This window comes from Massilia varians (genome assembly GCF_027923905.1).
GTDB lineage: Bacteria > Pseudomonadota > Gammaproteobacteria > Burkholderiales > Burkholderiaceae_D > Telluria > Telluria varians_B.
Genome location: NZ_AP026966.1, coordinates 507566 through 564290 on the forward strand (window position 1 = coordinate 507566; position 56725 = coordinate 564290).

The following is a 56725-nucleotide window of genomic DNA, read 5'->3' on the forward strand; positions in this document are numbered from 1 at the left end:
CGCGCTGCGCGATTTGGCCGAGGAACAGGACGCAACCAGCACCCGTCTCGATGAGCTGTCGAAAAAGGGCGAGGGATTGCAGCAAACAATTGTTAGTCAAAAGAAACAATTGTCGCAACTGCTGCGCGAACACTACGTGGCCGGCAACGAAGACCGGATCAAGCTGCTGCTTTCCGGCGACAACCCGAACCGCATCAACCGCGACCTGCAGATGATGGCCTACGTGTCGCAGGCCCAGGCAAAACTGCTGGACGCGCTGCGCGCCAACCTGGCGGAAGTCGAGGCCAACCGCGACAAGGTCGAGAACGCCCAGCTGGAACTGCAGGAAATCGCCGCCGAGCAGCAGCAACAGAAAGCGACGCTGGAAAAGGAAAAGGCCAAGCGCGCCGGCTTGCTGCAGAACCTGTCGACCAAACTGGCCGACCAGCGCAAGCAGGCCGACCGCCTGCAGCGCGACGAACAGCGCATGACCGAACTGGTGGACCGCCTGTCGCGCCTGATCCGCGAGCAGGCCGAGGCCGAGCGCCGCCGCCAGGCCGCCCTGGCCGCGGCCAAGGCCAAGGCCGAAGCCGAGGAAAAGGCGCGCGCCCTGGCCCGCGCCAAGGCCGCCGCCGAGCGGGCCGAGCGCGAGCGCATCGCGCGCCAGAGCGGCAAGCCGGCGCCCAAGCCGGAGCCCGAGGCGCCGCCGCCGAAAGTGGCCCAGCAGAAGCCGATTGAAACCCGGCCGAGCGCGGTGGAACAGGAGGTGCCGCTGGCGCCGCCGGCGCCGTCCGGCGCCTTCGCCGCCCTCAAGGGGCGCCTGACGGCGCCGATCAGCGGCGACATCCGCGCCCGCTTCGGCGCGCGCCGTACCGAAAGCCTGACCTGGAAAGGCATGTTCTTCACCGCCCCGGAAGGCGCCCCGGTGCGCGCCGTCGGACCGGGACGGGTGGTGCACGCCGAATGGATGCGCGGCTGGGGCAACATGATCATCATCGACCACGGCGGCGAATACCTGTCGACCTACGGCTTCACCTCGGCGGTGCTGAAGCGCCCCGGCGACATGGTGCGCGCGGGCGAGGTGATCGCCAGCGCGGGCAATACCGGCGGTGTCGAGGAATCGGGGCTATACTTTGAGCTCAGGCATCGCGGCAAGGCCTTCGATCCTTCAGGCTGGATCAAATTCTAAGTACTCGACAGGAAATAAATTTGAATTTTGGCAAACAGAACCGGAGTTGCGGCTGGCCGATGCGATGCAAGGCGGCGAGTGCGCCGCAGTGCGAGCACTGCAAGCAGGAGCCAACGCAGCAGCGCGCCGGTTATGGCAGCCAAAAACACATTTATTTCAGGGCGAGTACTTAAAAACAAGGGAATAGCGATGGGCAAAGCAAAGAATATCGGGCTGATCGGTCTGGGCATGGTGGCCGGCGTGGCCGCCTCCTTCCAGTTCTCCGCCCATGCGCAAAAAGACCTCGGCTCGCCGCTGCCGCTCGACGAGCTGCGCCAGCTGGCCGACGTCTACGGCCTGATCAAGACCGATTACGTCGAGCCGGTCTCGGACAAGAAGCTCCTGTCCGAAGCCATCGGCGGCATGGTCGCCTCGCTCGACCCGCATTCCGTCTACCTGGACCAGAAGGCCTACAAGGAGATGAAGGAAGCGGTGCAGGGCAAGTTCGTCGGCGTCGGCATCGAGGTCGCCAGCGAAGACGGCTACGTCAAGGTGGTCGCCCCCATCGAAGATACGCCGGCGCACAAGGCCGGCATCAAGTCCGGCGACCTGATCACCCGCATCGACAACGTCCCGGTGCGCAACATGTCGCTCGACGAAGCGATCAAGCGCATGCGCGGCAAGGCCGGCAGCAAGGTCACGCTCACCATCGCGCGCCGCGGCGAGGACCGGCCCTGGGTGGTGCCGGTGCAGCGCCAGGAAATCGTGGTCGCCAGCGTCAAGGCCAGGATGATCGAGCCGGGCTATGCCTGGCTGCGCGTCAGCCAGTTCCAGGAAAACACCGTCGAGGAACTGGCCAAGAAGGCCAAGCTTCTGTATGCCGAGAACCCCGAGATCAAGGGCCTGGTGCTCGACCTGCGCAACGACCCGGGCGGCCTGCTGCCGGGCGCGATCGGCGTGTCGGCGGCCTTCCTGCCGCAGCCGGAGCAATTGATTGTCTCGACCAAGGGCCAGCTGCCGGACTCCAACCAGCAGTTCTACGGGCGCCGCGAATTCTATTCCCAGCGCGGCGCCGACCCGCTGGCCGGCCTGCCCGCCGGCCTCAAGACGGTGCCGATGGTGGTCCTGGTGAACGGCGGCTCGGCCTCGGCCTCCGAGATCGTGGCCGGCGCCCTGCAGGACTACAAGCGCGCCATCATCATGGGCAGCCAGACCTTCGGCAAGGGCTCGGTGCAGACCCTGCGCCAGCTGTCGCCCGACACCGCCGTCAAGCTGACCACAGCGCGCTATTACACCCCGAAGGGCCGCCCGATCCAGGCCACCGGCATCGTGCCCGACATGCGCGTGGACGAGACCCCCGAAGGCGATGCGCTGGCCGTGCTGCGCGTGCGCGAGGCCGACCTGCAGCGCCACCTGGCCGGCGAAGGCGAGAGCGCGAAAACACCGGCCGCCAAGGACCAGAAGGAAGCGCTCGACGCCCAGCAGCGCGCGCTCGCCCAGCTGAAAGACCGCAAGCCGCTCGACTACGGCAGCAAGGACGATTTCCAGCTGGCGCAGGCGATCAGGCACTTCAAGGGCCAGCCGGTCCAGCTGGCCAGGTCGGAGCCGGAAGCCGACAAGCCGGCCGCGCCGAAGACCTTGCCGGGAACCGAGCAGAAGCCGCCCGAGATCAAGGCGCCGGCCAAGAAATAATCGGCGCGGTCCGATGAACGACGCCCAACTCCTGCGCTATTCGCGCCACATCCTGCTGGACGAGCTCGGCATCGAGGGCCAGCAGCGCCTGCTGGACGCGCACGCCCTCATCATCGGCGCCGGCGGCCTCGGTTCGCCCGCCGCGCTCTACCTGGCAGCGAGCGGCATCGGCCGCATCACCCTGGTCGACGACGACGAGGTCGACCTGACCAATCTGCAGCGCCAGGTCATGCACACCACCGGGCGCATCGGCCAGCCCAAGGTCGATTCGGGCCGGGCGGCCCTGCTGGCCATCAACCCCGGGATCGAGGTCAGCGCGCTGCGCGAACGGGTGGGCGGCGCGCGTCTGGCAGAACTCGTCCGGTCGGCGACGGTCGTACTCGACTGCAGCGATAATTTCGCCACCCGCCACGCCGTCAACCGTGCTTGTGTGCAAGAAGGCAAGCCGCTGGTCTCCGGCGCCGTAATCCGGTTCGACGGCCAGCTGTCGGTCTTCGACACCCGCCGGCCGGAGGCCCCGTGCTACGCCTGCCTGTTCCCCGAGGACAGTCACTTCGAGGACGTGGCCTGCAGCACCATGGGTGTATTCGCGCCCCTGGTCGGCGTGGTCGGCGCCATGCAGGCCGCCGAAGCCATGAAACTGGTGGCCGGCATCGGCGAAGCGCTGGCCGGCCGCCTGCTGCTGCTCGACGGCCGCGCCATGGAGTGGACCGCCCTGCAAGTGGGCCGCCAGCCGGCCTGTCCGGTGTGCAGCATCCGCCCCGGCGGCGACATGAATACAAAAACAAGACTGCTTTAAGACAGAATTAAAGGTGCTCTTCGGCTTACAATTTCTCCAGTGCACGCGGTAGCCCCTGCTGGCGTGTAGGCTTATACTGTCAGCCTCCAACCGACCTACTTACGAAGAGCATCCATGCACATTGATTCGCAACGCAAGCAGCGCCGCGCACGCGGTTTCACCCTGGTCGAGATCATGGTTGTCGTGGTGATCATCGGCATTCTCGGCGCCCTAGTCGTGCCGAAACTGCTGGGCCGCACCGGTGAGGCGCGCGTCACCGCCGCCAAGACCGACATCGCCACCATGTCGCAGGCGCTCAAGCTCTACAAGCTGGACAACCAGCGCTACCCGAGCACCGAGCAGGGCCTGCAGGCCCTGGTCACCAAGCCCACCTCGGGCCCGGCCGCGAACGGCTGGAAGGACGGCGGCTACATGGAAAAGCTGCCGAAAGACCCGTGGGGCAATTCCTACCAGTACCTGTCGCCGGGCATTCATGGTGAAGTGGACATCTTCTCGCTGGGCGCCGATGGCCAGCCCGGCGGTACCGGTGAGGATGCCGACATCGGTTCCTGGGAATAAGGTCTCCGATGCGGGCCCTGAGCGCCCCATCTCGCCGTCCGGCGAGCGCCGGCTTCACCCTGGTGGAGCTGCTGGTCGTGATGGTCATCATCGGCATCACGCTGGGCCTCGCTTCGCTCAACGCCATTCCTTCGCCACGCCAGAACCTGCAGCAGGAGGCCCAGCGCCTGGCCCTGCTGCTGCAGCTGGCGCGTGACGAAGCCATCGTGCGCAACCGCCAGGTGGCCTTCGAGGCCAACGGCGAGCGCTACCGTTTCGTGGTGCGCAACGACACCGGCTGGGAGCCGGTCACCCGCGACGACCTGCTGCGCGAACGCACGTTCCGCGGCGCCCCCCTGCAGCTGGTGCTGGAGCCGAGCATGAGCAGCGACCCCGGCACCGTGCGCATCACCTTCGGGCGCGAACCGGTCGACAAGCCCTTCGTGCTGACCCTCGCCACCGCCGGCAACGCGGTCGCGATCCGTGCCGACGGCATCGGCCACTTCAGCGTCGAATGAAGGAACAACGATGATGCGCGCACGCGGATTCACCCTGCTCGAAGTGCTGGTGGCCCTGGTCATCGTCGGCACCGCGCTCGGCGCCGGCCTGCGCGCCGTCGGTAGCCTGACCGCCAACAGCGACGGCCTGCGCGCCGCCATGATGGCCACCTGGTCGGCCGAGAACCGTCTGGTGCAGATCCGCCTCGGCCGCGAATGGCCCGAAGTCGGCAAGCGCAACTTCCCCTGCCCGCAAGGCGAGCTCAACTTGATTTGCGAAGAGGAAGTCCTGACCAGCCCGAACCCGCAATTGCGCCGGATCGAAGTCTCGGTGTTCGACGCCGAACGTCCGACGCGCCGCATCGTCAAACTGGTTCAGCTCGTGTTGAGGCCCGCGCGGACATGACACCCGGCATCCCACACCGCTCCCGCACTCGCCGCGGCTTCACCCTGGTCGAACTGCTGGTGGCGATCAGCATCCTTGCCATCCAGGCCGTGCTCGGCTGGCGCGGCCTGGACGGCATCGTGCGCGCCCGCATCGCCCTGACGCAAGAAATGGAAACCACGCGCGGCATGCAGCTGGCCTTTGCCCAGATGCAGAGCGACTGCGAGCACCTGGCCGGCCGCGAGATCATCGGCCGCCGTCCCAACCTGCTCTGGGAAGAAGGACGCTTCATGCTAGTGCGCAAGGTCTACAACGAAAACGAACCCTCGCAGCTGGTCGTGGTCTCCTACCGCCTGGTGGACGGCAAGCTGATCCGGCGCGAATCGCGCGGCACCCGCGACCTGGCCCAGCTCGAGGCGTTGTGGCAGGCGGCCGGCAGCGACGCGCCGTCGGAAGCGTCGACGCCGGTGGCGCTGCAAAGCGGCCTGCTCGGCATGAGCATCATGGCCTGGCAGGGCAACCAGTGGCGCCTCAAACCGGCCCCGGTCGCCGACGGCGCCCAGGCCGAAGACCCGGGCGGCCTGCAGGTCGGCCTGGTCGTGCAGGGCCGGGATGTGCCAATGGTCAAGTTCTTCCTGCTGGGAGGCACCTGATGCGCCGTTCGCCCTCTACCGGCCGCCAGCGCGGCGTGGCGGTGGTCACGGCACTGCTCCTGACCACGCTCGCCATTTCCATCGTCGCCAGCCTGTTCTGGCAGCAGCAGGTACAGGTGCGCTCGATGGAGAACCAGCGCCTGCACCTGCAGACCAAGTGGATCCTGCGCGGCGCCCTCGACTGGGCCAGCCTGGTGCTGCGCCAGGACGCCTATACCTCGCAGTACACCTCGCTCGACCAGGTCTGGGCCACGCCGCTGGCCGAGACCCGGCTCGACCAGTACATCGAACGCGAACGCGTCGAAGGGGAAAATTTCGATGCGAGCTTGTCCGGTAATATTATTGACGCAACGTCGCGTTACAATCTCGCCAACCTGGCGCGTGACCGCCAGAAGGTGCAGGAACAAGTGGCGATCTTCACTCGCCTGCTGGACAACCTGCGTCTCGACGTGCGCCTCGCGAACCGGATCGCGGACTTCGTCGCACAGGGACAGCAGATAGCGGCGCCGGTGGATACGAACAATCCAGCCGAGCCGCCGCCTGGGAATCCGCCTGCCCCGACGCCGACGACCTTGTCGCCCGTCCCGCCGGTCAACGGCGTGCCGATCCCGGTGCTGCGGGTGGACGATCTGCTGGCGGTGCAGGGCGTCACCCAGGAGGTCATGGCGAAGCTGCGTCCCTTCGTGATCGTGCTGCCCTACGGAGCCGCAGCGACGAAGCTGAATGTGAATACCGTGCCGGCCGAGCTGCTGTCGGCGATCGTGCCGGGGATGTCGCTGTCCCGCGCCAATACCCTGGTCGAGCAGCGCAGAAGGGTGGCGCCATGGCGAGACACGGCGGCTTTTGCCACGCAGGCAGGCGCCGACGCGCAGTTGGCCGAGACCTGGGGCGTCAAGAGCGACTGGTTTATTGTACAGAGCCGTATCCGGCTCGACCGTGCGGCCTTGAACGCGGAATCGCTGATCAGGCGTAACCCCGCCGCCATGGTCGGCGGCGGCACCGAAGTAATCTGGACCCGCCAGAACTAGAAGAAAGCGAGACAGTTTGACTACTCTTTATATCCGGCACCCGGCTAGAGCCGAAGGCGAGGGCGCGCTGTGCCGCTTTGCGGTGGTGCTTGACACCGGCGCCATCGCGCAGCAGGGCGAAGGCCTGTTGCGCAACCTGGGCGACGTGGTCGCCGCCAGCCGCCGCGTGGTGCTGCTCCTGGCCGGCGCCGACGTCACGCTGCTGCCGGTCCAGGCGCCGCCGCTGACCGGCGCGCGCCTGCGCGCGGCCCTGCCGGCTCTGGTCGAAGAACATATCCTGGGCGACCCGCTCGATTGCGTGCTGGTGGCCGGGCCGCCCTTGCCGGACGGCCGCCGTCCGGTCGGCGTGGTCCAGCGCGAATGGTTCGAGCCGCTGGTGAAGGGCTTGCTCGGCATGGGCGCGCGCGCGGTCGCCGCCGTCCCCGCACAGCTGTGCCTGCCCCTGCTGCCGGGCAGCGTCAGCGCCGCCATCGGCAATGGCGAACTGCTGCTGCGCCAGGGCCAGTACGAAGGCCTGGGCCTGGCCCTGGACGGCAACCCGACCCTCGCGCTGCAGACCGCGCGCGCGCTGGCCGGCGACGCTCCCCTGGCCCTGTACGTGCCGCGCGAGCAGCTCGGCGAATACCAGGCCCTGCTGGCGGAGGCCGGCCCCGGCATCACGCTGGAAAGCGAAGCCTGGGAACACTGGATCGCAGGCAGCAAAAGCAGCACCATGGACCTGGTGCCGGGCCTCGGCACTGCCGGCGTCGCCCAGCGCGACTGGAGCCGCTGGCGCTGGCCGATCCGCCTCGCGCTGGCGGCGATCGTGGTCAACATCATCGGCGTCAACATCGAATGGCTGCGCCTGAAGCGCGAAGCCGACGCGGTGCGCCAGGGCATGTCCCAGACCTTCCGCAGCGCCTATCCGGCCCAGCCGGTCATCGACCCGGTCGCCCAGATGCGCCAGAACATCGCGCGCGCCAAGGCCGCCAGCGGCCAGGTCAGCCCGGACGAGTTCGGCTGGATCGCCGGCCAGCTCGGCGAGGCGGTCCGCGGCCTCGGGCGCCCGCCCACGGTGGCGTCAATGGAGTTCCGCGAACGCACGCTCACCGTGCGCGTCAAACCTGACACCGTCGACCCCGCCACCACGGCCCAGCTGCGCTCCATCCTGGAAGCGCGCAACATGAGTCTGGAAGAAAGCGCACCGGCCACCTGGGTCATCCGCAGCACGGGTGCCGCAGCGGGAACCGCGCAGGTCGCCACCATGGGAGCAGCACAATGAAGGCAGCAGGAAACGTCGGCGCGCAACTTGGCGCCAAATTCGGTGCGCTCCGCGAGCGCGCCCTCGCCTGGTGGCTGGGCCGCACCGACCAGGAGCGCAAGTTCCTGACCGTCGGCGGCATCGTGGTAGGGGTGTCGCTGGTCTATGCGCTGCTGCTGGCGCCGGCCATCGAAGGGCGCGACAGCCTGAAACGCTCGTTGCCGGCACTGCGCCAGCAGGCCGCCCAGCTGCAGACCATGGCCGCCGAAGCCCAGGCCCTGGCCGCCACGCCGGCGCCGTCGGTAGCACCCATGAGCGCGGAAGGCTTGAACGCCAGCATGGCCCAGCGCGGCCTCAAGGCCGCCTCGGTCACCATGACCGGCGAATACGCCAAGATCCAGTTCAACGGCGTGTCCTTCGCCAACCTGGTGTCCTGGCTCGACGCCCAGCGCCGCGAAAACCGCGTGCAGGTGCAGGACGCCACCTTCACCGCGCTCGCCGCGGTGGGACAGGTCGATGCCACCCTCACGCTGCGCCAGGCCAGCGCGCCGGCCCAATGAGGCGCCTGCTGTTATGGCTGGTGCCGGTCGTGCTGGCCGTGCTGGTCACGGTGCTGGCCTTCCTGCCCGCCTCCTGGCTGGGGCCGATCGTGGAACAGCAGACCGGCGGCCGTTTGACTCTCGGGGATGCGCAGGGTACGCTCTGGAACGGCTCAGCCTTTGTGGGCGGAGCGCCGGGCGAGGGTGGGGCGGTGACCCCGCTGCTGCCGGGCCGCTTCGCATGGCGCCTGTCGCCGATGGTGATGTTGGGCCAAGTCCACATGGAATTGGAAAACCCGCAAGCGCTGGCGCGTCCGGTACGCATCGACGGCAACTGGTCGCAGTGGCAGGTGAGCAGCGGCGAATTGCTGCTGCCGGCCGAGGGCCTGGCCGGGTTGGGCGCGCCGCTCAACACGCTGGCGCCCTCCGGCACCATCCGGCTGGTCTGGAATACGCTTGACCTGCTGCGCCAGCCCAATACGGTAGCGGTACAGGGCCGTACGGTATTGACCATGAGCGACATGGGTTCGCGCATGTCGCCCATCCGGCCGCTGGGCAGCTATGAAATGGCATTCGATTGGCGCGGCAGCCAGGCCGACCTGAACCTGCGCACCGTACGCGGTGCGCTCGTATTGACGGGCTCGGGTATGCTGCAAAATGGCCGCCTGCGCTTTTCCGGCCAGGCCTCGGCCGCCGAAGGATACGAACAGACGCTGGGCAATATGCTCAACCTGCTGGGCCAGCGCCGCATGGTGAACGGCAAAAACATAATCGCACTCGAGTTCAGATAATGACCAACAACATTCGCACCACCTTTGCTCGACCCCACCTCCGCCTGCCCATCATGCCGAGTATGCGCCGCGTCGCGGCCGGCGCCATGCTGTGTTGCTTCGCCGCGACGACGGCAGGAACATTCCTTCCAGCAGTTGCCCAGGCGCAGGAGAGTGCGAACGCCGCGGCGCTGAGCTTCGTCAACGCCGACATCGAATCGGTAATCAAGGCGATCGGCCACTACACCGGCATGACCTTCATCATCGATCCAAGGGTAAAGGGCACGATCACCCTGGTGTCGGAAAAAACGCTGACCAAGAGCCAGGCCTTCGCCCTCCTGACCTCGACCCTGCGCCTGCAGGGCTATGCCGTCGTCACCAGCGGCGACGGCTATGCCAAGGTGGTGCCGGAAGCCGAAGCCAAGGCCCAGTCCTCGCCGACCCAGGTAGGCGGCGTACGCGCCAGCCGCGCCACCGGCGACCAGATCGCCACCCAGGTGTTCTATCTCTCCTACGAATCGGCGGCCAACCTCACCGCCGTGCTGCGTCCCCTGATTTCGCCGAACAACTCCATCATGGCGAACCCGGGCAACAATACCCTGGTCATCACCGACTACGCCGACAACCTGCGCCGCCTGGCCAAGATCATCGCCGCGCTCGACACCCCGGTGGCGGCCGACCTCGATGTGATTCCGATCCGCAACGCGATCGCCAGCGACATCGCCGCGCTGGTCACCCGCCTGATGGAACCGAGCGCCGGCGGCGACTCGGGCCGCGTCACCGTGCTGGCCGACCCGCGCACCAACTCGGTCGTGATCCGCGCGCCCTCGCAGGCGCGCGCCAACCTGGCCAAGTCGCTGATCGCGCGCCTCGACCAGCAGACCTCGACGCAGGGCAATATCCACGTCGTCTACCTGAAGAATGCCGACGCTAGCCGCGTGGCGCAAACCCTGCGCGCCGTGGTGTCGCAGGACGCTTCCGCGGTGCCGGTGCAGCAGCAGGGCACCGCGGGCGGTTCGATCCAGGGCGGCTCGGCAGGCATGGGCGGAAGCGGCAACCAGGGCGGACTCGGCAGCCAGCAGGTCCAGCAGGGCAGCCTGGCCACGGCCGGCACCGGCGGCGCCTATGGCCAGCAGAGCCAGCTTACCGCCGGCGGCGCCGGCGGGGGCCAGGGCTCGGGCTTCATCCAGGCCGACGCCTCGACCAACAGCCTGATCATCACCGCGCCGGACGCCGTGTACCGCAACCTGCGCAGCGTCATCGACCAGCTCGACGTGCGCCGCGCCCAAGTCTACATCGAGGCGCTGGTGGTCGAAGTGACGTCCAACAAGGCTTCGGAATTCGGCGTGCAGTGGATCGGCGCCTCGGGCGACAGCGACAGCAAGTACCGCGTCGGCGGCGTCCAGTCCTTCACCGGCGGGGCCCAGGGCAGCAACATCGTCAACCTGGCCGCGGCGGCGCGCACCGGCCTGTCCGGCACCTCGGTGCCGAGCATCCCGGGCGGCCTGACCTTCGGCCTGTTCCGCCAGGTGGGCGGCGAGCTGGGCCTTGGCGCGGTGGCGCGCGCCCTTGAAAACGATGGCAATGCCAATATCTTGTCCACACCGAACATGATCACGCTGGACAACGAGCTGGCGACGATCAAGGTCGGCCAGAACGTGCCGATCATCACCGGCTCGTATACGACCACGGCGGCGACCGGCGGCGGCAACCCGTTCCAGACCGTCGACCGCCGCGACGTCGGCCTGCTGCTCAAGGTGCGCCCGCAAATCTCGGAGGGGGGTACGATCAAGATGGCGATCCTCCACGAAAACTCGAGCGTCGATCCGGCCACCCGCAACGCGCCGCAGGGCCTGACCACCAACCAGCGCGCGATCGAAAGCAATGTGCTGGCCGACGACGGCCAGATCATCGTGCTCGGCGGCCTGATCGAGGATACCGAGGGCGATGGCGAAGAGAAAGTACGCGGCCTGGGCGACATTCCGGTGCTGGGCAACCTGTTCAAGTACCGCAACCGCACCCGGGTCAAGACCAACCTGATGGTGTTCCTGCGTCCTGTCGTGGTGCGCAGCAAGGAAGCCTCCCACTCGCTGGCCATGGACCGTTACGAATACATGCGCGCCGTCGGCGCCTCGGGCCAGGCCAGCCAGGAAGACACGCTCCTGATGCGCAACCTCGGCGCGCCGCAACTGCCGCCGCTGACGGGCGGCCAGCCGCCGGTGGGCGGCACCATGGCCACCGCGCCGGTGCAGGCGGCGCCCGTGGCCGGCAGCGCCCCGGGCGCGGCCAGCGGCCAGCCGGTGCCCCAGGGCCAGCAGCGCCAGCAGAACCAGCCGGCGACGCCGCAGTCCCAGTTTCGTCCGGTGACGCCATCGAACCAGAAATAAGCTGACCATGAACAATCTGTTGCCTTTCGCCTTCGCCCGTGACCACGGCGTGCTGGCGCGCGGCGGTGACGAACCCGGCCAGGCCGTCGAGGTGCTGGCATCGAGCGCCACGGCGCCCAGCGCGATCGCGGAAGTCTCGCGCCGCTTCGGCCGCATCACCCTGCGCCGCCTCGAGCGCGGCGAGCTCGACGACGCCATCGCCAAGGCCTATGCCGGCGCCGGCGGCGACGCCTCGCAGGTGGTGGACGAGTTCGACGCCGACCTCGACCTGACCCGCCTGCTGCAGGACGTGCCCGCCATCGAAGACCTGCTGGAATCCTCGGACGACGCGCCGGTCATCCGCATGATCAACGCACTGCTGACGCAGTCGCTGCGCGAAGGCGCGTCCGACATCCACATCGAGCCCTTCGAGCAGACCTCGGTCGTGCGCTTCCGCGTCGACGGCGCGCTGCGCGACATCGTGCGCCCGAAGAAGGCGATCCACGCCTCGCTGATCTCGCGTATCAAGATCATGTCGCAGCTCGACATCGCCGAGAAGCGCCTGCCGCAGGACGGCCGCATCACCCTGCGCATCGGCGGCAAGCCGGTCGACGTGCGCGTCTCGACCCTGCCGACCGGCCACGGCGAGCGCGCGGTGCTGCGTCTGCTGGACAAGGAAGCCGGCAGGCTCGACCTGAGCCACCTGGGCATGGCGCCGGACATGCTGCCGCAGTTCGACCGCCTGATCAACCAGCCGCACGGCATCGTGCTGGTCACCGGCCCGACCGGTTCGGGTAAAACCACCACGCTGTACGCCGCGCTGTCGCGCCTGAACGCGTCCACCACCAACATCATGACGGTGGAAGACCCGATCGAATACGACCTCAACGGCGTCGGCCAGACCCAGGTCAACGCGCGCATCGACATGAGCTTCGCCAAGGCCCTGCGCGCCATCCTGCGCCAGGACCCGGACGTGATCATGATCGGTGAGATCCGCGACCTGGAAACGGCGCAGATCGCGGTGCAGGCCTCGCTCACCGGCCACCTGGTGCTGGCCACCCTGCACACCAATGACGCGGCCTCGGCCGTGACCCGTTTGCTGGACATGGGCATCGAGCCCTTCCTGTTGTCGTCGTCATTGCTGGGCGTGATGGCCCAGCGCCTGGTGCGTAAGCTCTGCGTGCACTGCAAGGTCAGCGACGCCAGCGGCTGGCATGCGGTGGGTTGCGAGCGCTGCGGCCACACCGGCTACCACGGCCGGGTCGGCGTCTACGAGCTGCTCGAAACCACCGAAGAGATCCGCGCCCAGATCCACAACCAGGCCTCCGAAGCCGAGATCCGCGCCGCCGCCCAGAAGTCGGGCATGAGGCTGATGCGCGAGGATGGCGAGCGCTGGCTGGCGGACGGCACCACCACGCGCGCCGAGCTGGTGCGCGTGACCAAGGATTAAGGAAAGCCCATGCCGGCATTTCGCTACGAAGCCGTCGACGCCGGCGGCGCGACCAGGAAGGGCGTGGTCAACGCCGACAGTCCGCGCTCGGCGCGCGCCGACCTGCGTACCCAGGGGCTGACGCCTCTTTCTGTCGAGCAGATCGCGGCCCAGGTCGACGATGCCGGCGTGGCGCGCTCGCGCGGCTTCGGCGAGCGCCTGTCGCAGGTCGAGCTGGCGCTGTTCACGCGCCAGCTGGCCAGCCTGCTGGAGGCGGGGCTGCCGCTGGAGCAGGCCTTCACCGCCCTGCTGGAGCAGGCCGAGCGGCCCTATGTGCGCGACCTGATCGCCTCGATCCGCTCGGAAGTCATCGGCGGCGTGGCGTTTTCCAGCGCGCTGTCGCGCCACCCGCGCGACTTCGCCGAGATCTACCGCGCCCTGGTGTCCTCGGGCGAGCAGATCGGCCAGCTCTCGCGCGTGCTGTCGCGCCTGGCCGACTACATCGAGCGCCGCAACGCGCTGGTGCAGAAGGTGCGCCTGGCGTTTACCTATCCGGCGATCGTCACCGTGGTCGCCTTCGCCATCGTCATCTTCCTGCTCACCTACGTGGTGCCGCAGATCGTCTCGGTGTTCGCCAACACCAAGCAGAAGCTGCCTTTCCTCACCGTGATGATGCTGGCGATTTCCGACTTCGTGCGGGCCTACGGCATCTATGTCGCGATCCTGCTGGCCGGCGCCTTCTGGCTGTGGCGGCGCGCGCTGCGCAATCCCGACCTCAAGCGGCGCTGGCATACCTGGCTGCTCAATGCCCCCGTGTACGGCAAGTTCGAGCGCAGCCTGAACACGGCGCGCTTCGCCAGCACGCTGGCGATCACCACCGGTTCCGGCGTGCCGATCCTGCGCGCGCTCGAGACCAGCCGCGACACCCTGTCGAACGTGGCGATGCGCGAACTGGTCGAACAGGCCACCGGCAGCGTGCGCGAAGGCGTGAGCCTGGCGCGCGCCCTGTCGGCGCAGAAGCACTTCCCGCCGATGCTGGTGCACATGATCCGCGCCGGCGAGATCACCGGCGAGCTGCCCAGCATGCTCGAGCGTGCCGCCAATTCGCAGCAGGCCGACCTCGAGCGCCGCACGCTCACCATCGCCGGCCTGCTGGAGCCGGTGCTGATCCTGGCCATGGGCCTGGTGGTGCTCTTGATCGTGCTGGCGGTCTTGATGCCGATTATCGAAATCAACCAGCTGGTGCGCTAATACAAGAATAAGAAGGAAACCATGAACAAGCGTCTGCCTCTCCTCCTCACCCTGCTCGCCCTGGTGCTGCTGGTCGCCTCGATCGCCTACTGGTTCCTGCAGCTGTACAAGCCCGAGCAGCGCCCGCTGGCGCCGGCGCCGGCCATGGCCCTGGCCGAGCCGACCCCTGAAGCCGCCGCCTACCTGTTCGGCGGCCAGCCGACCGCGGTGGCGATCTCCAACTACCAGCTCACCGGCGTCATCTCGGCCGGCATCAACAGCGCCGTGATCCTGGTGGCCGAAGGTTCGCCGCCGAAGGCGGTGCGGATCGGCCGCGAGATCGTGCCCGGCGTGACCGTGGCCGAGGTGCATCCGAAATACGTGATGCTGTCCGAGGGCGGCGTGATGAAGCGCGTCGACCTGGCGCCCGATACCGGCGCCTCCAGCCACGCGGGCATGGCGCCGCCGGCACCCGGACCGCAGCCGGTGGCCGCCGCGCCCGTGCCGGGTGTCGAGCCGCAGACCGCGCCCGGTGTCGTGGCCGCGCCGGGGAACATGCAGCAGCAACCGGGCGGCGGCGTCGCGCTGACCACCCCGGAGCCCGAGCTGCCGAACCAGGAAGCGCCCCCGCCGCCCGATCCGACCATGACCCAGCCGCAGCAGGGGCAGCAGGGACAGCAGGGACAGCAGGGACAGAACCCGCCGCCGCCGCACCAGGTGCAGATGCCGCCCCCGACCCGGGCGGTGAACAGCCCGGTGGGCGAGCCGAACCCGACCCAGTAAGCAGGAACGCCGCAGCGATGCGGCGTTTTATTTTTGCCCGTCCCGTGCAAGCCCCAGCAGTGGTGATCCGGGAAGGGCCGTCGTCAAACGCGCAGCCCGCAGATCAGCGCGGGTAGGTGAAGCCGGTACGAATGTCCATCGGCAGCAGCCGGCCGCCTTCGCGCACCATCAGGCGCTGGGGCGGTTCCTCGCCGGCCAGCACCCGCCGCGTGACGGGCAGTCCTTCGGCCTTGCGCACCAGTTCGTCGCTGCGCTCGTATACGTTGGGGCAGCCGGTGGCCTTGAGCAGCGCCTGCACGACCGGCACCTTCCACAGGTCGACCCCGGCGGCATTGAACTGGCAGACCAGGTAGCCCGTGGCGCCGCCATGGCTGTGCACCAGCAGCCCCGGCAAGCCGTGCCGGTCGCCGTCGACCAGCAGGACCAGTGCCTGCGGATCGGCGTCCTGCAGCGCTTCAGTGCGCGACTGCACGGCGGCCTGTACGCGGCGCTTGATCATGGCGTGGTCGACCGGCTCATCCTTGCGCAGGGTCCAGACCCGGGCCGCGATCTGCGACTTGGCGTTGTAGGCCGCGCGCGCCAGGAACTGGCGCGACGAGGACTGCACGGTGGCCGTGGCGCCCGCCTTGTTGCGCTCGGCGGGCTTGCCCTCGACCCTGTCGATGGCGGAGAGATAAATCCAGGGGTCGCCGGCCAGGATGGCCTTTTCCTTGCCCTGCTTGATGGTGATGGTGAGCATGCGCAGCTTTCGTTTTCAGGATGCGCATGATACAGCAGCGGGCGAGCCGTCTCAGGCCGCGATCACCTCGACGAGTTCGAAATGCAAGGTGACGAAGGCGAAGTCGTCGTGCAATTGGTACTGGGGCAGGCAGCGGATGTGCACTTCCTGGAACTCGCGGGCGCTGGCGAAGCCCTCGCCGCGCCAGACTTCTTCCGGGATGTCGCCGAAGCGGATGGTGTACACCTTGGTCGCACGGATCAGGCAGCGCAGGCGCTGCTTCAGGTCGTAGACTTCGATCAGGTCGCCCGCCTCGTAGCTGCCGTCGCCGTATTCGCCGTAGGGCTGGTAGTAGTCCTCGACGGTGTCGGCCGTGACTGTCTTGCGGCCCGCCATCACGGCGCGCGGCAGGCTGTCGTCGTTCTCATCGGCGCCCCAGAACGTCAGGCGCCTGCGCCGGCCAATCGTGGTCGCCGTCATCATGCGCGCCGCAATGCGGTGAACGCGGCGAACTCCCAGGACCTGAAGCCCAGCAGCAGCGTATAGCCGTCGCGCTCCTGCAGCGGCAGGCGCCGGTCGTTGCGGTGCAGGCGCGCCAGTTCCCCGGCCAGCTGCTCGATCCTCGAGGCCAGCTCCTGGGCGCTGGCGCTCGACAGGCGCGCCGGGAGGCACATCAGTGCCTCGCCGGGGCGGTCGAACCTGCCGGCGAAATAATCTTCGACCACGTGTTCGCGGAAGAAGCGCTGCACCGGGCCGTCCGGCAACCAGCGGAAGGCGTTCGAAACGCGCAGGCTGTAGCGGTTCAGCGGTTTCAGCTCGATCAGGCCGAGCCGGTCGAGCTCGGCCAGCAGGGTGATGCACTCCGGCTCGGTCAGGCGGTAGGTTTCGGTTACTTGTCCCAGTGACCAGTGTCCGAGGCAGCAGATCGCCATCAGGAGCAGGCGCGGATTGGCGACCAGCGAGGTTTCCTGCGGCAGGGTGAGGGCGTCGGCCTGGGGGCGCGAGTCGGCGGCGCGGCGCAGCACGTCCTCCAGCGCAATGCCGGTCACCTGGCAGATCTGGGCGAGGCGCGACAGGGCCATGTCCTTCTGGCCGAACATGCGCTTGACGCTTGATTCGCTCACGCCGATGCGCCCGGCCAGGTCTTTATAGGTAATGTTGGCGGTGCGCAGTTCGGCGCGCAGCACGTCAAGGACCAGCTCCGGTGAACTCATGGTGTTCCTGTAGTAAATATGACATGTCGACTGAATGTACCTGTGAATTGTCGAGTAGGCAAGATCGTCAGGGCGGCGATACCACACCGCGGTTGCCGGCAGCACGGTCGGACGTAAAAAAGGCGGGCACGCTTGCGCGGCCCGCCAAGGGGAAGTCTTTCCAGGGGAGAGGGTGGCTCAGTCGTCGTCCGCGACCAGCTTGGCCTTTTTCAGCATGCGCTTGGCCTCCTGCCGCTCGCTCGAGAGCGGTTTGGCATGCGGCCCGGCGGACCTGGCCTTGGCCAGTGCCGCGATCGGGTTGCGCGGCTTGCCGAAGTTCTGGGCCGGCTCCACCCGCAGCCGCATCTTCTGCCGCGTCGCCAATGCCTTGTTTGCCATCGCCGGTTCTCCCTCTAAAGATTTACAGGACGCGCATTACAGCACGTACCTCGACAGGTCTTCGTTGACCGACAGCGCATCCAGCCGTGCGTTGACGTAGGCCGCGTCGAGGGTGACGGTCTGGTCCTTTTCGAGGCCGGCCGTGAACGAGATTTCCTCGAGCAGCTTTTCCATCACCGTGTACAGGCGCCGCGCGCCGATGTTCTCGGTGCGCTCGTTGACCGAGAACGCGATCTCGGCCAGGCGGTGGATGCCGTCGTCGGTAAACACGACCTGCACGCCTTCGGTGGCCAGCAGCGCTTCGTACTGCTTGGTCAGGCTGGCGTCGGTCGAGGTCAGGATGCTCTTGAAGTCGTCGATCGACAGCGATTCCAGTTCGACGCGGATCGGGAAGCGGCCCTGCAGCTCCGGAATCAGATCGGACGGTTTCGACAGGTGGAAGGCGCCCGAGGCGATGAACAGGATGTGGTCGGTCTTGATCATGCCGTATTTGGTGTTCACCGTCGTGCCCTCGACCAGCGGCAGCAGGTCGCGCTGCACGCCGGCGCGCGAGACGTCGGCGCCGCCGTGTTCGGAGCGGGTGGCGATCTTGTCGATCTCGTCCAGGAACACGATGCCGTTCTGCTCGACGTTGGCGATCGCCTTCTGCTTCAGCTCGTCCTCGTTGACCAGCTTGGCGGCTTCCTCGTCGACCAGCAGCTTCATCGCTTCCTTGATCTTCAACTTGCGCGGCTTCTTGCGTGCGTTGCCGACGCCGGCGAACATCGACTTGATCTGCTCGGTCATTTCTTCCATGCCCGGCGGCGCCATGATTTCCATCTGCGGCATGGCGTCGGCCACGTCGATCTCGATCTCGCGGTCGTCGAGCGAGCCTTCGCGCAGGCGTTTGCGGAAGGTCTGGCGGGTGGCGTCGCCCTCCTTGCTGTCGCCGTTGTTCACGTTGAAGCCGAAGTCGCGCGCCGGCGGCACCAGGATGTCGATGACGCGGTCTTCCGCCGCATCCTCGGCGCGCTGGCGCACCTTCTTCTGCTCACTGAGACGGGTCTGCTTGACGCCGATGTCGATCAGGTCGCGGATGATGGTGTCGACGTCGCGGCCGACGTAGCCGACTTCGGTGAACTTGGTCGCTTCGATCTTGATGAAAGGCGCGTCGGCCAGCTTGGCCAGGCGGCGCGCGATCTCGGTCTTGCCGACGCCGGTCGGGCCGATCATCAGGATGTTCTTCGGGGTGATCTCGTGGCGCAGCGGCTCGGCGACCTGCTGGCGGCGCCAGCGGTTGCGCAGCGCGATCGCGACCGCGCGCTTGGCCTTGCCCTGGCCGACCACGTGCTTGTCCAGTTCCGAGACGATCTCGGGCGGGGTCATGTTCATGATGGGGGACTGGTTCATTCCAGGGTCTCGATGATGTGGTTCAGGTTGGTATAGATGCACAGCTCGCCCGCGATGGTGAGCGATTTCTTCACGATCTCTTCGGGCGACATGCCGGTGTTCTCGTACAGGGCCTTGGCCGCCGAATGGGCATACACGCCGCCCGAGCCGATCGCGCCCAGGCCGTCTTCGGGTTCCAGCACGTCGCCGTTGCCGGTGATGATCAGGGTCGATTCGCGGTCGGCGACCAGCAGCATGGCCTCGAGCTTGCTCAGCATGCGGTCGGTGCGCCAGTCCTTGGCCAGTTCGACCGAGGCGCGCAGCAGGTTGCCTTGGTGCTTTTCCAGCTTGCCTTCGAAGCGGTCGAGGAGGGTGAAGGCGTCGGCGGTGGCGCCGGCGAATCCGCACAGGACCTTGCCCTGGTACAGCTTGCGCACCTTGCGCGCCGAGCCCTTCATGACGACGTTGCCCAGCGTGACCTGGCCATCGCCGCCCAGCGCGACCTGGCTGCCGCGCCTCACACTGACGATGGTGGTGCCGTGAAATTGTTCCATTTTTAGCCTCGTGGTTGTCTAGCCACCCGCAGATGGGGTGGGTGCATTGAATTGCAAGATAAGCTCAACCATAATTCGAGCGCACATACTCATCTGTCCACACTATGTTCTTGTCCACGTTACGTGAACGTTGACAGATTTTTGGACAGTGTCCAAAATGGTAGTGCGACCACGTTACGTGGACAATTAAAATTTATGGACAGTCTGCTGAGCATATGCCATCACATGACGATTTTTCTTTTTTGGGTAAGGCGATAAAAGCTTTCCATCAAACCACCGGACTTGATGCATCTATCACTAAGCGGCAGGAGTCCGATCATGACGGTTTTCTGGAGCTTAATGCAGATCACGGACATATGTACGAGCTGCCTTTTGACGTTAAACCAGTCATTGACCGTCGCGATCAACTGCTGAGGTTTATGGCGCGGCACGGCAATAGCCTGCTGATTACACGATCACTCAGCAACGTTATGATGAACGAATGCCGAGAAATCGGCCTTCAATTTATCGATCATGCAGGAAATTGCTTTCTGCGTCAGCCTGGCTTGTACATCTATGTCTCGGGCCGCAGAGAGATAGCAAGGGAAAACCCGGCAGTAACCCGCGGATTGACGCCAGCCGCGCTTCGTCTTGTTTTCGCTATCCTGACACGACCCGACATGCTCAACAGCAGCGTCCGAAAAATGGCAGAGGTGGCGTCCATCTCCCATGGAGCAGTTGGCGGCGCGTTGGCCATGCTTGAAGAAATGGGACTTCTGAGCAGTCCAAGGCCGGGGCAACGCATGCTGGTAGCGCCCCAACGATGGCTTGATGCCTGGACAGAGGGATACTTGGGTCGGCTTCGTCCCAAGCTTGAAACGATCAGGATGAGCTCTGCCGATTCGCTTACGGTTCTGCTCGACCGCGTGACTCCACGGATGCGCGAAGTAGCTCTGGGTGGCGAGTTAGCAGCAGCATATCGGAACTTTGGACTGAAACCAGGTTCATTGAGCTTGTACATTGACTTTGGGGACCAGCGTGTCTTGAAGGAGCTCGTGCAAGAACTCAAGCTTCGTCGCGACCCTCAAGGGCCAGTGGAACTGGTTAGCATGTTTTGGAATACGAACGAATTGCTATGTTTCCCGACTGTTCCCGATGCCTTGATTTACGCAGACCTGGTCGGAATGGGCGATGCAAGAACGATGGAGGTAGCGGAAAAATTGCGTAAAGAGATCTGCTTTGATGTTGAAAATCAGGCCTGACAAACCTCTTGCTGATACGCTACTGACGTTGATTCGCACGCTTGACGCAGTAATGAAGCAACTGGCGATACCTTATTTCGTCATCGGCGCAAGCGCACGCGACATCTTGGTCGAGCACGTACACGGACTCGATACTGCCCGTGCAACCAGAGATATCGATTTCGCCGTTGCGATCTCCTCATGGGATGACTACGAGCGGCTGAAAATAAAGCTCTCCTCAACCGGTAATGCCGTTCAGTTAAGCGTAGCGTGGCCGGGTTTCCCGGCCACGCGTTCAACTCCATTTTGCTCTGCCACAGTGCATTGGTGACTTGGACGCGCGGTCGGCGAAGCCGACCACCCTACATTTTTACGCTAACTGAACGGTATTACTCCTCAACCGGAGAGTTGACCCTTGGCGCAAACGCACATCGGCTGATGTTCGGTACGGATGAAGGCGCCTACCCGCTTGATCTCGTGCCTTTCGATGGCGTTGAAAAAGAAGGCGAAATCGCATGGCCACCAAACGGTGAATCCGTCATGAATGTAGCGGGATATGGAGATGCTTACGCCAGTGCCCTCGACATCGAAATCGCGCCTGGTTTTCAGGTCAAGATCGTATCCCTTCCAGCCATGGTCGTGCTCAAAATACTAGCCTGGAACGATCGTCCCGAACGGGACAAACATGCATCCGACGTTTTTCTTGTTCTGCGCAGCTACCATCAGGCTGGTCAATTCGACAGGCTCTACGACGAAGCGCTGGATCTGCTCGAACAGTACGACTACGAACTCGAAGTGGCTGGCGCTGCATTGCTTGGAATCGACGCCAGGCGGGACATTGCAGTGGACGTCCGGACTCAGGTCACACAAGTATTTGAGAATAAAAGGAATTTCGACAAGTTTGTTGTCCAGATGGTGAGGTCTTCTTCAGGTTCAGTTGAATACGCCAGACGGTTAATTCGGGCATTTCTGGACAATATCGGCTGAGGCCGCGCTAGAACGTACTCGGCATGTCAGTACCGATGCGGGTAAAGACGGATGCCGCCGTCGTGCGTATAGCCGAGCAGGCGCAGCAGGGCCGCCACCATGTGGTTCAGCTCGCGCAGCTCGACCCGCCGCCGCTGCTGCGTGTGCAGGCGCAAGCGGCCCTGCAGCGCGGTGGCGCACGCATAGTCCATGCGCGCCAGGCGCGAGCAGTCCAGCACCAAGACCTCGCGCCCTTCGGCGTAGGCGTCGATGGCAGTCAGCAGCGCCGCGCAGTCTCCCAGTGCCAATGGCGGCAGCAGGAAGCGGTCGCCCGCCACCGGCGCCGGCGCCGCGGTCGACACGTGCGTCAAGGTCTCGAACGAGGGCGGCGACACCTCGAAGGTGACGCAGTAATCCATCGCCGATTCCTCGAAATCCTTTTCGCGGTTGGACAGCAGGAGCAGTTCGAGCAGCAGCAGCCAGGGCGCCTCGCCGGGCGTACGCTCGCCCACCGCCAGCATCGGGCGCAGGGTCGCCATCAGGGTGTCGGCGCCGGCCAGCACCAGTTCGCGGCCTTCCTTGCGCAGCGTCTGCAGCGCCTTCAGGAGCAGGGTGCAGCCTTCGGCATCGGCGCTGCGCACCGCGCCGACGTCGACGCGCACCAGCGGCGCCTTCGCGGCGAGCAGGCGCTGCAGGCGCGCGGCGATGCCGCCGTCGAGAACGGGGCCGAAGCTTTCGGCGGCGGCCACCCCGGTGAGCTGGGGAAGGTCGTGCGCAAGGGGAAGCGGCTGCCAGGCCGGCGGCGAGGTCTCGAAATGGCTGGCGTAGTCGATGGCGATGCTCTCGAACCGGGTTTCCTGGCCGGTGGCCTGGTAGAGGTCGAACAGCATCCACCAGGGCAGGCGCTCGCGCCGGCCGAAGTCCGCCAGGCTGTCGCGCAGCAGGCTGTCGGCGGCGCCGGCCTGGCCGTTGGCGTACAGGATGGCGCCTTCCTCGACGACCGGCGCGGTGGCGGGCACGGCCGCGGCGTCGGGCAGTTCGTCGGCGGCAAGCGCCAGATCAGGGACGGATGCCGGCGCGGCGGCGGGACGGCGCGCCGCGCTGCCCCAGGCCGGCTCATCGTCGAAGATGGCGGAGCTCATTTCCAGCTCGATCTCGTCGATCTTGGCGGCGGTGGCGCGCGCGATGGCGCGCTGGCGTTCGCGCTCGGCTTCCGACGCCAGGCGCGAGGGCTCGCCGGCGCGCAGACGCGTGTCCACGGCGAGGAAGGAATCGGATGCCTCCTCGTCTGCTGGCGTGTCGCTCTTTTTCTTCAGGAAGGAGAACAGCCCCATGGTCCTCAATGGATAAATGAACAAGTCCCGGCACGGACACGACCTTAGCACGGCCGCGCACGGCATGTGCTGCGCACACGCGCACCGCCCCTAGTGTATCCCATAGGAAATAGGCATATGCACGAAACATTCTGCCGCGCACAAAAGAAAAAAGCATGCCCCTTGCGGTGCATGCTTTTCTCGGTAAAGTTGGACGGGGATCAGTCGCCGTACAGTTTCTGCTTCAGTTCACGGCGCTGCTGGGCTTCCAACGACAGGGTCGCGGTAGGACGGGCGATCAGGCGCGCCACGCCGATCGGCTCGCCGGTTTCATCGCACCAGCCGTATTCGCCGTTCTCGATGGCCTGCAGCGATTGCTGGACCTTCTTGAGCAGCTTGCGCTCGCGGTCGCGGGTACGCAGTTCCAGCGCATGTTCTTCTTCGATGGTCGCGCGATCGGCCGGATCTGGCACCAGCACGGTTTCGCGCAGGTGTTCCGTGGTCTCGCCGGCATTCTTCAGCAGCTCTTTCTCGAGCTCTTGCAGGCGGTTGCGGAAGAACGCGAGCTGGGCCGGATTCATGTAGTCGTCGTCGCTCATCGCCCGAATTTCTTCTTCCGTCAGAAGGCGTTCTTCGAGCTGCGCGGCGGTATTCGGTTTGGTTGTTTTAGTCATGATGCCTTCGATACGACAGAGGTTTTCATTTTAGCAGCAAATTTGGCGTTGACACTTTTATAACGGATGTGCCGCGCTTGCTGCCCCGGACGGCAATCGCCGTCCTTCACTGCCTGTCCCGGCCCGGCATGCAGCTGGCTTGGGACGATGCCCGGATGCGCCGGCGCGCTAGTGCCGGTGCCCGGCCTGCCAACTAGGTCGGCAGGTCGTCAGCGGGTCCGGGGCGACCCGCAAAACTGATGTAGTTTATACCAAACACTGTTCAAGTCCGCTGATAAATACGTCTTTTGGTAAATTTTTACCAATAAACACCATTTTACTGCCACGGGTTTCGCTTTCGCCCCACTTTGCGCCCAGGTCGCTGCCCATGATTTGATGTACGCCTTGGAATACGACCTTGCGGTCGGCCCCGTGCATCGACAGCACGCCCTTGTAGCGCAGCATCTGCGGTCCGAAGACCTGTACCATGCTGCCCAGGAACTGGTCCAGGCGTTCCGGGTCGAACGCGCGCTCGCTCTTGAAGACGAAGGCGGCGATGTCGTCGGTGTGGTGGCTGTGGTGGTGGTCGTGGTGATGGCAGGCCTCGCCATGGGCATGGTCGTGACCGCAGTGTTCGCCATGCTCGTGTTCATGGTCGTGGTCGTGGTCTTCCTCGGCGCGCAGGAAGTCCGGGTCCAGTTCCAGCTTGTCGTTCAGGTTGAAGCCGCGCAGATCCAGCACCTCGGAAATCGGGGCGCGGCCGAAGTCGCTCGTCGAGATCGGGGCGCGCGGGTTGATGCGGTGCAGGCGCGCCTTCAGGACATCGACGGCGGCGGCGTCGACCAGGTCTGTCTTGGACAGCAGGATTTTGTCGGCAAAGCCGACCTGGCGCTGGGCTTCCTCGTGGCGGTCCAGCTGGTCCATCGCATGGCGCGCGTCGACCACGGTCACCACGGCGTCAAGCATGTAGTTAGCGCCCACTTCTTCGTCGACGAAGAAGGTCTGCGCCACCGGGCCGGGGTTGGCCAGGCCGGTGGTCTCGATCACCACGCGGTCGAACGCGATCTCGCCGGCGGCACGCTTCTGCGCCAGGCTGGTGAGCGCCACGATCAGGTCGCCACGTACGGTGCAGCAGATGCAGCCGTTGTTCATTTCGACGATCTGCTCGCCGGTGTCGCGCACCAGGATCTCATTGTCGATATTTTCCTGGCCGAATTCGTTTTCGATGACCGCGATCTTCAGGCCGTGCTCCTCGTGCAGGATGCGGTTGAGGAGGGTGGTCTTGCCTGCGCCGAGGAAGCCGGTAAGGATGGTGCTTGGGATGGGTTCCATGTTCGCTTTGCTGTCGGTTGCGCCCGCATCAAGGCGGGATAATCGGGGGATTATGCCGGATTTCGTGCAACACCACCATCGATCAACCGTGCAGCGTCTTGACGTATCTCAATACCCTGGGCAATGCGATCGCTTCGCTTACTTCGACTTCGCCCTTGGATGGGCCTTGTCATAGACCGCAGCCAGGTGCTGGAAATCCAGCGCCGTGTAGATCTGGGTCGAGGTGATGCTCGCGTGACCGAGCAGCTCCTGCACCGCGCGCAGGTCGCCCGAGGATTGCAGCACGTGCGAAGCGAACGAGTGGCGCAGCACGTGCGGGTGGACGTGCACCGGGGTGCCCGCGCGCAACGCATGCGTCTTCAGGCGGGTCTGCACCACGCGCGGCGTGATGCGGGCGCCGCGGCTCGACAGGAACAGCGCGGCGCTGCCGTCGCGGGGAGGGGAGCGTACGGCCAGCCAGGCGCTGAGCGCCGAGCACGCCGGTGCGCCGACGGGCACGCGCCGCATCTTGCCGCCCTTGCCGGTGACGACCACTTCGCCGGCCGCCAGGTCCAGCCAGCCGAGCGAGGCGGGCAGGCCGTTGCCGGCCTCGGTATAGGCCACGTCCAGGCCGGTGAGTTCCGATACCCGCAGGCCGCTCGAATACAGCAGCTCGAACATGGCGCGGTCGCACAGCTCGGCCGGCTCGGGATGGCCCTTGGCATTGGCTTCCATCAGCTGCACTGCGTCGTCGACCGACAGGGCCTTGGGCAGGGTTTTCGGGCGGCGTGGGGCGCGCACGCCCTCGACCGGGTTGGCCGCCAGGCTGGTCTGGCGCGACAGCCACTCGTAGAAGCCGCGCCAGCCGGAGAGCTTGCGCGCGATCGAGCGCGCCGACTGGCCGCCGGCATGCAGCTTGGCCGCGAAGCGGCGCACGTCGTGATGGGTCAGCTTCGGCCAGTCTTCGTGGCCGGCCAGGGTGGCGAGCTCGGCAAGGTCGCGGCGGTAGGCCGCGACCGTGTGCGGCGACAGCTGGCGCTGGGTGGCCAGCTCGGCCAGGTAGCGGCTCGGCCAGTCCAGCGCCTCCATGGCCGTCAGGCGCGCAGCGGGGCCAGCGCGGTGCTGGCGGTGCTGGCGATGTGGACCAGGAAGTCGGTTGCCATGGTCGCGGTGAAGCGGTCGTCGTTCGGCGCACCGAGCACCAGCAGGCCGAAGGTCTTGCCGCCTGCCGTGAGCGGCATCAGGACGGTCGAGCGGACCGCGGCCGGGTCGTCGAGCCAGCGCACCGCTTCGAAGTCGTTGTTCAGGCCGCAGTAGGGCGCGCGCAGGCTGGCCGCGAACATCCTGGCATCGTCCGATACGCCTTCGGTGAACCAGGTGTCGGCATAGTCCGGCTTCAGGCTCCACAAGCGCAGCGTCACCTGCGGCACCATGAATTCGGTGCGCAGCGCGTCGACCAGGTCGCGCGGCATGGCGGCGCCACCCTTGGAGGCGAGCAGCGCCTGGTTCCAGGCGTGGAAGCGGTTGGCGATGGCGTGGTTTTCTTCGGCGCGGCGGGTCAGCTCGGACAGGCGCAGCTCGAGGACGCGGTACTTGTCGCGCATGACCTCCATTTGGCGCTCCTGCAGCGACACGGCGCGGCCGGTGAGCGGGCTCGACAGTTTCACTTCGCCCAGCAGGCCGGCGTGCTCCTCGAAGAATTGCGGGTGGTCGATGAGGTATTGGGCGACGGCCTTGGCGTCGATCGTATCGGTGGTCATGAAAGCTCGAGTGAAAGATATCCGTCCGCCATTCTACCTGACGGGCAATCCGCGACGGACATAAAAAAAGACGCCCTGGCAGGCAGGGCGTCTTTGGGGAGCGGCGGTGCTTTAGAAGCGGTGGCGGATGCCGACTTGCAGCGCGCGGCCATCGGCGCCCGGGGTCTCGGTGAAGCCGCCCGGGTTGCCCGAGGTGCCCGGCGAGTACTGTGCCAGGCCCTTGTTCTTGATGAAGGCCGCGACGGTGTACAGATCGGTGCGCTTCGACAGGAAGTGGTCGTAGCCGATCGCGTACAGGTTGGCGTCGCTGTTGGTGGCGGTGCGGTCGTTCTGGTGCGCGTACTGGGCCATGATGCGGCCGCTGCCCACCTTGTAGTGCGCGCCCACCTGGTAGCTGTTAGCGTCCTGCTGGGTGTTGTTGCGCAGCGCGGTCACGAAGATGTTGCGCAGTGCAGCCTGGTTCAGTGCCGGCACGCCCTGCTGGGTCAGGACCGGAGCCACGCCCGCGTCCCAGCCGGCGGTGTAATCGGCCATCAGCACCGAGTTGGTGTTGCGCTGGCTGTGGAAGCCGGCGAACAGTTTCCAGGTCTCGTTCAGCTGGTAGGAGCCGCCCACGGTGGTGGTGCGCAGGCTCGGACGGTTCTGCTGGTCGTAGCCGTGGTTGTAGCCGATGCCGACGTCGAAGCCGTTGGCGGTGTAGGTGACGGCGCCGGCGCGGAACTTGTTGTAGCGGCCCAGGTAGCCCGAACCCTTCGGACCGTACATCAGCGAAGCGCCGATGCCGTTCGGCAGGGCGATGCGGTACTGGATGGCTTCCTGCGAGCGGATGTCGGCGCCCAGCGCGGTGAAGCCCGCAGTGCCGCCGGTCACGTGACCCCAGGTGCCGCCGGTGCCCGATTCGAAGGTGTCGGCCTTGTTGAAGACTTCATAGCCCGGGGTGTACATGCGGCCCAGCAGGACGGCGCCCACCGGAGTGATCAGGCCGACCATGGCGGTGCGGTCGAACAGGGCGCGTTCCTGGTTGACGGCCGGGCCGCCCGGCGGCTGGATCAGCGTTTGCAGGCGGCTCAGAATGGCCGGTGGAATGCCGTTCATGCCGCGCAGCAGGTAGGTACCCGGATTGTCGTTCATCAGGGTCGGCTGCTGGGTGCCGGTGTCGAGCTCGACGCGTGCTTCGAGATTGAAGATTGCCTTGTAGCCGTTGCCGAGATCCTCGGTGCCTTTGAAACCGATGCGCGAACCGTCGGCGCCGCCGCTATAGATCTTGGTCGGGCCGCCTTTCTGCCACATGACGCCGGCGTCGGCGATACCGTAGATCTGCACGCTGGTCTGCGCGAAGGCCGGGATTGCGAAACAGGTGCCGAGCAGCGCGGCCAGGATACTTTTCTTCATTGGGTCTCCATTAATTTTGCGAACGAGCGTTTTGTTACGCGCCTTGCCAATATGCCATTGCTTCAGTGCACTGTACAGGCTCCGGATGCAGGAGGGCGCGGCGTCTTGACCGGCGTTGCTTAAAAACTACAAAAACAGGGCAAAAAAAGGGCGGGCATGGTTGCCCATGTCCGCCTCTTGGAAGGACAGACCGGCAGGCCTGTCCTTCGGATACGGCTTAGAACGAGTGGTTCACACCGACGTCGTAGTGGTTGACGGTCGATTGCAGGGCATTGATGCCCTTCTTGCGCGACGCATCGACGTACAGGTAGGTGCGCTTCGACAGACTGTATTCATAGCCGAGCGACAGCTGCTTGACCTTCTGCAGACCGTCGACGTCCTTCTGACCATAGCCGGCCAGGAACTTGCCCGGACCCATGGTGTAGTTCGCGCCCAGCACCCATGCCTTGGTGTTGGCGTTGGCGAAGCGGTTGTGCTCCTGGTCCTGCTTCGAGTACAGGCCCATCAGCTTCAGTTCCGGGGTGGCGGCGAACGAGGCGCCGATCGACCAGACCTTCGATTCGATGGCGTTGCGCTCGTAGCCGGCCATGAAGGCTGCCGGACCGTTGTTGTAGGTGCCGGTGATCGAGAACGGGTTGGCCGAGGCTTCGGCGCCCACCGGGTACTGCGGGGCTGCCGGGGTGCCGCGGCCGATGACGGCCGGGCCGCCGCCGCCTTCCTTGGTGGCGATGGCGGCGTTCAGCTGGAAGCCGCTGGTGACCGGCGAGTTGTACCAGACCGCGTTCGAGAAGCGGTTGCTCGAATAGCCCTGCACGTCCAGCGGCTGCGAGCTGTAGCCGGCGACGGCCAGGTCGGTCCAGAAGCCTGCCGGGCTCGGCGAAGCGTGGAAGGGTTCGAAGGCGCCCACGGTTTCGTGGAACGGGGTCAGGCCGCGGCCGATGCGGACCATGCCGAAGTCGCCCTGCAGGCCGACGCGGCTCTGGCCCTGGAACAGCGGACGCTGGGTGCCGTTGCTGCCGATTTCATTGGTGCCGGTGTCCGGCTCGTAACGCATTTCCAGTTGGAACAGTGCCTTGAGGCCGTTACCCAGTTCTTCAGTGCCCTTGAAACCGAGGGTGTTCGAGGCGCGCTTGCCGATGTTCAGGCTCTCGCCGCTGCGCTTGATGACGCCGGCGTCGATGGTGCCGTAGATCTGGACCGAGGTTTGTGCGTGCACGGTGCCGGCAGCGAATGCGCCAAGCAGTGCGATGGCCAAGAGGGAGTGTTTCATTGTGTTTCCTTTTTCTTAAGTGAATCTCAGCTATCCCGGCATCGAAGCGTGAAAAACTGCATGCCCGGATAGCTGCACCTTAAATGCTTGAGTCGTCAAGATTGTCGGTTTTGTCAATTATGAAGGGCGGGGTTGGTCGAAAGCCAATAAATCGAATCGTGCTGTTGTATTTTTGAAACGCGCATCACGAAGATGTAACAAATTGCTTCAAGGAAAGCATCGAACTCATCTGCTGGACGGTTTGCGCCGCCTCAAGGAAGCAGGGGATTCGAGCGGAGTGGACGCAATGAAGCCGTAGACTCTGCGTCAAACCGAAGTGTGCGGCGACGACAGGTCGGGAACCCTTGTATATTGGCAAGCTTTCTCTTGTCACCGTTCGAGCGCGATTCCGCTTCCAGTCCGTCCGGGCGCGCTGGCCGATTCCCTACCAAGACAAGCAACAATGGCGAACCGCGAAGAACTGGCGATCATCCGCAATGCACGTGCCGGGCAGGCCGCTGCCCAGCTCGAGCTCGGCAAGCTCTACCTGTTCGGCAGTGCCGGCCTGCCGCAGAGCCTGCCGACCGCGCTGCACTGGCTCGAGCGCGCCGCGCGGCAGGAATGCCAGCAGGCCTGGCAACTGATCGGCAACCATATTCCACTCGCGCTGGCCCAGCCTAGCGCCCAGGCCCTCGCGCCCTGGTACGAGCGCGCCTACGACGACGGCAGCGTGCATGCGGGGCTCGTGTTCGCGCAGCTGGTGCTGGGCGACGGCAGCGGCGGCGGCGCCGGTCCCGACACACCCGGCTTCGCCAAGGCCTTGCGTGCACTCGACGATGCCGCCCGCGCCGGCTTTCCCGATGCCCAATGGCTGCTGGCGCGCCGGCGCGATGCCGCACCGGCACGGCTGCCCGGCGCCGCTGCCGGTGCCGGCAGTGCGCCGCTATCGGCCCAGGGCTGGCTGCGGCGCGCGGCCGACAGCGGCGTCGCCGCGGCCCAGTCCGTCGTGCTCGAGCAGGCCTGGAACGCCGGGCGCTGGGACGACTATCTGGCATGCGCATTGCCGCTGGCACGCTCGCTCGTGCGCACGGCCGCCACCCAGGACGGCGTACAGCGGCCGGCGCCGGCCGATATCGCCTTGCTGTCGCGCGTCGCGCGCCTGCTCGACGACGGCGCGTTCGGCGAAGGCGGGCAGGGCGCGCCCGCAGCGGTCCTGCACGCGTTCAGGCCTGAACCGGGCGAACCGCTGTGCTTCTGGGAGCTCGCCGCGGCCGAGCACGACCGCCACGCCCAGCTGGCGATGGGTTTGCGCTGCGCGCGCATGGGTGTCGACGGCCGCCGCATCGCCGCCAGCGGCGGGGCTGCCAATTTCAAGAAGGCGATCCGCTGGCTGAGCCTGGCGGGCGAGCAGGGCCTGGCCCAGGCCTGGTATGCCCTGTCGCGCATCTATATCAAACCCGAGTTCTCGCAACGCAATGTCGCCGATGCCCAGCGCTACCTCGAGCGCGCGGCCGAGATGGGCTACCGCGACGCCCAGCTCGAATGCGGGCACAACGCCTGGCGGGCGCGCCGCGAGAACGAAAACAATGACGTCCGCGCCGCCTACTGGCTGCAGAAGGCGGCCGCCCAGGGCTGCGCCGCGGCGCTGGCGCTGCTGCGCAAGATCGCACCGCGCCTGGACACGCCCGCCTATGTCGAGACCGGCAAGCTGCTGGCCGGGCATGAGGACGCGCTGCTGGCGCATCCGCTGCTGCACGCGCGGCTGGAACTGGCGGCGCTGTTTGGCCTCTCGCGGGCGGAAGCGCTGCTGTTGGATGTGCCCGCCGCCGACCAGGGCCACTGCCTGGTGATCGACATCCGCGCCAGCTATGGGCGCAGCAAGCGCCGCCTGGTGCTGGTCGAGACGGCGCAGGAGCGCCATGCGCTCGACCGCGTCGCGCGCCTGTTCGAAGGCATCGATTGCGGCCCGTCGGGGCCGGAGGGGAATTACCGGCAGCGGCTGTACCGGCTGCGGACCCTGGTCGGCATGGTCGCGAAAGGCGAGGACGAGGGGGATGGAAGCACGGAGATCGGCCTGGCGGCCTAGAAGCGAACCGGGGGCGCGTCCGTCAGCATACCGGCGGCAAGGCGCCTTTGTATTTGTCGGCTTTTTGCAAAACGCGCCCGTCCTTGCCGACCCAGCGCATCTGGCCCTCGGTCCACTGCAGTTTTCCTTCGGTGACGAAGCTGCGGTTATTGGCACTGATCGTCACGATCAAGTCACCCGCATCGTTCAGTCGCCAGGTCCCCGGGATAAACACCAGGCCCATCCTGCGTAGATCGTCCTGCTTCGGGCCACATGGCGGGTACAATTCGTATTGATGGTCCGCACGATAGACCATCATCGCCCCCGTCTTTGCTTCATGCCAAGCACCGATGAGGCGGCTTTCGCCGAAAGAGAAGGCGCTGGCGGCAGGTGCAGCGCTGAAAAGAGCGATTGCGGCGACAGGAGCAAGGCGATGCATCCAGCGTGTCCTTCTTGAAGTCGTTGATGTTGCTAGACATTATCACGCTGCGTCCCGTCAAATTGCGCTCAATGTCACGACCCGGCTGGCGCCCGGTCTGCGATGCGCAGTTTCCGGCATCAGACGTCGACTTCACCCTCGAACACGGTCACTGCCGGACCGCTCAGATACACCGGCTGCCCCACCCCCGCCCATGCGATGCTGAGCTCGCCGCCGCGCGCCGACACGCGCACCGGCGAATCGAGCAGGCCGCGGCGGATACCGGCCACCACGGCCGCGCAGGCCCCGGTGCCGCAGGCCAGGGTCTCGCCGGCGCCGCGTTCGAACACGCGCAGCCTGACGTGGCGGCGGTCCACCACCTGCATGAAGCCGGCATTCACCTTCCTGGGGAAGCGCGCATGGGTTTCGATCGCCGGACCCATGGTGTCCACCGGCGCGCTGTCGACGTTCTCGACCACCTGCACCGCATGCGGATTGCCCATCGAGACCACCGACACGAACACGGTCTCGCCGTCCACCGCCAGCGGCCAGGTGATGTCTTCGCCCTCGGCGCGGCCGTCCAGGCCCGCCGCATCGAAGGGCACCTCGGCCGGATCCAGCTGGGGCGCGCCCATGTCCACCGTCACGCTGCCGTCTTCTTCCAGGCGCGGGGCGATGATGCCCTTCATGGTCTCCACACGGATGCTCTTCTCGCTTGACAGCGCCTTGTCGCTGACGAAGCGGGCGAAGGCGCGCGCGCCGTTGCCGCACTGTTCAACCTCGCCGCCATCGCTGTTGAAGATGCGGTAGCGGAAATCGACGCCCGCGCTCACCGGGCGCTCCACCACCAGGATCTGGTCGGCCCCGATGCCGAAGCGGCGGTCGGCCAGGCGGCGCCATTGTTCGGTGCTCAGGTTGACATCCTGGTGGATAGCGTCGACGACGATGAAATCGTTGCCCGCGCCGTGCATCTTGGTGAATTTCAGTTTCATGTCTGTTTCAGTTTTGCTTAACCAAATCCCGAATGGATTAGCCCAGCTTAATTAGTCGTAGAACGACGGCTCGCCGGGCGGGCGCGTCTTGAAGCGCTTATGGGTCCAGAAGTATTCGGCCGGCGCCTCGCGCACGCGCTCCTCGATGAAGGCGTTCATGCGGCGGGTCGCCTCGACCATGTCGTCGCCCGGGTAATTTTCCCACGCCGGGTAGAAACGCACACGCCAGCCCTGGTAGTTCGGCAGGTAGGTGGCGACCACTGGGATCACCTTGGCGCCGGTAGTGGCCGCGATGCGGCCCAGCGCGGTCAGGGTGGCGGCCGGGATGCCGAAGAAGGGCACGAACTCGGCATCCTTCTCGCCAAAGTCCATGTCCGGCAGCATGAAGTAGGGCAGGCCGTCGCGCAGCGCGCGCAGGATCGGCTTGATCCCTTCCTTGCGCGTCACCAGGCGCACCGGGCCGTAGCGTTCGCGGCCGTGGCGCAGCAGTTTGTCGAAGGCTTCGTTCTTTTGCGGCACGTACATGCTGCACACCGGGATCACGCGTGCGGCCACGCCGGCCACATCGAGGCAGACGAAATGCGGGCACAGCAGGATGGTCGGGCCGGCTTCCATCTCGGCCTTCGGCACGCCCGGCTCGACGTGGATGTAGCTGCGCACGCGCGCTTCCGGCGCCCACCACAGGATCGAGCGTTCAAAAATACTGCGCGCGTAGGCGCGGAAATGCTGTTTCGCGATCGCGTGGCGTTCGCCCTCCGACTTCTCGGGCATGCACAGGCGCAGATTGGTCAGCGTGATGCGGCGGCGCTTGCCCATGATCAGGAACATCAGGCTGCCGACGGCTTCGCCGAGACGCCCCAGGATGGGCAGCGGCAGGAAGTGCAGCAGCCACAGCGTGCCGAGCAGGAGCCTCATGGCGCGGCCTCGCTTTCCGGACCAGCCACGCCCTCGGGCTGCTTGTAGCGGTTGTAGCTCCAGAAATACTGTGCCGGGCAGCGGGCGATCAGCTGCTCCATGGCGCGGTTGATCGATGCCGCCTGCTCGGCGGCCGTGCCTTCCAGGCTGCCCTCGAAGGGCACGAAGCGCACCACGTAGCCGCGGCCGTGCGGCAGGCGTTCGGCATACACCAGCAGGATGTCGGCCTTGCCCAGCTGCGCTAACTTGGCGGGCAGGGTCATGGTGTAGGCGGTGCGGCCGAACCAGGGCGCCCACACGCCTTCGCCTTCCTGCGGCACCTGGTCGGGCAGCAGGCCGATCGGCTCGCCGGATTTCAAGGTCTTGGCCAGGATGCGCACGCCGGACAGGGTCGCCGGCGCCAGCTTGAGGTTGTGGCGGGCGCGCGCCCCTTCCACCAGTGGTTTCAGCGCGCTCTTGCGCGGCGGACGGTACATGACGGTGAGGGCGGTCTGCAGCGCGATCTGCTGGGCCGTCATCTCGAAGCAGCCCAGGTGCGGCGTCAGGAACACGATGCCCTTGCCGGCATCGAGGCGCTGCTGCACCAGGTCCCAGTTCTCGACGCTGGCATGGCGCGCCACGCGTTGCGGGTCGGCGCACCAGACGAAAGCCAGTTCGATGATGGCCTTGCCCGCTTCGGCGACGGCGGCGTTCAGGTGTTGTTCATAGCCGGCCTGGACCAGGTTGGCGCGCAGGCGCCGGCGGTACGAACCGGAGAGCAGATAGACGAGCCAGCCGAGCGCCGCGCCGAGGGCATGCAGAAACGGCAATGGAAATACCGATAGTGCACGGAATAAAAAAACTAACATGCGAATTGACCAGGGTTGAAAGAGCAGTGCTCGGTAGAGCAAAATTCTCGAAGGAAGCGTAAAATACCACTTTATGCAGGATCCGCCGAGTTAATAGACAACTTGCGAAGCGGAATATAAATGTCGCTAAAGCGTCGCAGGCACCCGTTGCTGCGGCATGTATACAACACAGCAGTAACCGGAGCCACCATGTCCAACGACTACCTCTTCACGTCCGAATCCGTTTCCGAAGGCCACCCCGACAAGGTCGCCGACCAGATTTCCGACAGCATCCTCGACGCCATCCTGGAACAGGATCCGCGCGCCCGCGTCGCCGCCGAAACCCTGTGCAACACCGGCCTGGTGGTGCTGGCGGGTGAAATCACCACCCACGCCAACGTCGACTACATCCAGGTGGCGCGCAACACCATCAAGCGCATCGGCTACGACAATACCGATTTCGGCATCGACTACAAGGGCTGCGCCGTGATGGTCTGCTACGACAAGCAGTCGCCGGACATCGCCCAGGGCGTGGACGAAGGCGCCGGCCTCGATCTCGACCAGGGCGCGGGCGACCAGGGCCTGATGTTCGGCTATGCCTGCGACGAGACCCCGGAGCTGATGCCGGCCGCCATCTACTACTCGCACCGCCTGGTCGAGCGCCAGTCGCAGCTGCGCAAGGATGGCCGCCTGCCATGGCTGCGTCCGGACGCCAAGTCGCAAGTCACCCTGCGCTACGTCGACGGCCGCCCGGTCGCCGTCGATACCGTGGTGCTCTCCACCCAGCACCACCCGGACGTGACCCACTCGCAGATCGAAGAGGCGGTGATCGAAGAGATCATCAAGCCGATCCTGCCGCGCGAATGGCTGCAAGGCACCAAGTTCCTGGTCAACCCGACCGGCCGCTTCGTCATCGGCGGCCCGCAGGGCGACTGCGGCCTGACCGGCCGCAAGATCATCGTCGACACCTACGGCGGCGCAGCCCCGCACGGCGGCGGCGCGTTCTCCGGCAAGGATCCGTCCAAGGTCGACCGCTCGGCCGCCTACGCCGCGCGCTACGTCGCCAAGAACATCGTGGCCGCCGGCCTGGCGCGCCAGTGCCAGGTGCAGGTCAGCTACGCGATCGGCGTGGCCCGTCCGATCAACATCACCGTGTACACCGAAGGCACCGGCGTCATCTCGGATGAAAAGATCGCCCAGCTGGTGATGGAACACTTCGACCTGCGCCCGAAAGGCATCGTCCAGATGCTCGACCTGCTGCGCCCGATCTACGCCAAGACCGCCGCCTACGGCCACTTCGGCCGCGAAGAGCCGGAGTTCAGCTGGGAGCGCACCGACAAGGCGGCGCTGCTGCGCGCCGAAGCCGGCCTGTCCTAAGGCCGGCCTCCCGCCCGAGCGCCTGACGGCCGCGGGCGGGGACGGTGAACCACAGTGGCGGCCCCATGGCGCCGCCACTGTGGTAAACTCACCGGTTCCGAGGAGCGTTGCGACGAAGAGATTCCTCTTTGCCAGGCTCGGATCATCAACACTGCGCTCACGTTACTTTTTTCAACCATTGAAAGGAGGGCGTGATGAACGCCGTACTCAAAGACCTCAACGATTTCCACGTCGCAGACATCTCCCTGGCAGCCTGGGGCGAGAAGGAAATCCGCATTGCAGAAACCGAAATGCCGGGCCTGATGGCGATCCGCGAGGAATACGCCGCTGCCCAGCCGCTGAAGGGCGCGCGCATTGCCGGTTCGCTGCACATGACCATCCAGACCGCGGTCCTGATCCGCACCCTGGAAGCCCTCGGCGCGCAAGTGCGCTGGGCATCGTGCAACATCTACTCGACCCAGGACCACGCCGCCGCCGCCATCGCGTCGGTCGGCACCCCGGTGTTCGCCGTCAAGGGCGAAACCCTGGACGAGTACTGGGAATACACCCACCGCATCTTCGAATGGCCGGGTGACAACCATGCCAACATGATCCTGGACGACGGCGGCGATGCCACCCTGCTGCTGCACCTGGGCGTGCGCGCCGAGAAGGACATCTCGGTGCTGGACAAGCCGGGTTCGGAAGAAGAAATCTGCCTGTTCAACTCGATCAAGGGCCGCCTGGCACGTGATCCGGCCTGGTACTCGAAGCGCCTGCCGTGCATCCTGGGCGTCACCGAAGAAACCACCACCGGCGTGCACCGCCTGTACCAGATGCACCAGGAAGGCAAGCTGGCCTTCCCGGCGATCAACGTCAACGACTCGGTCACCAAGTCGAAGTTCGACAACCTGTACGGCTGCCGCGAATCGCTGGTGGACGGCATCAAGCGCGCGACCGACGTCATGGTTGCCGGCAAGATCGCCGTCATCGCCGGCTACGGCGACGTGGGCAAGGGGTCGGCCCAGGCCATGCGCGCGCTGTCGGCGCAAGTGTGGGTCACCGAGATCGACCCGATCTGCGCCCTGCAGGCCGCGATGGAAGGCTACCGCGTCGTGACCATGGACTACGCCGCCGAGCACGGCGACATTTTCGTCACCTGCACCGGCAACTACCACGTCATCACCGAGCAGCACATGCTCAAGATGAAGGACCAGGCCATCGTCTGCAACATCGGCCACTTCGACAACGAAATCGAAGTCGCCGCGCTCAAGAAGTACGAGTGGGAAAACATCAAGCCGCAAGTCGACCACGTGATCTTCCCGGATGGTAAGCGCATCATCCTGCTGGCCGAAGGCCGCCTGGTGAACCTGGGCTGCGGCACCGGCCACCCGTCCTACGTGATGAGCTCCTCGTTCGCGAACCAGACCATCGCCCAGATCGAACTGTTCGCCAACACCGCCAAGTACCCGGTCGGCGTCTACACCCTGCCGAAGCACCTGGACGAGAAGGTTGCCCGCCTGCAGCTCAAGAAGCTCAACGCCCAGCTGACCACGCTGACCGACGAGCAGGCCGCCTACATCTCGGTGCAGAAGGAAGGTCCGTACAAGCCGGACCACTACCGCTACTGATCTTCGGTAGCTGAATGCGGGCGCGGCGTTGTTTCAACCCCGCGCCCGTTTTTTCAACAGCCGGTACTTTCACGCGTGAAAGTACCGCGTACCACGAAAGTCGATACGATGCGCTTGCTCATTACCTGGCTGATCAATGCCGTGGCCCTGATGGCCCTGCCGTACCTGGTGTCCTCCGTCGCCGTCACCAATTTCACGACCGCGCTGATCGCCGCGCTCGTGCTCGGGCTGGTCAATACCCTGATCCGTCCCATCCTGGTGATCCTGACCCTGCCGGTGACGGTGGTGTCGCTGGGCCTGTTCATCCTCGTCATCAACGCCTTCCTGTTCTGGATGGTGTCGCACTGGATCGAGGGGTTCGAAGTGGCCGGCTTCTGGTCCGCCTTCCTGGCAGCCATCCTGTACAGCATCATTTCGTGGGCGCTTTCTAGCTTGCTCCTCAAAGACAAAGATGGAAACTCCTAATTTCAGTATCGAGTTCTTCCCGCCGAAGACCGAAGAAGGCGCAGAGAAACTGCGCGTCGTGCGCCAGAAGCTGGCCGAGTTGCAGCCCAAGTATTTCTCGGTGACCTTCGGTGCGGGCGGCACCACCCAGCACGGCACCTTGCAGACCGTGCTCGAGATCAAGAACGCGGGCTTTGATGCGGCCCCGCACCTGTCCTGCGTCGGCGGCACCCGCGCATCGCTGCGCGCCATCCTGCAGCAGTTCCAGGACAAGGGCATCCGCCGCGTGGTGGCCTTGCGCGGCGACCTGCCGAGCGGCTACGGCGGCGGCGGCGAGTTCCGCTATGCCAACGAGCTGGTCGAGTTCATCCGCAAGGAAACCGGCGACTGGTTCCACATCGAAGTGGCGGCCTATCCGGAAATGCACCCGCAGGCCCGCTCGCCCCAGGACGACCTGCAGGCCTTCGCGCGCAAGGTACAGGCCGGGGCGAATTCCGCCATCACCCAGTATTTCTACAACGCGGACGCCTACTTCGATTTCATCGACAACGCCCGCAAGCTGGGCGTGGACGTGCCGGTGGTGCCGGGCATGATGCCGATCACCAACTACACCCAGCTGATGCGCTTCTCGGACATGTGCGGCGCCGAGATCCCGCGCTGGGTGCGCAACAAGCTGGCCAGTTTCGGTGACGATACCGCCTCGATCAAGGCCTTCGGCCTGGACGTGGTGACCAGCCTGTGCGAACGGCTGCTGGCGGGCGGGGCGCCGGGGCTGCATTTCTACAGCATGAACCAGGCGGTGCCGACGACGGCGATCTGGCAGCGTCTCGTGAAATAAGCCGTAGGGTGGACGGCTTTGCCGTCCGCGCGTTCAAACTTCGGTGCTGCCGCCCGCGCGTTCATTCTTTCGCTGGTTGAACGCGTGGGCGGCGCCCCGTCTTCACTGATCACGCCTACTGGGTGGAGCCGCCCACCCTACGGGTGAGTGCGCCAAACCGGTCATCATTCCAGTTCCGTGACGATCTGATCGAGCGGGATGTCATACTCCCCGATCTCGAACTGCGCCAGCTGGCACGCATACGCGATGCCCAGCGTCCTCGGACGCGGTTCCGGCGCCAGCGTCCTGTCGTAGAACCCGCCCCCATACCCCAGCCGGTAGCCGCGCGCATCGAAACCCAGGCAGGGCACCAACAGCGCATCCGGCCGTTCCACCATCCGCAGTTCCGCCGGCACCGCCACGCCCAGGCTGTCCGCCACGGTCGGCTCACCCGGCACCCATTCGGCAAATCCGAGCGCCGTATCGCGCGCCAGCACGACGGGCAAGGCCAGCCGTACGCCTGCGTCCGCCAATTCCGCGTAGGCTGGACGCAGGTCGGGTTCGCCCGCCAGCGGCCAGTACACACCCAATGAAGCGCCGGGGTTTGCCTGCCACCAGGCCAGCACGCGTGCCCCGATGCGGTCGTCCCAGGCGAGCCTGGTGGCGTGGTCGATGGCGCGGCGCCGCTCCTTGAGCGTCCGGCGCAACTGTGGCTTATCGAGCATGGCGCTTGCGCCTGCTTCTGGTAGTAGCCCGGGGGCACATGGTATTCTTGATTCGCCGGTCATGGTTTGAATGCAGCGTATATTGAGAGTTGTGGATGTTTCAATCGAGATTGACAACCGGCTCGCTGCCGGTCGCCCTTGCTGTTGTGTTGACGTTGTGGACGCTGTCTTCCGGTACAGCCCACGCAGAATCCGCGCCCCAGGCCGTGCCGCCGGTGCCGCCCGGCGCACCGACCGTGCCAGGCGCACCCGCCGCCGCGCCGGCACAGGACATGCGTGCCGACGACGATACCTTCCTGCTGCTGCGCGAGGCCGCGCGCCAGAATGACGCCGCGCGCACCAATGCCCTCGCGTCGCGCCTGCCGTCCAACTATCCGCTGGCGTCCTACGTCGACTATTATCGTCTGAAACCCAGGATCAGCGGCGCCGGCGCCAACGCCACGCACGAGGAAATCCGCGAGGTGCTGCGCCGCCACGAGGGCACGGCAGCCGCCGAGCTGATGCGCAGCGAATGGCTGCTCGAACTGGGGCGTCGGCGCGATTGGGCCAGCTTCGAGCGCGAAGTCGGCCAACTGGCCGGCAGCAACCTGCAACTGCGCTGCTATGCCTTGCTGGCGCGCGCCAGCCGCGGCGAAGCGGTGGCGCAGGAAGCGCGTGGCGTGCTGCTCAGTCCGGCTAATTATGGCGAAGCCTGCAATGCCCTGGTCGCGCAGCTGGCGCAAAGCCGCCAGTTCGGTGAAGACGACTTGCTGTGGCAGCTGCGCCTGGCAGGAGAAGCCAACGCCACCGGCCCGGCCCGCCGTGCGGCCGCATTGCTTGGCGCCTCCGACACCCGCGCGGCCCAGGCAGTGGACACGCCGGCGGTGGCGATGGCGCGCGGCATCGGCAAGACCCGCGCCGAGCGCGCCGTCTACCTGGTGGCGGTCGCGCGCATGGCGCGCACCAGCCTCAAGCTGGCCACCGTCGCGCTGGAGAAGAACAGCCCGAAACTGAGCGCGCAGGAACGCGCGACCGGCTGGGCCGGCATCGCCCATGCCGCCTCGATCGCCCTGTCGCCGGACGCCGCCACCTACTGGCAGCGCGCCAATGGCGTCCAGCTCACCAACGAGCAATTGCAGTGGAAGACCCGCATTGCCCTGCGCCGCGGCGACTGGAAGACCGTGCGCGCCACCATCGAGGCGATGCCGTCCAGCCTGCGTGCCGACAGCGCCTGGGTCTACTGGCTGGCGCGCGCCGACAAGCACGAGGGCCGCAGCGCGGAGGCGAATGCCGGCTTCGAGCGCATCGCCAGCCAGCACCATTTCTACGGCCAGCTCGCGCTGGACGACCTCGGCCGCCAGGTGGTGGCGCCGCCGCCCGCGCAGCCGATCAGCAACGAAGAGCTCGCCTCGATCAACGCCAACCCGAGCCTGCAGCGCGCCCTCAAGTTCTACGCCCTGAGCCTGCGTGCGGACGGCAACCGCGAATGGAACTGGGCGCTGCGCGGCATGTCTGACCGTCAGTTGCTGGCCGCCGGCGAAATCGCTCGCCGCAACGATCTGCTCGACCGTACCGTCGAGACCTCGCTGCGCACGCGTACCGAGCTCGACTACACACAGCGTTTCCCGGCGCCGCACTTCGACGTCCTGCACCCGACCGCGCAGGGCCTGGGCCTGGACAAGGCCTGGGTCTACGGCCTGATCCGCCAGGAATCGCGCTTCATCCTCGATGCGCGTTCCGGCGTCGGCGCCTCCGGCCTGATGCAGGTGATGCCGGCCACCGGCAAGTGGGTGGCGGCCAAGATTGGGATGGACAACTTCGTGCACAGCATGCTCAACGACTTGCGGACCAATATCACGCTCGGCGCCAACTACATGAACATGGTGCTCGAGAACTTCGACGGCGACGAAATCCTCGCCACGGCCGCCTACAATGCCGGGCCCTCGCGCGCGCGCGCCTGGCGCGGCCTGCTCACGCAGCCGATGGAAGGCGCGATCTTCGTCGAATCGATTCCGTTCTCGGAAACCCGCGGCTACGTGCGCAACGTGATGGCCAACGCCACCAATTACGCCGCCATGTTCGAGAACAAGCCGCAGTCGATCCGGACGCGCCTGCGTCCCGTGCAGCCGCGCGAGCGGGCGTCCATCCTCCCCTGATGCATGCGGGCCCCCGGGCCCAATCAAGGAGGCGGCCATGCGCGACATGAACGTGGTGGTCATCGGCGGGACGGGTTTCATCGGCGGCCACCTGCTGGCGCGTCTGGCGGCGGACGGCGTCGGCACGCTGGTCGCCGCGCGCCACTACGAAACCGCCAAGCATCTCACCACCTTGCCCTTCCTCGACCTGGAGGTGGCCGACATCCACGACGACGCCGGCTTGCGGCGCCTGCTGGCGGGACGCGACGCCGTCATCAACCTGGTAGGCAGGCTGCACGGCGGCCATGGCGATCCCTACGGTCCGGTGTTCCGGCAACTGCACGTGGAGCTGCCGCGCCGCATCGCCAGGACCTGCGCCGAACTCGGCGTGCCGCGCTACCTGCACATGAGCGCCCTCGGCGCCAGCCATACGGGGGCGTCAATGTACCAGCGCTCCAAGGGCGACGGCGAACTGGCCGCGCGCAGCGAGCCCGGCGTGGCCACCACCATCTTCCGCCCCTCGATCGTGTTCGGACCGGGCGACCACTTTCTCACCGTGTTCGCCCGGCTGCAGCGCCGCCTGCCGGTGCTGCCCCTGGCCTGCGCGCAGGTGCGCCTGCAGCCGGTGTACGTGGAAGACGTGGCCGCCGCTTTCGCCGTGGCGCTGCGCGAACCGCATACGCGCGGCGCCGTCATCGAGCTGGGCGGTCCCCAGGTGTATACCCTGGCCGAACTGGTGCACCTGGCCGGCCGCTACGCCGGCCATGATCGCCACGTGCTGGAACTGCCCGACTGGGCCGCGCGCCTGGAAGCCAGGCTGTTCGAGCTGCTGCCGGGCGACCCGATGATCAGCCGTGACCAGCTCGATTCCATGAAGGTGGATAATGTGGTCGATCCGCAAACACAAGCCTTGACAGCGGAGACGCTCGGAATCAAGCTGACGTCGCTCGAAGGCGCCGCACCGCACTACCTGGCGCCGGAAAGCAGCCTGGACCACTACCGCGAGCACGCCGGCCGCTGATTCCTCGCCGTTTCTTACATGACTCAACCACAGGACAACATGCAGACCATCGAACTCGACCCGACCCTGTCTTCCACCCTCGAGGCAGCCCGCCAGCCGGGCCTGACCCTCGTCATCGGCAACAAGAACGTGTCGTCGTGGTCGATGCGGCCCTGGGTGGCAGCAAGGGCGTTCGGGATCCCGTTCACCGAGATCCGCGTCCTGCTGGACAAGCCCGACACCGCCACCAACATCGCGCGCTATTCGCACGCGGGCCGGGTGCCGGTGCTGCTGGCCGGCGAGATGACGATCTGGGACAGCCTGGCCATCGTCGAATACCTGGCCGAGCAGTTCCCGGACAAGCACATGTGGCCGCAGGACGTCGCCGCGCGCGCGCTGGCGCGCTCGATCGTGGCCGAGATGCACTCGGGTTTCAGTGAGCTGCGCAGCGCCATGTCGATGAACATCCAGGCGCGCCTGCCGGGACGCGGCCGCACCCCGGGCGCTCAGGCCGACATCGGCCGCATCTGCGAGATCTGGGAAGACTGCCTGTCGCGCTTCGGCCACCACGGCTTCCTGTTCGGCGACTTCTCCATCGCCGATGCCTTCTACGCCCCGGTGGTGTGCCGCTTCAAGACCTATGGCGTGGCGCTGGCGCCGGCGCTGCAGGCCTATTGCGAGCGGGTGCTGGCCCACCCGGCGGTGGCGCGCTGGGTCGACGAAGCGATGCGCGAGGTCGACCCGACTCCGCAGCACGACCTGGACCTGCCGCAGGAATGAGCATGCGCAGCTATGTGGTCGGCGGCGCCGTGCGCGACGAGCTGCTGGGGCGCCCCGTGACCGACCGCGACCACGTGGTGGTCGGCGCCACCCCGGACAGCATGCTGGCGCTGGGCTTTCGCCCGGTCGGCAAGGATTTCCCGGTCTTCCTGCATCCCGAGACGCACGAGGAATACGCGCTGGCGCGCACCGAGCGCAAGACCGCGCCGGGCTACCACGGCTTCGTGTTCCACACCTCGCCGGACGTCACCCTGGAAGACGACCTGGTGCGGCGCGACCTCACCATCAATGCCATGGCGCGCGCCGATGACGGCAGCATCGTCGACCCGTACAACGGCCGGGCGGACCTGGAGAACCGCATCTTCCGCCACGTTTCAGGCGCGTTTGCCGAAGACCCGGTGCGCATCCTGCGCGTGGCGCGCTTCGCCGCGCGCTTCCCGGATTTCCGCGTCCACGACAGTACCAATGCCCTGATGCGCGGCATGGTCGAAGCCGGGGAGGTCGACGCCCTGGTGCCGGAGCGGGTCTGGCAGGAGCTGTCGCGCGGGCTGATGGAAGCACGTCCCTCGCGCATGTTCGAGGTGCTGCGCGACTGCGGGGCATTGGCGCGCATCCTGCCCGAACTCGACGTCCTGTGGGGCGTGCCGCAGCCGCCGCTGCACCATCCGGAAGTCGATACCGGCGTGCACATCATGCTGGTGATCGACTACGCGGCTGCGCAAGGTCTTCCGCTCGAGGTGCGCTTCGCCGCCCTGGTGCACGACCTGGGCAAGGGCGTCTCGCCGAGCGAGACCTGGCCGGCCCACCACGGCCACGAATTCGAGGGCATGAAACTGGTTACGGCCGTGTGCAAGCGGCTCAAGGTCCCCAACGAATGCCGCGACCTGGCCCTGATGACGGCGCGCGAGCACGGCAACGTCAGCCGCGCCCTGCAACTGCGCGCCAACACCATCGTCACCCTGTTCGAACGCTGCGACGCCTTCCGCAAGCCCGAGCGCTTCGCCCAGATGCTGCTGACCTCGGAATGCGATGCGCGCGGGCGCGGCCATGAGGAGCACCCGCTGCGCTTCGCGGACTATCCGCAGCGGCCCTACCTGCTGCGCGCCCTGGCGGCGGCGCGCGCCGTAAACGCCGGCGAGGTCGCGGCGCGCTACGCCGACAAACGCGAGCGGATTCCCGAGGCGGTGCACGCGGCGCGGGTCTCGGCGGTCAAGGCGGCCTTGAGGGAGCCGTAAAACACCTACGGTGCACGACTGTTCCGCAAGCTTTTGCTATGCTCTCCGGATAACAACATGATGTAACGGAGGACAAGATGGTTGCCGTGCTGGCGCAGCGCGTAGCGAGCTTGAAACCGCGTCGCCGCCTGCAACTTGCCGGCCTGGCGGTGCTGGTGCTGGCCTTGCTGCTCGCCTTTCTATATATCCGCTCGGAAGCGACCGATCCCGAGGTCCGCAACGACGTGATGCTCAACCTGCGCGAGCTGGAAAAGCTCGACGCCGAGTGGGATGCCAACATTCTGCGCGCCCACATCGGCCGCGCGCCGGCCACCGCGCAATTGACCACCCAGCTGCCGCGCATGCGCGAGCTGCAGCAGCGCCTCGGCGAGGCACTGCCGGAAGCCGCCAGCCCGGCCGTGAACACCGCCTATGCCCAACTGCGCGACGCCCTGCAGCGCAAGGAGCTGATCACCGCCCAGTTCGCGCGCCACAACCCGCCGCTGCGCGAGGCCTTGAGCTTCCTGCCGCCGGCCGTGGCCGACCTCAAGACCGAGCTGGGCGGCATCGAAGGCGCGCTGGCGCCGGCGCGCCTGGTGGTCCGGCTGGACGCCTCCCTGAACGACCTGTTGAGCGAGATCCTGCGCTACAACGTCGCGCCCAGTCCGGCGCGGGCAGTGCGCATCGACGAGATCCTGGGCGACATCGCGGCCCAGCAGATCGCCTTTTCGCCGGCCGTGGTCGAGAAGATGGACGCCATCATCAAGGCCGCGCGCGTGATCCTGGAAAAGCGCCCGCTGGAAAACCGCCTGGAAGCCCAGATCGCCGCAGTCGCCATGGGCGCCGCGCTCGACCGCCTGGGCCGCGAGTTCGACCGTACTTTCGATGCCAAGCTGGCGGTGCGCGAGCGCTACCGCGGCTACCTGTTCGCCTATTCGGCCGTCCTGCTGCTGCTGCTGGCCTACGCCGGCATGCGGCTGCGGCGCAGCTATCGCATCATCGGCGAGGTCAACCACCGCCTGCAGGCGGTCAACGAGAACCTCGAGCACCGCGTCGCCGAGCGCACCGCCGAGCTGGAAGCCCAGTCGAAGCAGCTCGAGCGCCTGGCCCAGCACGACAGCCTGACGGGCCTGATCAACTACCGCCAGCTGACCCGTCTGCTGGAACGGGCCCTGGCCCGCGCCACCCGGCGCGATTCGGTGGTAGTCATCATGTTCATCGACCTGGACGGCTTCAAGGCGGTGAACGATACCTACGGCCACGCCACCGGCGACCTGGTGCTGCAGATGGTGGCGCGCCGGGTCCAGGAAAAGCTGCGCGCCGAAGACGCGCTGGCGCGCCTGGGCGGCGACGAGTTCGTCATCATGCTGGAAGAGGTCGCCTCACGCGAAGGCGCGCTGCGCGTGGCCCAGCTGGCGCTCGACCAGATCAAGTCGGTGACCGAGGCGGACGGCAATCCGGTCAGGATTTCGGCCAGCATCGGCATCTCGAGCGCCCGCGGCCATGCCGGTGCGGCGCGCGGTTCGGCGACCCTGCTGGCCGAAGCCGACAAGGCCATGTACGAGGCCAAGCAGGCTGGCAAGGGCGTGTTCGTTGTCAGTCCTTCATCGCAGTGGATCGTTCCGGGACAGGACGGCAAGCAATAGCAGAATCCGCTACAATCGCGGCGTATGCTGCACTGCACAAAATAAGGATGCTGGACATGCTGGACAATTCCCTGTTCCGTTGGCTGAAGGGCCTCGGCGGCCGCCGCAAGGACGGCCGTCCGACCGTGCTCGTCAAGGAACTGGGCGAGCGCGACCGCCGCCGCATCCTGCGCCATTTCCTGGCGCTGGACGACAATGACCGCCTGCTGCGCTTCGGCAGCGTCATCCCGGACGATGCGATCGCCAAGTACGTCGAGAAGCTCGATTTCCGGCACGACATCGTGTTCGGCGTGGTGAACCGCGTGTTCCAGCTGGTGGGCGTGGGCCACCTGGCCTTCGCCAAGGCCGGCGAGGGCAAGCCGACGCAAAAGGAACGGGTGGCCGAGTTCGGCGTGTCGGTGTCGAAGTCGGCGCGCGGGCAGGGCGTCGGTTCGCGCCTGTTCCAGCGCGCCGCCATCCACTGCCGCAATGCCGACGTGGATACCCTGTACATGCAGTGCCTGACCTCGAACCAGACCATGATGCACATCGCCAAGAAGGCGGGCATGGAGATCAAGCGCGAGTACGGCGAGGCGGACGCCTACCTGCAGCTGCCGCCGCCGAGCCCGGCGAGCGTGATGGCGGAGGCGCTGGAAGAGCAGTGGGCGGTGATCGATTACACCGTCAAGGCGAATGCCCGGGCGGCGGTAAAGTGGCTGACGCCGAAAAAGTAGGGTGGACGGCTTTGCCGTCCGCGCGTTCAAATTTTCTGTGAACCGATGCGACGCGATTGCTCCCGGGCTGGCTGAACGCGCGGACGGGAGACCCGTCCACCCTACGTTTACCCGGCTACGGGCAGCGCCGTCGTCTCCTTGATCCGCTGCAGCGCAAAACTCGACTTCACATCCAGCACTGCCGGATGCTTGAGCAGCGTGCCCATCATGAAGCGCGAGAAGTGGTCCATGTCTTCCACGTGCACGCGCAGCAGGAAATCCATTTCCCCCGTCATCGCATAGCAGGCCACCACTTCCGGCCAGGTCCCCACCGAGATCGCGAAATCGTTGCGCGGCGAGGTCGCCGGCAGGCCCGGGGCGCCACGCGCGCCGCCCGCCACTTCGCTGTGCTTTTCCAGGCGCACGTTCACGTAGGCCAGCAGCCCGAGCCCGATCTTGTCCGGATCGACCAGGGCCACGTACTGGCGGATCACGCCCGCTTCCTCCAGGCGCTTGATGCGGCGCAGGCAGGGGGAAGGGGACAGGTTGACGCGCTCGGCCACGTCCTGGTTCGACAGGCGGCCATCGGTCTGCAGCACGGAGAGGATCTTGCGGTCAGTCTTGTCGAGCTCGAATTTTGACATGTTTTCCTCGGTGGATTCGCGAACCCAGCAATTTTATTGCGCAAATCATCTGGCGGGGGGAATTGTTTGAAATTTAATGCCGGAGGGCGCGGAATATACTGTGCGCATGATGGATCAGGCTGGCAGAACCCGGCCCCGCGCGTCCAGATGGCCACCAAGAGCCGCAGCGCGCCCCGCATCCTGGCGACATTAACGGAGACACCGCATGAATGCACCCCTAGAGCGCGCCAACCTGGCGCTGCCCCAGCACGACATCACCCTCGACGACAAATGGACGCTTGAACGCGGCCGCGCGTTCATGACCGGTACGCAAGCCCTGATCCGCCTGCCGATGCTGCAGCGCGAACGCGACCAGAAGGCCGGCCTGAATACCGCCGGCTACATCACCGGCTACCGCGGCTCGCCGGTCACCGCCGTCGACCAGACCGCGATGAAGGCGAAGAAGCACCTCGACGCCCACCACGTCAAGTTTCACCCGGGCATGAACGAAGACCTGGCGGCCACCGCCGTCTGGGGCACCCAGCAGACCAACCTGTACAAGGACGCCAAGTACGACGGCGTGTTTGCCATGTGGTACGGCAAGGGCCCGGGCGTGGACCGCTGCGGCGACGTCTTCAAGCACGGCAACAATGCCGGCTCCTCGCAGCACGGCGGCGTGCTGGTGCTGGCCGGCGACGACCATGCGGCCAAATCCTCGTCGACCGCGCACCAGTCCGACCACATCCTGACCCACTGCGGCATCCCGGTGCTGTACCCCTCGTCGGTGCAGGAATACCTCGACTTCGGCCTGCACGCCTGGGCCATGAGCCGCTACACCGGCCTGTGGGTGTCGATGAAGTGCGTCACCGACATCATCGAATCCGGCGCCGTGGTCGACCTGGATCCGGACCGCGTGCAGATCGTCACCCCCACCGATTTTGAGTTGCCGCCGGGCGGCCTGAACATCCGCTGGCCGGACGCCGTGCTGGACCAGGAAGTCCGCATGAGCAACTTCAAGTGGTATGCGGCGCTGGCCTATGCACGCGCCAACAAACTGAACCGCATCATCTGGGACAGCAAGAAGCCGAAGATCGGCATCATCACTGCCGGCAAGAGCTATGTCGACACCCGCCAGGCCCTGGCCGACCTCGGCATCGACGAACAGGCGGCCGCCGACATCGGCCTGCGCCTGTACAAGGTCGGCATGACCTGGCCGCTCGAATCCGAGGGCGTGCACGAGTTCGCGCGCGGCCTGGACGAGATCCTGGTGGTGGAAGAGAAGCGCCAGGTGATGGAATACGCGCTCAAGGAAGCCCTGTACAACCTGCCGGACGGCGAGCGTCCGCGCGTGGTTGGCAAGTTCGACGACACCGGCGAGTGGAGCAACAAGGACCGCATGGGCCACGGCGACTGGCTGCTGCCGGCCACCTACGAGCTCAACCCGGCGCAGATCGCGCGCGCCATCGCCTCGCGCATCTCGCACTACTGCGCCGGCCATCCGGTCGAGCAGCGCGTGAAGGAGCGCATCGCCTACCTGGAGAACAAGGAGCTGGTGCTCAAGTCGATCCCGGCCAAGGCCAACCCGGAAACCGACCGCATTCCGTACTTCTGCTCGGGCTGCCCGCATAATTCCTCGACCAAGGTGCCGGAAGGCTCGCGCGCCATGGCCGGCATCGGCTGCCATTACATGGTGCTGTGGATGGACCGCGAAACCTCCACCTTCACCCACATGGGGGCAGAGGGCACGACCTGGATCGGCCAGTCGCCGTTCACCGACGAGAAGCACGTGTTCGTGAACCTGGGCGACGGCACCTACTTCCACTCGGGCATCCTGGCGATCCGCGCGGCGGTGGCGGCGAAGGTCAACATCACCTACAAGATCCTGTACAACGACGCGGTGGCGATGACCGGCGGCCAGAACGTCGACGGCCCGCTCGACCCGGGCATGATCACGCGCCAGATCGCCGCCGAAGGCGTGCGTCCGATCATCGTCGTCACCGACGAGCCGGAAAAATACCCGGACGATTACGCCTGGGCCGAAGGCGTCACCGTGCGCCACCGCTCCGAGCTGATGGACGTGCAGAAGGAATTGCGCGAGATGCCGGGCGTCTCCGCCGTCATCTACGACCAGACCTGCGCCTCCGAAAAGCGCCGCCGCCGCAAGAAGGGCGAGTTCCCCGACCCGGCCAAGCGCGCCGTCATCAACGAAGCCGTGTGCGAAGGCTGCGGCGACTGCTCGGTGCAGTCGAACTGCCTGTCGGTCGAGCCGCTGGAAACGGAGCTGGGCCGCAAGCGCCAGATCAACCAGTCCTCGTGCAACAAGGACTTCTCCTGCGTCTCCGGCTTCTGCCCGAGCTTCGTCACCGTCGAAGGCGGCGGTTTGAAAAAGCCCAAGAAAGCCGCAACGGCTGACGCGGCGCCGCCGGCACTGCCGATGCCGCGCATCCCGTCGGTCGAGGAGCCCTTCGGCATCCTGATCGCCGGCGTCGGCGGCACCGGCGTGGTCACCGTCGGCCAGATCCTGGCGATGGCGGCCCACGTCGAAGGCAAGGGCGCCGTCGTGCTCGACCAGTCCGGCCTGGCCCAGAAGGGCGGCCCGGTGATGTCGCACGTGCGTCTGGCCGAGCACCAGGCCGATCTGCATTCGACCCGCGTCGGCACCGGTAGCGCGGACCTGGTGATCGGCTGCGACCAGATCGTCGCTGCCTCCCGCGATGCGCTCTCGCGCATGGGCGAGGGCCGCACCTGGGCCGCCGTCAACTCGACCGGCGCCACCACCGCGGCCTTCGTGAAGAACCCGGACTGGCAGTTCCCGGCCGAAGGTTCGAAGGACGCCATCCTGCAGGCCTGCGGCGCCGACAACGTCGACTTCGTCGATGCCGGCAAGATCGCCACCGCGCTGATGGGCGACGCCATCGCGACCAATATGTTCATGCTGGGCTATGCCTTCCAGAAGGGCCGCGTGCCGCTGCTCGAGGCCTCGCTCCTGAAGGCGATCGAACTGAACGGCGTCTCGGTGCCCTTCAACAAAGCCGCCTTCAACTGGGGCCGCACGGCCGCCCACGACCTGGCCGCGGTGAAGAAGCTGGCCACCCCGGCCCAGGTGATCGAGTTCAAGCGCAGCGAAAGCCTCGACGACCTGATTACCCGCCGCGTCGAGCTGCTGACCGCCTACCAGGACGCTGCCTACGCCGCCAAGTACAAGACTTTCGTCGACCAGGTACGCGCCGAAGAGGCCAAGCTTGGCAAGGGCAGCCGCCTGGCCGAAGCCGTGGCGCGCTACTTCTACAAGCTGATGGCCTACAAGGACGAGTACGAGGTCGCCCGCCTGCATACCGATCCGGCGTTCAAGGCCAAGATCGCGAACATGTTCGAAGGCGACATCACGCTGAAATTCCACCTGGCGCCGCCGCTGCTGGCCAAGCACGACAAGGAAGGCCGCGCGCTCAAGAAGGAATACGGCGCCTGGATGATGGGTGCGTTCGGCGTGCTGGCCAAACTGAAACGCCTGCGCGGCACCCCGTTCGACGTGTTCGGCTACACCGCCGAGCGCCGCACCGAGCGGGCGCTGATCGACCAGTACCGCCAGACCGTGGAAGCGCTGCTGCCCAAGCTCACGCCTGAGAACCTGGCGCAGGCCGTGGCGATCGCCAGCATCCCGGAAGACATCCGCGGCTACGGCCACGTGAAGGAGCGCCACCTGAAGGCCGCCAGGCAGAAGGAAGCGGCCCTGGTCGCGGCCTTCCACACGCCGGCTGCAGGGACGCCGCGCGCCGCATAAGCGGGCAGCGCTTGACAGGCAAACAAGGCCGCAAGTCTGGCCTTGTTTGCCTGGAAATTCTTCTTAGCATTCCTTGTTGTCCATCAGACCCAACTGTTACAGTTGGTTGCACTTGGGTCCGATTGGCGCGTCTATAATCGATCGCATGAGACCGCCATATGCACATGGTCGTTTGTCGACCGTCCCCCGCCTGATGGCGTCGCTGTGCGCCGCCACGGTCGTCCTCGCCGGATGCGGCGGGGGCGGCGGTTCGCCCGGCGGTACCGGCCCCGGCCAGAGCGGGCAGCAGCCGCCCACGCCGACGAATCCGACGCCGCCGACCGGCAGCGCGTCGCCGGAAGACCTCAACCCCAATTTGCTGGGCGAAGCCTTCAGCACCTACTGGAACCTGTGCGCCAAGCCGCGTACCGGCCTGGACACTGAAGGCCGGCCCTTCCCGGACCGCCAGGGCACGCTGCTCGACGAGCTGAAGTTCCTGCGCGCATGGTCGAACCAGTACTACCTCTGGTACAACGAGATCCCGAACACCTACCGGATGGCGGATTTCACCAACGCCCTCGACTACTTCAACGTGCTTAAGACCCCGGCCCTGACCCCCTCGGGCCAGCCGAAGGACAAGTACCACTTCACCTACACCACCGAGGAGTGGGAAAAGCTGCAGAACTCCGGGATCGACCTGGGCTATGGCTTGACCTGGAAGCGCAACAGCGCCACCGTGCCGCGTACCTGGCTGGTCGCGATGGTGGAGCCGGGTTCGCCGGCCGAGGCGGCCGGCCTGCGCCGCGGCGACATGCTGCTCAAGGTCGACGGCGTGGACTTCGTCAACGGCGGCGGCGCCGACCAGGTTAACAGGATCAATGCCGGCCTGTTCCCCGAGACGGCCGGCGTGGCGCACGGGTTCACCCTGCAGCGCGGCAGCACGGTCTTCGACGTGTCGATGACGGGTGCCGACGTGCGCATCGATCCGGTCAAGCTGGTGCAGGTGCTCGACACCCCGACCGGCAAGGTCGGCTACCTAAGCTTCGAGACCCACAACCAGGTGTCGGAGAAGGAGCTGGTGGATGCCTTCACCACCTTGAAGCAGGTCGCCGTGAGCGACCTGGTGCTCGACATGCGCTACAACGGCGGTGGCCTGCTGTACATCGCCAGCGAGCTGTCCTACATGATCGCCGGGCCGGAGCAGACCAACGGCAAGATCTTCGAGCGCCCGCAGTACAACGACAAGACCCCGCAGAAGCAGGCCATTCCGTTCCGCAGCACGGCCTACGGCTTCAGCTCGCCCAATCCGGTGCGTGCGGGCACGCCGCTGCCTTACCTGGGCCTGAAGCGGGTGACCGTCCTGACCACCTCGGGCACCTGCTCGGCCAGCGAGGCCGTGATCAACGGCCTGCGCGGCGCCGATGTCCAGGTTGACGTGATCGGCAGCACCACCTGCGGCAAGCCCTACGGCTTCACGCCGGTGTCGAACTGCGGCACCACCTACTTCTCGATCGAGTTCAAGGGCGTGAACAACAAGGGCTTCGGCGACTTCTCGGACGGCCTGGCGCCGACCTGCCAGGTAGCCGATGACCTGTCGCGTCCGCTCGGCGACCGCAGCGAAGGCCTGCTGGCCGCGGCCCTGAGCTACCGCGAGACCGGCACCTGCCCGCCGGCCAGCCGCGCGCGCCAGGTGCCGATGGAGATCGTGCGCCATCCGGCCGGGGAAATCTCGATCTATACCAAGCCGCGCCCCTGAGCCCGGTGTGCAACAAGAGCCCGGCCAGCACTTCTGCCGGGCTCTTTTCATTCTGGAAACAGGTCTATAATCGTCGGCTTTGTCACCCGCTTGATTGTGGAGTTTCCGATGATCCGTTCCGCCCTGCTGCTGGCCCTGCTGGCTGCCGTCCCCCTCGCCCATGCCGCTCCCGATCTGACCACCGTGTCGGAGCGCTCCGGCTTCCAGGCCACCGGCCGCTACGATGAAGTCATCAAGCTTTGTGGCGACTTCCAGAAGGCCTATCCGAAGCAGGTCAAGTGCATCGAATTCGGCCGCACGCCGGAGAACCGCCCCATGCTGGCGCTGATCGTGTCGAACACCGGCGCCTTCACGCCGCAGCTTGCTAAGAAGCAGGGCCTGCCGGTGACCCTGATCCAGGGCGGCATCCATGCCGGCGAGATCGACGGCAAGGACGCCGGCTTCCTGGCCCTGCGCGAAATCCTGAACGGCAAGTTGGCGAAGGGCGCCCTGGACAAGCAGGTGCTGCTGTTCGTGCCGGTGTTTAACGTCGACGGCCACGAGCGCTTCGGCAAGTGGAACCGCCCGAACCAGCGCGGCCCGGTCGAGATGGGCTGGCGCACCACCGCCCAGAACTACAACCTCAACCGCGACTACGTGAAGGCCGACGCGCCCGAGATGCAGGCCATGCTGGGGCTGGTCAATGCCTGGGATCCGCTGACCTATGTCGACCTGCACGTGACCGACGGCGCCAAGTTCCAGCACGACGTCTCGATCCAGGTCGAGCCGGTGTACTCGGGCGACCCGGAATTCCGCAAGGCCGGCCTGGCCCTGCGCAGCAAGGTGATCGCCGACATCGCTCGTCAAGGCGCGATGCCGCAGTCCTACTACATGTCCTTCGCCAAGACCGACGACCCGCAGTCGGGCTTCATCGACAGCGTGTCGGATCCGCGCTTCTCGACCGGCTACTTCCCGCTGCGTAACCGCATGGCGATGCTGGTCGAGACCCATTCGTGGAAGGATTACCCGACCCGCGTGCGCGTCACCCACAACACGGTGATCTCGGTGCTGGAACAGGTCGCACAGCACGGCAAGGCCTGGCAGCAGGCCGCCCAGGCCGCCGACGCCCGCGCCGCCCAGCTGGCGGGCAGCCCGGTCGCGCTGACCTACCGCACCACCCACAAGACCGAGATGGTCGACTTCCAGGGCTACGCCTACACCCGCACCCCGTCCGAGGTGTCGGGCATGCTGATGACCCGCTACGACGAAAGCAAGCCGCAGGTATGGCGCGTGCCGCTGCGCGAGGAAGTGGTGCCGGACCGCGTGGTCAGCGCACCGCGCGCGGGCTACATCGTGCCGGCCGCCTGGGCCGACATCGTGGCCAAGAAGCTGACCCAGCACGGCATCAGCTTCCGCAAGCTGGACAAGGCGATCGCGCAGGCGAGTGTCGAAACCTTCCGCGCCGACAAGGCGAGCTTCGGCGCCACCTCGCTGGAATCGCACCAGCGCCTGACGGTCGAGGGCGCCTGGCAGGCGGAGCCGCGCGGCGTACTGCCGGGCTCGCTGTACGTGCCGGTGAACCAGCCGAAGGCGCGCCTGGTGGTGGCCATGCTGGAGCCGCAGGCGCCGGACTCGCTGCTGGCCTGGGGCTATTTCAACAACGCTTACGAGCGCAAGGAGTACATGGAAGAATACGTGGCCGAGGACGTGGCGCGCGAGCAGATGGCCGCCGACCCGGCGCTGGCCGCCGAATTCAAGCGCCGCGTCGAGACCGACCCGGCCTTCGCCAGGAACCCGCACGCGCGCCTGGACTTCTTCTACAAGCGCCACGCCTCGTGGGACGAGCGCCACAACCTGTACCCGGTCTACCGCACCGCCATCGCTCCCTGAGTTGTTCCCGGCGCTTGATCCGCATGCGATGCGGATCAAGCGCGGGGCGTGCGCCGTCCCCCGGGCGGCGCCGATCCGCTAGACTGCCACGGTCGCCGCCATTCCTCTTCCTGCAATGCGTGCCTGCCGTGTTTCCCTCCAGCCCGGCATCCGCGCCGCGATCGCCACGCTGCCCGTCGCCTTCCTCCTGTCCAGCCTGGTCACCGGTATCGGCATCGGCCTGGCCGGTTTCCTGTTCCTCGGCATTGCACTCTGGCAGTGGCGCGCCAGCCGCGCGCATCTGGCGCGCGACTGGCCGGCCCTGCGTCCGGTCGTGCTCGCGTTTGCCGCCTATGCCGCCTATGCACTGTTCCTGCACCTGGCGCGCGCCACCGGGTGGCGTACGGTCGACGCGCCCCTGCGGATGCTGCTCGCCCTGGCCCTGGTGCCGGTACTGCGGATGGCGCAACTGGACGCTCGGCCGTGGTGGATTGGTGCCTGCGCCGGTGCGCTGGCCGCGGCCGCGCTGGCGGCATGGGAACGCTGGGGCGCCGGCGTCGAACGTGCCGGCGGCTTCCTGAACCCGATCGTGTTCGGCAACCTGGCGCTGGTACTGGTGCTGGTGGCGCTGGCCTCGCTGCTCGATCCGCGCATGCGCCGGCATTGGTGGTGGCCGGCGGCCGCCGCGCTGGCGGGCGCCGTCGCCTCGCTGCTGTCCGGCAGCCGCGGCGGCTGGCTGGCCCTGCCGCCGGCCTTCCTGCTGCTGTGGACCCAGCGCCGCCACATCCCGCGTGCCTTGCCTGGCGGCCTGGCGCTGGCCATGGCCGCGCTGGTCGTGCTGGCGTATGCGGTGCCGGCCACCGGTGTCAGGGCGCGGGTCGCGGTGGGCCTCAGCGACCTGGCGCTCTACCGGGACGGCAATCCCCTGCCGACCTCGCTGAGCGTACGCCTCGAATTGTGGAAGGCGGCCGGCATGCTGGCAAGCGAACACCCGCTGGCCGGCATCGACACGCCGGCGTACAAGGCGCGGATGCGGGCCTGGATCGCCGAGGGCAGGCTCAGCCCGGCCGTGTTCGCGCCGCCGGAGCCGCCGCACCTGCATAACGACGCCCTGCAGGCCCTGGTGACCCGGGGCCTGCCCGGACTGGCCTGCTGGCTGGCGATCATCCTGGCGCCGTTGTGCTGGTTCGGACTGCGCCTGCGCCGTGCCGCCAGTGGGGAACAGGCGGCGCCGGCGCTGGCCGGCCTGCTGGTGGTGGTGAGCTATGTCATGGCGGGGCTGAGCGAGGTGATGTTCTGGTCGATGAAGGCGAGCCTGCTGTATGCCATGCTGGTGTTCGCCTTCATGGCCTGCTGCCTGCAGGCAGCGGATCCGCTGCGCAGGCAGGCGCCGCCGGCGTGCGTCTAGCGGTCCTCGTGACGGCGCCGCAGGTCGATCTTCCCCATCCCCTGGCCTTGCGCCCCGGGCCCGGGAGAAGCGTTTGCCGGAGGTGCGCCGGGCAACGTGGGGCAAGGACCGAGCCGTCCGGCCCAGCCGTCGGCCAGCGCCTGCCTGACGGTGCGCCAGGCACCGCGCCGGAAGCGTCCACGGCAGCCCAGCCACAGTCCCAGGCCGGTCAGTGTGGCGACCGCTCCCGCCAGTTGCGGCAGGCGCGCATGCCGGCGCGCCACCACGATCCGGTTGCGCAGGTTGTAGTAGTGGCGCGGGCCGATCGGGCCGGCGCGCATCCGGCCGGCGGGCGCGCGCAGGTGGTCGACCACGCTGCCGGGCGCCAGCCACAGCGGCCAGCCGGCGCGCCGCAGGCGCAGGCAGTATTCGGTGTCGTCGTAGGACAGGAACAGGGCGGCGTCGGGCAGGCCGCAGGCTGCCGCGGCGCGCGCCGACACCAGCAAGCCGACGAAGGAGGCGGTGTC

Annotated in this window: 53 protein-coding genes and 1 riboswitch (2 of these 54 cut by a window edge); of the genes, 33 read left to right on the plus strand and 20 right to left on the minus strand. The window is 66.5% G+C overall.

Annotated elements, in window-relative coordinates; genetic code table 11:
* The 15 genes from MasN3_RS02365 to MasN3_RS02435 all read left to right on the plus strand — a co-directional run.
* Positions 1-1168, plus strand: partial view of a murein hydrolase activator EnvC family protein gene (locus tag MasN3_RS02365; protein ID WP_281914613.1) — the 3' portion only. 248 nt of this gene lie to the left of the window's left edge; only the last 1168 of its 1416 coding nucleotides appear in the window; its start codon lies off the left edge, out of view; its stop codon occupies positions 1166-1168.
* A gap of 189 nt (positions 1169-1357) precedes the next feature.
* On the plus strand, positions 1358-2839 hold the full coding sequence (locus MasN3_RS02370; RefSeq protein ID WP_281911954.1) for a S41 family peptidase: 1482 nt from the start codon (positions 1358-1360) through the stop codon (positions 2837-2839).
* Between the two features lie 13 nt (positions 2840-2852).
* Positions 2853-3638, plus strand: coding sequence for a HesA/MoeB/ThiF family protein (locus MasN3_RS02375; RefSeq protein WP_281911955.1), 786 nt, complete (start codon positions 2853-2855; stop codon positions 3636-3638).
* Between the two features lie 114 nt (positions 3639-3752).
* Positions 3753-4196, plus strand: a complete 444-nt coding sequence (gspG, locus tag MasN3_RS02380; RefSeq protein ID WP_281911956.1) for a type II secretion system major pseudopilin GspG — start codon at positions 3753-3755, stop codon at positions 4194-4196.
* Positions 4197-4204: 8 nt separating this feature from the next.
* Positions 4205-4693 carry a type II secretion system minor pseudopilin GspH gene (gene gspH, locus MasN3_RS02385; protein WP_281911958.1) on the plus strand — a complete coding sequence of 163 codons (489 nt, stop codon included), beginning with the start codon at positions 4205-4207 and terminating at the stop codon, positions 4691-4693.
* 10 nt (positions 4694-4703) lie between these two features.
* On the plus strand, positions 4704-5078 hold the full coding sequence (gene gspI, locus MasN3_RS02390) for a type II secretion system minor pseudopilin GspI (RefSeq protein ID WP_281911960.1): 375 nt from the start codon (positions 4704-4706) through the stop codon (positions 5076-5078).
* A complete protein-coding gene (locus tag MasN3_RS02395) occupies positions 5075-5710 on the plus strand; it encodes a PulJ/GspJ family protein (protein WP_281911962.1) in 636 nt (211 codons plus the stop codon). The genes gspI and MasN3_RS02395 overlap by 4 nt, the downstream gene beginning before the upstream one ends.
* Positions 5710-6738: a type II secretion system minor pseudopilin GspK gene (gspK, locus tag MasN3_RS02400; RefSeq protein ID WP_281911963.1), complete on the plus strand. Its 1029-nt coding sequence runs from the start codon at positions 5710-5712 to the stop codon at positions 6736-6738. The genes MasN3_RS02395 and gspK overlap by 1 nt, the downstream gene beginning before the upstream one ends.
* 16 nt (positions 6739-6754) lie before the next feature.
* Positions 6755-7999, plus strand: coding sequence for a type II secretion system protein GspL (gene gspL / locus MasN3_RS02405; RefSeq protein ID WP_281911964.1), 1245 nt, complete (start codon positions 6755-6757; stop codon positions 7997-7999).
* Positions 7996-8538 carry a type II secretion system protein M gene (locus tag MasN3_RS02410; protein ID WP_281911966.1) on the plus strand — a complete coding sequence of 181 codons (543 nt, stop codon included), beginning with the start codon at positions 7996-7998 and terminating at the stop codon, positions 8536-8538. The genes gspL and MasN3_RS02410 overlap by 4 nt, the downstream gene beginning before the upstream one ends.
* Positions 8535-9308 carry a type II secretion system protein N gene (gene gspN / locus MasN3_RS02415; protein WP_281911968.1) on the plus strand — a complete coding sequence of 258 codons (774 nt, stop codon included), beginning with the start codon at positions 8535-8537 and terminating at the stop codon, positions 9306-9308. Before MasN3_RS02410 ends, gspN begins: the two co-directional genes overlap by 4 nt.
* 53 nt (positions 9309-9361) lie before the next feature.
* The gene (gene gspD, locus MasN3_RS02420) at positions 9362-11674 is read left to right on the plus strand and encodes a type II secretion system secretin GspD (RefSeq protein ID WP_281911969.1); all 2313 of its coding nucleotides are present in this window, start codon (positions 9362-9364) and stop codon (positions 11672-11674) included.
* A gap of 7 nt (positions 11675-11681) precedes the next feature.
* The gene (gene gspE / locus MasN3_RS02425) at positions 11682-13103 is read left to right on the plus strand and encodes a type II secretion system ATPase GspE (protein ID WP_281911972.1); all 1422 of its coding nucleotides are present in this window, start codon (positions 11682-11684) and stop codon (positions 13101-13103) included.
* A 9-nt stretch (positions 13104-13112) separates the two neighbouring features.
* Positions 13113-14333, plus strand: coding sequence for a type II secretion system inner membrane protein GspF (gene gspF, locus MasN3_RS02430; RefSeq protein ID WP_281911975.1), 1221 nt, complete (start codon positions 13113-13115; stop codon positions 14331-14333).
* A 21-nt stretch (positions 14334-14354) separates the two neighbouring features.
* Positions 14355-15095 carry a hypothetical protein gene (locus MasN3_RS02435; RefSeq protein WP_281911976.1) on the plus strand — a complete coding sequence of 247 codons (741 nt, stop codon included), beginning with the start codon at positions 14355-14357 and terminating at the stop codon, positions 15093-15095.
* A 103-nt stretch (positions 15096-15198) separates the two neighbouring features.
* On the opposite strand, the gene MasN3_RS02440 is transcribed toward MasN3_RS02435, so the two are convergent.
* The 6 genes from MasN3_RS02440 to hslV all read right to left on the minus strand — a co-directional run bounded on the left by MasN3_RS02440 (position 15199) and on the right by hslV (position 19327).
* Complete coding sequence (locus MasN3_RS02440) at positions 15199-15834, minus strand: SAM-dependent methyltransferase (RefSeq protein WP_281911978.1); 636 nt, start codon at positions 15832-15834, stop codon at positions 15199-15201.
* A gap of 51 nt (positions 15835-15885) precedes the next feature.
* On the minus strand, positions 15886-16296 hold the full coding sequence (locus MasN3_RS02445; RefSeq protein WP_281911979.1) for an ASCH domain-containing protein: 411 nt from the start codon (positions 16294-16296) through the stop codon (positions 15886-15888).
* Positions 16293-17027, minus strand: a complete 735-nt coding sequence (locus tag MasN3_RS02450; protein ID WP_281911982.1) for a helix-turn-helix domain-containing protein — start codon at positions 17025-17027, stop codon at positions 16293-16295. The genes MasN3_RS02445 and MasN3_RS02450 overlap by 4 nt, the downstream gene beginning before the upstream one ends.
* 177 nt (positions 17028-17204) lie before the next feature.
* Entirely contained in the window at positions 17205-17405 is a 201-nt protein-coding gene (locus tag MasN3_RS02455; RefSeq protein WP_281911985.1) for a hypothetical protein, read from the minus strand.
* A gap of 36 nt (positions 17406-17441) precedes the next feature.
* Positions 17442-18776 (minus strand): ATP-dependent protease ATPase subunit HslU, encoded by a 1335-nt coding sequence (gene hslU, locus MasN3_RS02460; protein WP_281914614.1) that lies wholly within the window; start codon positions 18774-18776, stop codon positions 17442-17444.
* 14 nt (positions 18777-18790) lie between these two features.
* Positions 18791-19327 carry an ATP-dependent protease subunit HslV gene (gene hslV / locus MasN3_RS02465; protein ID WP_281911987.1) on the minus strand — a complete coding sequence of 179 codons (537 nt, stop codon included), beginning with the start codon at positions 19325-19327 and terminating at the stop codon, positions 18791-18793.
* A 215-nt stretch (positions 19328-19542) separates the two neighbouring features.
* Between hslV and MasN3_RS02470 the strand changes: the two genes are divergently transcribed.
* The 3 genes from MasN3_RS02470 to MasN3_RS02480 all read left to right on the plus strand — a co-directional run bounded on the left by MasN3_RS02470 (position 19543) and on the right by MasN3_RS02480 (position 21534).
* Positions 19543-20568: a type IV toxin-antitoxin system AbiEi family antitoxin gene (locus MasN3_RS02470; RefSeq protein ID WP_281911989.1), complete on the plus strand. Its 1026-nt coding sequence runs from the start codon at positions 19543-19545 to the stop codon at positions 20566-20568.
* Positions 20546-20878 carry a hypothetical protein gene (locus MasN3_RS02475; RefSeq protein ID WP_281911990.1) on the plus strand — a complete coding sequence of 111 codons (333 nt, stop codon included), beginning with the start codon at positions 20546-20548 and terminating at the stop codon, positions 20876-20878. Before MasN3_RS02470 ends, MasN3_RS02475 begins: the two co-directional genes overlap by 23 nt.
* A gap of 77 nt (positions 20879-20955) precedes the next feature.
* On the plus strand, positions 20956-21534 hold the full coding sequence (locus tag MasN3_RS02480; RefSeq protein WP_281911991.1) for a nucleotidyl transferase AbiEii/AbiGii toxin family protein: 579 nt from the start codon (positions 20956-20958) through the stop codon (positions 21532-21534).
* A 26-nt stretch (positions 21535-21560) separates the two neighbouring features.
* On the opposite strand, the gene MasN3_RS02485 is transcribed toward MasN3_RS02480, so the two are convergent.
* The 7 genes from MasN3_RS02485 to MasN3_RS02515 all read right to left on the minus strand — a co-directional run bounded on the left by MasN3_RS02485 (position 21561) and on the right by MasN3_RS02515 (position 29212).
* The gene (locus MasN3_RS02485; RefSeq protein ID WP_281911994.1) at positions 21561-22847 is read right to left on the minus strand and encodes an STAS domain-containing protein; all 1287 of its coding nucleotides are present in this window, start codon (positions 22845-22847) and stop codon (positions 21561-21563) included.
* Between the two features lie 200 nt (positions 22848-23047).
* On the minus strand, positions 23048-23500 hold the full coding sequence (dksA, locus tag MasN3_RS02490; RefSeq protein WP_227803235.1) for an RNA polymerase-binding protein DksA: 453 nt from the start codon (positions 23498-23500) through the stop codon (positions 23048-23050).
* A gap of 246 nt (positions 23501-23746) precedes the next feature.
* A complete protein-coding gene (locus tag MasN3_RS02495) occupies positions 23747-24811 on the minus strand; it encodes a CobW family GTP-binding protein (protein ID WP_281912001.1) in 1065 nt (354 codons plus the stop codon).
* Between the two features lie 138 nt (positions 24812-24949).
* Positions 24950-25879, minus strand: coding sequence for a tyrosine recombinase XerC (gene xerC, locus MasN3_RS02500; RefSeq protein WP_281912003.1), 930 nt, complete (start codon positions 25877-25879; stop codon positions 24950-24952).
* A gap of 5 nt (positions 25880-25884) precedes the next feature.
* Complete coding sequence (locus tag MasN3_RS02505; RefSeq protein WP_281912005.1) at positions 25885-26550, minus strand: DUF484 family protein; 666 nt, start codon at positions 26548-26550, stop codon at positions 25885-25887.
* A gap of 111 nt (positions 26551-26661) precedes the next feature.
* Positions 26662-27942: a porin gene (locus MasN3_RS02510; RefSeq protein WP_281912006.1), complete on the minus strand. Its 1281-nt coding sequence runs from the start codon at positions 27940-27942 to the stop codon at positions 26662-26664.
* A 217-nt stretch (positions 27943-28159) separates the two neighbouring features.
* Positions 28160-29212: a porin gene (locus MasN3_RS02515; protein WP_281912009.1), complete on the minus strand. Its 1053-nt coding sequence runs from the start codon at positions 29210-29212 to the stop codon at positions 28160-28162.
* 442 nt (positions 29213-29654) lie between these two features.
* Between MasN3_RS02515 and MasN3_RS02520 the strand changes: the two genes are divergently transcribed.
* Entirely contained in the window at positions 29655-31277 is a 1623-nt protein-coding gene (locus MasN3_RS02520; RefSeq protein WP_281912012.1) for a tetratricopeptide repeat protein, read from the plus strand.
* 22 nt (positions 31278-31299) lie between these two features.
* Here the strand turns inward: MasN3_RS02520 and MasN3_RS02525 are convergent, their stop codons facing one another.
* From MasN3_RS02525 to MasN3_RS02540, 4 genes are all read right to left on the minus strand, one after another.
* Positions 31300-31695 (minus strand): hypothetical protein, encoded by a 396-nt coding sequence (locus tag MasN3_RS02525; protein ID WP_281912015.1) that lies wholly within the window; start codon positions 31693-31695, stop codon positions 31300-31302.
* Between the two features lie 119 nt (positions 31696-31814).
* Positions 31815-32666 (minus strand): diaminopimelate epimerase, encoded by an 852-nt coding sequence (gene dapF, locus MasN3_RS02530; protein WP_281912016.1) that lies wholly within the window; start codon positions 32664-32666, stop codon positions 31815-31817.
* 51 nt (positions 32667-32717) lie between these two features.
* Positions 32718-33581: an LpxL/LpxP family acyltransferase gene (locus MasN3_RS02535; RefSeq protein WP_281912017.1), complete on the minus strand. Its 864-nt coding sequence runs from the start codon at positions 33579-33581 to the stop codon at positions 32718-32720.
* Positions 33578-34435: a lysophospholipid acyltransferase family protein gene (locus MasN3_RS02540; protein WP_370662381.1), complete on the minus strand. Its 858-nt coding sequence runs from the start codon at positions 34433-34435 to the stop codon at positions 33578-33580. The genes MasN3_RS02535 and MasN3_RS02540 overlap by 4 nt, the downstream gene beginning before the upstream one ends.
* A gap of 183 nt (positions 34436-34618) precedes the next feature.
* On the opposite strand from MasN3_RS02540, the gene metK reads away from it, so the two are divergent.
* The 4 genes from metK to metF all read left to right on the plus strand — a co-directional run bounded on the left by metK (position 34619) and on the right by metF (position 38674).
* Complete coding sequence (metK, locus tag MasN3_RS02545; protein ID WP_281912021.1) at positions 34619-35785, plus strand: methionine adenosyltransferase; 1167 nt, start codon at positions 34619-34621, stop codon at positions 35783-35785.
* Between the two features lie 93 nt (positions 35786-35878).
* Positions 35879-35951, plus strand: a riboswitch (S-adenosyl-L-homocysteine riboswitch).
* A gap of 28 nt (positions 35952-35979) precedes the next feature.
* Positions 35980-37392: an adenosylhomocysteinase gene (gene ahcY / locus MasN3_RS02550; protein ID WP_281912022.1), complete on the plus strand. Its 1413-nt coding sequence runs from the start codon at positions 35980-35982 to the stop codon at positions 37390-37392.
* 108 nt (positions 37393-37500) lie between these two features.
* Complete coding sequence (locus MasN3_RS02555; protein WP_281912024.1) at positions 37501-37857, plus strand: phage holin family protein; 357 nt, start codon at positions 37501-37503, stop codon at positions 37855-37857.
* On the plus strand, positions 37844-38674 hold the full coding sequence (gene metF, locus MasN3_RS02560) for a methylenetetrahydrofolate reductase [NAD(P)H] (protein ID WP_281912025.1): 831 nt from the start codon (positions 37844-37846) through the stop codon (positions 38672-38674). The genes MasN3_RS02555 and metF overlap by 14 nt, the downstream gene beginning before the upstream one ends.
* 164 nt (positions 38675-38838) lie before the next feature.
* Here the strand turns inward: metF and MasN3_RS02565 are convergent, their stop codons facing one another.
* Complete coding sequence (locus tag MasN3_RS02565) at positions 38839-39378, minus strand: 5-formyltetrahydrofolate cyclo-ligase (protein WP_281912027.1); 540 nt, start codon at positions 39376-39378, stop codon at positions 38839-38841.
* Between the two features lie 236 nt (positions 39379-39614).
* On the opposite strand from MasN3_RS02565, the gene MasN3_RS02570 reads away from it, so the two are divergent.
* From MasN3_RS02570 to MasN3_RS02595, 6 genes are all read left to right on the plus strand, one after another.
* Positions 39615-41513, plus strand: a complete 1899-nt coding sequence (locus MasN3_RS02570; protein WP_281912030.1) for a lytic transglycosylase domain-containing protein — start codon at positions 39615-39617, stop codon at positions 41511-41513.
* A 37-nt stretch (positions 41514-41550) separates the two neighbouring features.
* Complete coding sequence (locus MasN3_RS02575) at positions 41551-42513, plus strand: complex I NDUFA9 subunit family protein (protein ID WP_281912032.1); 963 nt, start codon at positions 41551-41553, stop codon at positions 42511-42513.
* A 39-nt stretch (positions 42514-42552) separates the two neighbouring features.
* Positions 42553-43272, plus strand: coding sequence for a glutathione S-transferase family protein (locus MasN3_RS02580; RefSeq protein ID WP_281912035.1), 720 nt, complete (start codon positions 42553-42555; stop codon positions 43270-43272).
* 2 nt (positions 43273-43274) lie between these two features.
* Positions 43275-44507: a multifunctional CCA addition/repair protein gene (locus MasN3_RS02585; RefSeq protein WP_281912037.1), complete on the plus strand. Its 1233-nt coding sequence runs from the start codon at positions 43275-43277 to the stop codon at positions 44505-44507.
* 77 nt (positions 44508-44584) lie between these two features.
* A complete protein-coding gene (locus tag MasN3_RS02590; protein ID WP_281912039.1) occupies positions 44585-46132 on the plus strand; it encodes a diguanylate cyclase in 1548 nt (515 codons plus the stop codon).
* Between the two features lie 56 nt (positions 46133-46188).
* Positions 46189-46845, plus strand: coding sequence for a GNAT family N-acetyltransferase (locus MasN3_RS02595; RefSeq protein ID WP_281912041.1), 657 nt, complete (start codon positions 46189-46191; stop codon positions 46843-46845).
* A 107-nt stretch (positions 46846-46952) separates the two neighbouring features.
* On the opposite strand, the gene MasN3_RS02600 is transcribed toward MasN3_RS02595, so the two are convergent.
* Complete coding sequence (locus tag MasN3_RS02600; RefSeq protein ID WP_281912044.1) at positions 46953-47468, minus strand: Lrp/AsnC family transcriptional regulator; 516 nt, start codon at positions 47466-47468, stop codon at positions 46953-46955.
* Positions 47469-47673: 205 nt separating this feature from the next.
* On the opposite strand from MasN3_RS02600, the gene MasN3_RS02605 reads away from it, so the two are divergent.
* From MasN3_RS02605 to MasN3_RS02620, 4 genes are all read left to right on the plus strand, one after another.
* Positions 47674-51228 (plus strand): indolepyruvate ferredoxin oxidoreductase family protein, encoded by a 3555-nt coding sequence (locus MasN3_RS02605; RefSeq protein ID WP_281912047.1) that lies wholly within the window; start codon positions 47674-47676, stop codon positions 51226-51228.
* Between the two features lie 172 nt (positions 51229-51400).
* Positions 51401-52963, plus strand: a complete 1563-nt coding sequence (locus MasN3_RS02610; protein WP_281912049.1) for a S41 family peptidase — start codon at positions 51401-51403, stop codon at positions 52961-52963.
* Positions 52964-53071: 108 nt separating this feature from the next.
* On the plus strand, positions 53072-54832 hold the full coding sequence (locus MasN3_RS02615; RefSeq protein ID WP_281912050.1) for a M14 family metallopeptidase: 1761 nt from the start codon (positions 53072-53074) through the stop codon (positions 54830-54832).
* 115 nt (positions 54833-54947) lie between these two features.
* On the plus strand, positions 54948-56219 hold the full coding sequence (locus MasN3_RS02620; protein ID WP_281912052.1) for an O-antigen ligase family protein: 1272 nt from the start codon (positions 54948-54950) through the stop codon (positions 56217-56219).
* Here the strand turns inward: MasN3_RS02620 and MasN3_RS02625 are convergent.
* Positions 56216-56725, minus strand: the 3' portion of a protein-coding gene (locus tag MasN3_RS02625; RefSeq protein WP_281912055.1) for a glycosyltransferase. 471 nt of this gene lie beyond the right edge of the window; 510 of the gene's 981 nt are visible here — the last part of the coding sequence; the start codon falls outside the window, past its right edge; its stop codon occupies positions 56216-56218. The two genes, MasN3_RS02620 and MasN3_RS02625, sit on opposite strands and share 4 nt — an antisense overlap.

Bases quoted from the DNA above. Each gene is read 5' to 3' on its own strand.
- hslU (WP_281914614.1), bottom strand. From the start codon at position 18,776: ATGAACATGACCCCGCCCGAGATCGTCTCGGAACTGGACAAGCACGTG.
- MasN3_RS02605 (WP_281912047.1), top strand. From the start codon at position 47,674: ATGAATGCACCCCTAGAGCGCGCCAACCTGGCGCTGCCCCAGCACGAC.
- gspG (WP_281911956.1), top strand. From the start codon at position 3,753: ATGCACATTGATTCGCAACGCAAGCAGCGCCGCGCACGCGGTTTCACC.
- gspN (WP_281911968.1), top strand. From the start codon at position 8,535: ATGAGGCGCCTGCTGTTATGGCTGGTGCCGGTCGTGCTGGCCGTGCTG.
- MasN3_RS02525 (WP_281912015.1), bottom strand. From the start codon at position 31,695: ATGCATCGCCTTGCTCCTGTCGCCGCAATCGCTCTTTTCAGCGCTGCA.
- MasN3_RS02370 (WP_281911954.1), top strand. From the start codon at position 1,358: ATGGGCAAAGCAAAGAATATCGGGCTGATCGGTCTGGGCATGGTGGCC.
- MasN3_RS02620 (WP_281912052.1), top strand. From the start codon at position 54,948: ATGCGTGCCTGCCGTGTTTCCCTCCAGCCCGGCATCCGCGCCGCGATC.
- ahcY (WP_281912022.1), top strand. From the start codon at position 35,980: ATGAACGCCGTACTCAAAGACCTCAACGATTTCCACGTCGCAGACATC.
- MasN3_RS02615 (WP_281912050.1), top strand. From the start codon at position 53,072: ATGATCCGTTCCGCCCTGCTGCTGGCCCTGCTGGCTGCCGTCCCCCTC.
- xerC (WP_281912003.1), bottom strand. From the start codon at position 25,879: ATGGAGGCGCTGGACTGGCCGAGCCGCTACCTGGCCGAGCTGGCCACC.
- MasN3_RS02410 (WP_281911966.1), top strand. From the start codon at position 7,996: ATGAAGGCAGCAGGAAACGTCGGCGCGCAACTTGGCGCCAAATTCGGT.
- MasN3_RS02375 (WP_281911955.1), top strand. From the start codon at position 2,853: ATGAACGACGCCCAACTCCTGCGCTATTCGCGCCACATCCTGCTGGAC.
- gspK (WP_281911963.1), top strand. From the start codon at position 5,710: ATGCGCCGTTCGCCCTCTACCGGCCGCCAGCGCGGCGTGGCGGTGGTC.
- MasN3_RS02565 (WP_281912027.1), bottom strand. From the start codon at position 39,378: ATGCTCGATAAGCCACAGTTGCGCCGGACGCTCAAGGAGCGGCGCCGC.
- MasN3_RS02435 (WP_281911976.1), top strand. From the start codon at position 14,355: ATGAACAAGCGTCTGCCTCTCCTCCTCACCCTGCTCGCCCTGGTGCTG.
- MasN3_RS02580 (WP_281912035.1), top strand. From the start codon at position 42,553: ATGCAGACCATCGAACTCGACCCGACCCTGTCTTCCACCCTCGAGGCA.
- MasN3_RS02585 (WP_281912037.1), top strand. From the start codon at position 43,275: ATGCGCAGCTATGTGGTCGGCGGCGCCGTGCGCGACGAGCTGCTGGGG.
- gspE (WP_281911972.1), top strand. From the start codon at position 11,682: ATGAACAATCTGTTGCCTTTCGCCTTCGCCCGTGACCACGGCGTGCTG.
- dapF (WP_281912016.1), bottom strand. From the start codon at position 32,666: ATGAAACTGAAATTCACCAAGATGCACGGCGCGGGCAACGATTTCATC.
- dksA (WP_227803235.1), bottom strand. From the start codon at position 23,500: ATGACTAAAACAACCAAACCGAATACCGCCGCGCAGCTCGAAGAACGC.
- gspH (WP_281911958.1), top strand. From the start codon at position 4,205: ATGCGGGCCCTGAGCGCCCCATCTCGCCGTCCGGCGAGCGCCGGCTTC.
- gspF (WP_281911975.1), top strand. From the start codon at position 13,113: ATGCCGGCATTTCGCTACGAAGCCGTCGACGCCGGCGGCGCGACCAGG.
- MasN3_RS02440 (WP_281911978.1), bottom strand. From the start codon at position 15,834: ATGCTCACCATCACCATCAAGCAGGGCAAGGAAAAGGCCATCCTGGCC.
- MasN3_RS02445 (WP_281911979.1), bottom strand. From the start codon at position 16,296: ATGATGACGGCGACCACGATTGGCCGGCGCAGGCGCCTGACGTTCTGG.
- MasN3_RS02535 (WP_281912017.1), bottom strand. From the start codon at position 33,581: ATGAGGCTCCTGCTCGGCACGCTGTGGCTGCTGCACTTCCTGCCGCTG.
- MasN3_RS02470 (WP_281911989.1), top strand. From the start codon at position 19,543: ATGCCATCACATGACGATTTTTCTTTTTTGGGTAAGGCGATAAAAGCT.
- MasN3_RS02590 (WP_281912039.1), top strand. From the start codon at position 44,585: ATGGTTGCCGTGCTGGCGCAGCGCGTAGCGAGCTTGAAACCGCGTCGC.
- MasN3_RS02450 (WP_281911982.1), bottom strand. From the start codon at position 17,027: ATGAGTTCACCGGAGCTGGTCCTTGACGTGCTGCGCGCCGAACTGCGC.
- gspD (WP_281911969.1), top strand. From the start codon at position 9,362: ATGCCGAGTATGCGCCGCGTCGCGGCCGGCGCCATGCTGTGTTGCTTC.
- metF (WP_281912025.1), top strand. From the start codon at position 37,844: ATGGAAACTCCTAATTTCAGTATCGAGTTCTTCCCGCCGAAGACCGAA.
- gspI (WP_281911960.1), top strand. From the start codon at position 4,704: ATGATGCGCGCACGCGGATTCACCCTGCTCGAAGTGCTGGTGGCCCTG.
- metK (WP_281912021.1), top strand. From the start codon at position 34,619: ATGTCCAACGACTACCTCTTCACGTCCGAATCCGTTTCCGAAGGCCAC.
- MasN3_RS02575 (WP_281912032.1), top strand. From the start codon at position 41,551: ATGCGCGACATGAACGTGGTGGTCATCGGCGGGACGGGTTTCATCGGC.
- MasN3_RS02595 (WP_281912041.1), top strand. From the start codon at position 46,189: ATGCTGGACAATTCCCTGTTCCGTTGGCTGAAGGGCCTCGGCGGCCGC.
- MasN3_RS02600 (WP_281912044.1), bottom strand. From the start codon at position 47,468: ATGTCAAAATTCGAGCTCGACAAGACTGACCGCAAGATCCTCTCCGTG.
- MasN3_RS02505 (WP_281912005.1), bottom strand. From the start codon at position 26,550: ATGACCACCGATACGATCGACGCCAAGGCCGTCGCCCAATACCTCATC.
- MasN3_RS02395 (WP_281911962.1), top strand. From the start codon at position 5,075: ATGACACCCGGCATCCCACACCGCTCCCGCACTCGCCGCGGCTTCACC.
- MasN3_RS02520 (WP_281912012.1), top strand. From the start codon at position 29,655: ATGGCGAACCGCGAAGAACTGGCGATCATCCGCAATGCACGTGCCGGG.
- MasN3_RS02455 (WP_281911985.1), bottom strand. From the start codon at position 17,405: ATGGCAAACAAGGCATTGGCGACGCGGCAGAAGATGCGGCTGCGGGTG.
- MasN3_RS02510 (WP_281912006.1), bottom strand. From the start codon at position 27,942: ATGAAGAAAAGTATCCTGGCCGCGCTGCTCGGCACCTGTTTCGCAATC.
- MasN3_RS02515 (WP_281912009.1), bottom strand. From the start codon at position 29,212: ATGAAACACTCCCTCTTGGCCATCGCACTGCTTGGCGCATTCGCTGCC.
- hslV (WP_281911987.1), bottom strand. From the start codon at position 19,327: ATGGAACAATTTCACGGCACCACCATCGTCAGTGTGAGGCGCGGCAGC.
- MasN3_RS02555 (WP_281912024.1), top strand. From the start codon at position 37,501: ATGCGCTTGCTCATTACCTGGCTGATCAATGCCGTGGCCCTGATGGCC.
- MasN3_RS02495 (WP_281912001.1), bottom strand. From the start codon at position 24,811: ATGGAACCCATCCCAAGCACCATCCTTACCGGCTTCCTCGGCGCAGGC.
- MasN3_RS02485 (WP_281911994.1), bottom strand. From the start codon at position 22,847: ATGGGGCTGTTCTCCTTCCTGAAGAAAAAGAGCGACACGCCAGCAGAC.